Annotated in this window: 47 protein-coding genes (2 of these 47 cut by a window edge); 36 read left to right on the top strand and 11 right to left on the bottom strand. The window is 68.2% G+C overall.

Annotation, left to right across the window (positions count from 1 at the left end):
• Positions 1-232, top strand: the final stretch of a protein-coding gene (locus tag IAG39_RS05410; protein ID WP_118932923.1) for a hypothetical protein. Its footprint begins 509 nt before the window's first position; the window shows 232 of its 741 coding nt (coding positions 510-741); its start codon lies off the left edge, out of view; it ends in the stop codon at positions 230-232.
• Between the two features lie 24 nt (positions 233-256).
• On the opposite strand, the gene IAG39_RS05405 is transcribed toward IAG39_RS05410, so the two are convergent.
• On the bottom strand, positions 257-865 hold the full coding sequence (locus IAG39_RS05405) for a LysE family translocator (RefSeq protein ID WP_054451758.1): 609 nt from the start codon (positions 863-865) through the stop codon (positions 257-259).
• Between the two features lie 137 nt (positions 866-1,002).
• Positions 1,003-3,477, bottom strand: coding sequence for a carbohydrate-binding family V/XII (locus IAG39_RS05400; protein ID WP_262422094.1), 2,475 nt, complete (start codon positions 3,475-3,477; stop codon positions 1,003-1,005).
• A 513-nt stretch (positions 3,478-3,990) separates the two neighbouring features.
• Between IAG39_RS05400 and IAG39_RS05395 the strand changes: the two genes are divergently transcribed.
• The 4 genes from IAG39_RS05395 (at position 3,991) to IAG39_RS05380 (ending at position 6,650) form a co-directional block, all read left to right on the top strand.
• Entirely contained in the window at positions 3,991-5,169 is a 1,179-nt protein-coding gene (locus IAG39_RS05395; RefSeq protein ID WP_118931277.1) for a phage tail sheath family protein, read from the top strand.
• Positions 5,166-5,747 carry an AAA family ATPase gene (locus IAG39_RS05390; RefSeq protein ID WP_118931278.1) on the top strand — a complete coding sequence of 194 codons (582 nt, stop codon included), beginning with the start codon at positions 5,166-5,168 and terminating at the stop codon, positions 5,745-5,747. The genes IAG39_RS05395 and IAG39_RS05390 overlap by 4 nt, the downstream gene beginning before the upstream one ends.
• Positions 5,744-5,950: a hypothetical protein gene (locus tag IAG39_RS05385; RefSeq protein ID WP_118931279.1), complete on the top strand. Its 207-nt coding sequence runs from the start codon at positions 5,744-5,746 to the stop codon at positions 5,948-5,950. The genes IAG39_RS05390 and IAG39_RS05385 overlap by 4 nt, the downstream gene beginning before the upstream one ends.
• Before the next feature lie 160 nt (positions 5,951-6,110).
• A complete protein-coding gene (locus tag IAG39_RS05380) occupies positions 6,111-6,650 on the top strand; it encodes a hypothetical protein (RefSeq protein WP_118931280.1) in 540 nt (179 codons plus the stop codon).
• A gap of 25 nt (positions 6,651-6,675) precedes the next feature.
• Here the strand turns inward: IAG39_RS05380 and IAG39_RS05375 are convergent, their stop codons facing one another.
• Positions 6,676-7,533: an IclR family transcriptional regulator gene (locus IAG39_RS05375; protein WP_059378680.1), complete on the bottom strand. Its 858-nt coding sequence runs from the start codon at positions 7,531-7,533 to the stop codon at positions 6,676-6,678.
• Between the two features lie 326 nt (positions 7,534-7,859).
• Between IAG39_RS05375 and IAG39_RS05370 the strand changes: the two genes are divergently transcribed.
• The 7 genes from IAG39_RS05370 to IAG39_RS05340 all read left to right on the top strand — a co-directional run bounded on the left by IAG39_RS05370 (position 7,860) and on the right by IAG39_RS05340 (position 15,021).
• Positions 7,860-8,615, top strand: coding sequence for a substrate-binding periplasmic protein (locus IAG39_RS05370; RefSeq protein ID WP_059378678.1), 756 nt, complete (start codon positions 7,860-7,862; stop codon positions 8,613-8,615).
• A 54-nt stretch (positions 8,616-8,669) separates the two neighbouring features.
• Positions 8,670-9,329 carry an amino acid ABC transporter permease gene (locus tag IAG39_RS05365; RefSeq protein WP_054451769.1) on the top strand — a complete coding sequence of 220 codons (660 nt, stop codon included), beginning with the start codon at positions 8,670-8,672 and terminating at the stop codon, positions 9,327-9,329.
• Positions 9,326-10,057 (top strand): amino acid ABC transporter ATP-binding protein, encoded by a 732-nt coding sequence (locus tag IAG39_RS05360; RefSeq protein ID WP_118931281.1) that lies wholly within the window; start codon positions 9,326-9,328, stop codon positions 10,055-10,057. Before IAG39_RS05365 ends, IAG39_RS05360 begins: the two co-directional genes overlap by 4 nt.
• Positions 10,058-10,067: 10 nt before the next feature.
• Positions 10,068-11,366 (top strand): NAD(P)/FAD-dependent oxidoreductase, encoded by a 1,299-nt coding sequence (locus IAG39_RS05355; protein WP_118931282.1) that lies wholly within the window; start codon positions 10,068-10,070, stop codon positions 11,364-11,366.
• A gap of 27 nt (positions 11,367-11,393) precedes the next feature.
• Positions 11,394-12,662, top strand: coding sequence for an NAD(P)/FAD-dependent oxidoreductase (locus IAG39_RS05350; protein WP_118931283.1), 1,269 nt, complete (start codon positions 11,394-11,396; stop codon positions 12,660-12,662).
• Positions 12,663-12,824: 162 nt separating this feature from the next.
• Positions 12,825-13,808 carry a Bug family tripartite tricarboxylate transporter substrate binding protein gene (locus tag IAG39_RS05345; protein WP_118931417.1) on the top strand — a complete coding sequence of 328 codons (984 nt, stop codon included), beginning with the start codon at positions 12,825-12,827 and terminating at the stop codon, positions 13,806-13,808.
• Positions 13,809-13,830: 22 nt separating this feature from the next.
• Complete coding sequence (locus tag IAG39_RS05340; protein ID WP_118931284.1) at positions 13,831-15,021, top strand: M24 family metallopeptidase; 1,191 nt, start codon at positions 13,831-13,833, stop codon at positions 15,019-15,021.
• Here IAG39_RS05340 and IAG39_RS05335 read toward each other — a convergent pair.
• Positions 15,014-15,979, bottom strand: coding sequence for a LysR family transcriptional regulator (locus IAG39_RS05335; RefSeq protein WP_059378672.1), 966 nt, complete (start codon positions 15,977-15,979; stop codon positions 15,014-15,016). The two genes, IAG39_RS05340 and IAG39_RS05335, sit on opposite strands and share 8 nt — an antisense overlap.
• Before the next feature lie 95 nt (positions 15,980-16,074).
• On the opposite strand from IAG39_RS05335, the gene IAG39_RS05330 reads away from it, so the two are divergent.
• Both IAG39_RS05330 and IAG39_RS05325 read left to right on the top strand, forming a co-directional pair.
• Entirely contained in the window at positions 16,075-16,605 is a 531-nt protein-coding gene (locus IAG39_RS05330) for a GAF domain-containing protein (protein WP_059378853.1), read from the top strand.
• Entirely contained in the window at positions 16,602-17,573 is a 972-nt protein-coding gene (locus IAG39_RS05325; protein ID WP_118931285.1) for a Bug family tripartite tricarboxylate transporter substrate binding protein, read from the top strand. Before IAG39_RS05330 ends, IAG39_RS05325 begins: the two co-directional genes overlap by 4 nt.
• Before the next feature lie 49 nt (positions 17,574-17,622).
• Here IAG39_RS05325 and trpA read toward each other — a convergent pair whose 3' ends face one another.
• Both trpA and trpB read right to left on the bottom strand, forming a co-directional pair.
• Positions 17,623-18,423, bottom strand: coding sequence for a tryptophan synthase subunit alpha (gene trpA, locus IAG39_RS05320; RefSeq protein WP_059378669.1), 801 nt, complete (start codon positions 18,421-18,423; stop codon positions 17,623-17,625).
• Positions 18,420-19,628 carry a tryptophan synthase subunit beta gene (trpB, locus tag IAG39_RS05315; RefSeq protein ID WP_118931286.1) on the bottom strand — a complete coding sequence of 403 codons (1,209 nt, stop codon included), beginning with the start codon at positions 19,626-19,628 and terminating at the stop codon, positions 18,420-18,422. Before trpB ends, trpA begins: the two co-directional genes overlap by 4 nt.
• Positions 19,629-19,738: 110 nt before the next feature.
• On the opposite strand from trpB, the gene IAG39_RS05310 reads away from it, so the two are divergent.
• The 7 genes from IAG39_RS05310 to IAG39_RS05280 all read left to right on the top strand — a co-directional run bounded on the left by IAG39_RS05310 (position 19,739) and on the right by IAG39_RS05280 (position 28,708).
• Positions 19,739-20,617, top strand: a complete 879-nt coding sequence (locus tag IAG39_RS05310; protein ID WP_118931287.1) for a LysR substrate-binding domain-containing protein — start codon at positions 19,739-19,741, stop codon at positions 20,615-20,617.
• A gap of 67 nt (positions 20,618-20,684) precedes the next feature.
• Positions 20,685-21,422, top strand: coding sequence for a hypothetical protein (locus IAG39_RS05305; protein ID WP_124260331.1), 738 nt, complete (start codon positions 20,685-20,687; stop codon positions 21,420-21,422).
• 140 nt (positions 21,423-21,562) lie between these two features.
• Entirely contained in the window at positions 21,563-23,644 is a 2,082-nt protein-coding gene (locus IAG39_RS05300) for a PIG-L family deacetylase (RefSeq protein ID WP_118931289.1), read from the top strand.
• 108 nt (positions 23,645-23,752) lie between these two features.
• Entirely contained in the window at positions 23,753-24,670 is a 918-nt protein-coding gene (locus tag IAG39_RS05295) for a GAF domain-containing DNA-binding protein (RefSeq protein WP_240633169.1), read from the top strand.
• A 138-nt stretch (positions 24,671-24,808) separates the two neighbouring features.
• On the top strand, positions 24,809-25,954 hold the full coding sequence (gene ampH, locus IAG39_RS05290) for a D-alanyl-D-alanine-carboxypeptidase/endopeptidase AmpH (protein ID WP_118931290.1): 1,146 nt from the start codon (positions 24,809-24,811) through the stop codon (positions 25,952-25,954).
• A complete protein-coding gene (locus IAG39_RS05285; RefSeq protein WP_240633171.1) occupies positions 25,951-27,123 on the top strand; it encodes a hypothetical protein in 1,173 nt (390 codons plus the stop codon). The genes ampH and IAG39_RS05285 overlap by 4 nt, the downstream gene beginning before the upstream one ends.
• Before the next feature lie 7 nt (positions 27,124-27,130).
• Positions 27,131-28,708 carry a serine hydrolase gene (locus tag IAG39_RS05280; protein WP_118931291.1) on the top strand — a complete coding sequence of 526 codons (1,578 nt, stop codon included), beginning with the start codon at positions 27,131-27,133 and terminating at the stop codon, positions 28,706-28,708.
• 26 nt (positions 28,709-28,734) lie between these two features.
• On the opposite strand, the gene IAG39_RS05275 is transcribed toward IAG39_RS05280, so the two are convergent.
• A complete protein-coding gene (locus IAG39_RS05275) occupies positions 28,735-34,899 on the bottom strand; it encodes an autotransporter outer membrane beta-barrel domain-containing protein (RefSeq protein ID WP_118931419.1) in 6,165 nt (2,054 codons plus the stop codon).
• 113 nt (positions 34,900-35,012) lie between these two features.
• Positions 35,013-35,432, bottom strand: a complete 420-nt coding sequence (locus IAG39_RS05270; RefSeq protein ID WP_118931292.1) for a RidA family protein — start codon at positions 35,430-35,432, stop codon at positions 35,013-35,015.
• A gap of 67 nt (positions 35,433-35,499) precedes the next feature.
• Here IAG39_RS05270 and IAG39_RS05265 point away from each other — a divergent pair, with 67 nt between their 5' ends.
• The 5 genes from IAG39_RS05265 (at position 35,500) to IAG39_RS05245 (ending at position 42,425) form a co-directional block, all read left to right on the top strand.
• The gene (locus tag IAG39_RS05265) at positions 35,500-36,108 is read left to right on the top strand and encodes a class I SAM-dependent DNA methyltransferase (protein WP_118931293.1); all 609 of its coding nucleotides are present in this window, start codon (positions 35,500-35,502) and stop codon (positions 36,106-36,108) included.
• 156 nt (positions 36,109-36,264) lie between these two features.
• Positions 36,265-37,146 (top strand): ribose-phosphate pyrophosphokinase, encoded by an 882-nt coding sequence (locus IAG39_RS05260; protein ID WP_118931294.1) that lies wholly within the window; start codon positions 36,265-36,267, stop codon positions 37,144-37,146.
• Positions 37,147-37,171: 25 nt separating this feature from the next.
• A complete protein-coding gene (locus IAG39_RS05255; protein WP_118931295.1) occupies positions 37,172-39,526 on the top strand; it encodes a xylulose 5-phosphate 3-epimerase in 2,355 nt (784 codons plus the stop codon).
• Positions 39,527-39,552: 26 nt separating this feature from the next.
• Positions 39,553-40,911, top strand: a complete 1,359-nt coding sequence (locus IAG39_RS05250; RefSeq protein WP_118931420.1) for an MBL fold metallo-hydrolase RNA specificity domain-containing protein — start codon at positions 39,553-39,555, stop codon at positions 40,909-40,911.
• A gap of 44 nt (positions 40,912-40,955) precedes the next feature.
• A complete protein-coding gene (locus IAG39_RS05245; RefSeq protein WP_118931296.1) occupies positions 40,956-42,425 on the top strand; it encodes a thymidine phosphorylase family protein in 1,470 nt (489 codons plus the stop codon).
• Positions 42,426-42,450: 25 nt separating this feature from the next.
• Here IAG39_RS05245 and IAG39_RS05240 read toward each other — a convergent pair whose 3' ends face one another.
• Complete coding sequence (locus tag IAG39_RS05240) at positions 42,451-43,893, bottom strand: M81 family metallopeptidase (RefSeq protein WP_118931421.1); 1,443 nt, start codon at positions 43,891-43,893, stop codon at positions 42,451-42,453.
• A gap of 450 nt (positions 43,894-44,343) precedes the next feature.
• On the opposite strand from IAG39_RS05240, the gene IAG39_RS05235 reads away from it, so the two are divergent.
• Genes IAG39_RS05235 through IAG39_RS05205 form a run of 7 tightly spaced genes read left to right on the top strand, consistent with a single transcriptional unit; the run spans position 44,344 to position 52,780 of the window.
• Positions 44,344-45,783 carry a M81 family metallopeptidase gene (locus IAG39_RS05235; protein ID WP_118931422.1) on the top strand — a complete coding sequence of 480 codons (1,440 nt, stop codon included), beginning with the start codon at positions 44,344-44,346 and terminating at the stop codon, positions 45,781-45,783.
• 57 nt (positions 45,784-45,840) lie between these two features.
• Positions 45,841-47,424, top strand: coding sequence for an ABC transporter substrate-binding protein (locus tag IAG39_RS05230; RefSeq protein ID WP_059371473.1), 1,584 nt, complete (start codon positions 45,841-45,843; stop codon positions 47,422-47,424).
• Between the two features lie 34 nt (positions 47,425-47,458).
• Positions 47,459-48,394, top strand: coding sequence for an ABC transporter permease (locus tag IAG39_RS05225; protein WP_059371472.1), 936 nt, complete (start codon positions 47,459-47,461; stop codon positions 48,392-48,394).
• A 19-nt stretch (positions 48,395-48,413) separates the two neighbouring features.
• Positions 48,414-49,307: an ABC transporter permease gene (locus tag IAG39_RS05220; protein ID WP_059371471.1), complete on the top strand. Its 894-nt coding sequence runs from the start codon at positions 48,414-48,416 to the stop codon at positions 49,305-49,307.
• 16 nt (positions 49,308-49,323) lie between these two features.
• Positions 49,324-50,394, top strand: a complete 1,071-nt coding sequence (locus tag IAG39_RS05215; protein WP_118931297.1) for an ABC transporter ATP-binding protein — start codon at positions 49,324-49,326, stop codon at positions 50,392-50,394.
• Positions 50,391-51,398, top strand: a complete 1,008-nt coding sequence (locus tag IAG39_RS05210; protein ID WP_118931298.1) for an ABC transporter ATP-binding protein — start codon at positions 50,391-50,393, stop codon at positions 51,396-51,398. Before IAG39_RS05215 ends, IAG39_RS05210 begins: the two co-directional genes overlap by 4 nt.
• Positions 51,395-52,780, top strand: a complete 1,386-nt coding sequence (locus tag IAG39_RS05205) for an amidase (RefSeq protein ID WP_165867751.1) — start codon at positions 51,395-51,397, stop codon at positions 52,778-52,780. The genes IAG39_RS05210 and IAG39_RS05205 overlap by 4 nt, the downstream gene beginning before the upstream one ends.
• 31 nt (positions 52,781-52,811) lie before the next feature.
• Here IAG39_RS05205 and IAG39_RS05200 read toward each other — a convergent pair whose 3' ends face one another.
• On the bottom strand, positions 52,812-53,687 hold the full coding sequence (locus IAG39_RS05200; protein WP_118931300.1) for a LysR substrate-binding domain-containing protein: 876 nt from the start codon (positions 53,685-53,687) through the stop codon (positions 52,812-52,814).
• A 119-nt stretch (positions 53,688-53,806) separates the two neighbouring features.
• On the opposite strand from IAG39_RS05200, the gene IAG39_RS05195 reads away from it, so the two are divergent.
• The 3 genes from IAG39_RS05195 (at position 53,807) to IAG39_RS05185 (ending at position 56,757) form a co-directional block, all read left to right on the top strand.
• Positions 53,807-54,430: a glutathione S-transferase family protein gene (locus IAG39_RS05195; protein WP_118931301.1), complete on the top strand. Its 624-nt coding sequence runs from the start codon at positions 53,807-53,809 to the stop codon at positions 54,428-54,430.
• 98 nt (positions 54,431-54,528) lie between these two features.
• Positions 54,529-55,488, top strand: coding sequence for an LLM class oxidoreductase (locus tag IAG39_RS05190; protein ID WP_223283269.1), 960 nt, complete (start codon positions 54,529-54,531; stop codon positions 55,486-55,488).
• A gap of 51 nt (positions 55,489-55,539) precedes the next feature.
• Complete coding sequence (locus IAG39_RS05185) at positions 55,540-56,757, top strand: hypothetical protein (RefSeq protein ID WP_118931303.1); 1,218 nt, start codon at positions 55,540-55,542, stop codon at positions 56,755-56,757.
• 12 nt (positions 56,758-56,769) lie between these two features.
• Here the strand turns inward: IAG39_RS05185 and IAG39_RS05180 are convergent, their stop codons facing one another.
• On the bottom strand, positions 56,770-57,671 hold the 3' portion of the coding sequence (locus IAG39_RS05180) for a hypothetical protein (protein ID WP_118931304.1). Its footprint extends 319 nt past the window's final position; 902 of the gene's 1,221 nt are visible here — the last part of the coding sequence; its start codon lies off the right edge, out of view — the gene reads right to left on this strand; it ends in the stop codon at positions 56,770-56,772.

Here is a 57,671-nt window from a genome sequence, read left to right as displayed (position 1 = left end):
GCGCGGCGTCACGGGTTTTCGCGAGGCCGACTTCGCGGCCGGCCTGGAACTGGCGCAATTGTTCCTGACCTGGGAACTGCCGATCGAGGACTCTCGCGTCGCAAGCGCGCTCGGCATCGCCTTCGATGTCGATCCGGCTACCGCCGCGCGGCTGGATGAGGAACAAGTGCGGATGGATGGCGCTCGGGCGGCGATCGATCCGGAATGCGGGCGCTGGCTGGCTGAGGGCTGAAGCGGCAACGCGGCCCGCCGGGGATCAAGACCCCGGCAGCGCCGCACCCATGGCGGCAAACAAACCGCCGCACACCTTGTTGAAACGCCGGCCGGCGCGCTCCAGCCAGGGGCGCACGCGATGCGCCAGGCGCGCCAGCACGTACTCGACCAGGAACTCCACCACCACGAAGGTGCCGGCCATGATCGCGAACTGCGTGTACAGGCTGCGGGCAGGATCGATGAACTGCGGCAGGAAGGCGCCGTAGAACAGCAGGGCCTTGGGATTGGAGATCGCCGACAGCAGGCCCTGGCTGAACATGCGCATGCCGCGTATGCGGGGCATGTCCGGGGCAGGCTGCAACTGCACGCCCGGCGCGCGCCAGAGTTGGATGCCGAGCCAGATCAGGTAGGCCCCGCCCGCCCACTTCAGGACGGTCAGTGCGGGACCCCAGGCCTTGAGCAAGGCGCTGATGCCCAGCATCGACAAGGCGATGAGCGCGACAAAGCCCACTGCGCCGCCCGCGATGGTGCACAACGCCTTGCGGTGCCCATGCAACGCGCCATGCGTGAGCGCAAGCAGCGTGTTCGGTCCGGGAGTTATCGAGAGCCCAATGACCGCGACCAGGTAGATGAGCCAGCTATGCAGCGCCATGGCGGAGTGCGTGAAAAATAAGAAGCAGCCAGTCTAGACCGCCGTGACAGAGCTGCGCAAATGCGGCCGGAATGAAAGGCGGGGCCGCATGCGCGCGGCGCCCGCCTTGCGTGCCGCCCGATGCGGCGGCCTACGGCTCAGCGACGGAAGCCTCCGCCGTGGAATCCGCCGAAGCCGCCGCCCCAGCCGCCCCAGCCGCCCCGGCCACCCCCGCCGCGGCCCTGCCAGCCGCCGCCTTCCGCGCCGCCCATGCCGCGGTCGCGCCAACCGCCGCCCTGCATTCCGCGATCCTGCCAGCCGCCGCCCTCCGCGCCGCCCATGCGGTCGTCGGAATAGTCGCGCGCCTGGCGCTGGCCGTTCAGGTAATTGCCGCCGGATTGCGCACTGGGCTGCACCGGTTGCCAGCCCGAACTCGTGTGCTGTTGCCAGCCGTTGTCGTTGTGCTCGTAGACATTGCCGTTGTGGTCCGCGTACACATTGCCGTTGTTCCACGCCATGCCGCTATTCGTGTTGCGGTCGTATGTGGCGCCGCGCCGATCCACGCTGCTGACGCCGTCGCCCGCCGTGCCGGTCGCCGTGGCGGAAGAGATGGTGCTGCGGCCGGTGTTCGTGTTGGTGCGCACGTCCTGGCGGCCGGCAGCCCATTGGCCGTCGTCGTTGGCGACCACGCCCGCGCGCCCGGCGCCCGATGCCCCCGTTGTCGGGTTGGTGTAGGCATCGCGCCGCCCGGCAGCCGCATTGCCGGTGTACTCGTTGTAGGCCGCGCCGCGCGTGCCTTCGAACGCTGCGCCGGTCTGCGGGTTGTAGCCCTCGGCGTGGGTGCCTTGCCATTCGGTGCCGGTCCAGCCGTTCCAGCCGGCCGCGTGCGTGACCACGCCGGAGCCGCCCCAAGCGCCATAGACGTCGACCTGGTTGACGTTGACGCCGCCCCAATAAGGCGCCCCCCAATAAGGCCCCCAATAAGGCGCGGCGCCCCCCCAGGTCTCGCCAGCGACGAAGCCAAAGGCAAAACCGGTCGCGGTGGCGAAAGCCGCGTCGTAGCCATAGCTGGGCGGATAGCCGACCCAGGTGTCCTGCACGATGACCGGCGGATACGCGTAGCCCGTGCCGTACACCACGGTGCCGTCAGGACTGGCCACCACGCCCATGTAGCCTGGCGTGTAGCCAAACACCACGCTCTGCGGGGTGGAGCCGTACACCTGCACGTAGGTGACGTAGTGCAGCGGCGAGCTGACGGGTATGGCGTAGATGATCGCCGGCACATGGTCGGCCACGCGCCACGGGCCAAGGGGCGAATCGGCCACGAACCAGACCGCACGCGACAAGGCGTAGTAGCGGCCTTCGGCCTGTATCACCGGCACCTGCGAGTTGGCGGCGTAATACAGCGCCGTCCCCTCGATGGGTCGCAGCGTCGGGGAGCCGCCGGCATACTCCACCTGCAGTTTCGCCGCGCTGCGCGACACCGTGGCGGTCTGCGGAATGGTCGAGGCGATCAGCGCCTCCTTGGCCTGCGGCGTGCCCGGCACCGATGCCAGCACGCCCGACTGTGGATCCTTGGACGGAATCCGGGCGAAATCGCGCGGCAGTTGCTTGCCCGGCACGTAGGACCATGGACCGTCGAGGCTGGCGCCGCGGAACCAGCGGCCGGACACCAGCACGTAGTAGCGGTTGTCGCCCGGATTCATGAACAGGGCGTGATCGGCATTGGCCACCGACAGCAGCGAAGTCCCTGGCACCGGCCGCATTTCAGGCTGGCCGACGGTCACCAGCAACTCGGCCGGCGCGGTGGACACCGCGATGGCGGGCGCCCGGTGCGGGGCCTTGCCGCCATGCGGCAGCATCGGGTCCGGTTCGGTCTTGCGGCGCGCCGCGTCGGCGGCGGCCAGCAGGGCGGCGGGCGGCTGCGGCAGATCCGTCCACGGCCCGGTGGCGTTGCCCGCTTCGTACCAATGGCCGGCGGCCTGCAGGAAATAACGGCCCGCGTTGTTCGCCAGCATGAGCGCGCGCGTGTTGACCACCCGGCGCCAGCCTGCCGCGTCGGGCACTTCCGCCAAAACGGGTTCGCCGTCGATCAGCACCAGCACGGTCGGCACCGTGCGGTAGATGATGCGCGGCGGCGCGTTGTCCACCGGGACGGTTTTCGTGGCCGGGTTGTTCTGGGACAGCGTATAGCTCAGTTGCAGTGCATCAAGCCGCGTGACCACGCCCTTGGCGGGCAGGCGCGCTTCAAGCTGGCTGCGCAGCTTGGCGGCGGCTTCCGGCGAGGTGGGCACCTGCACGCGTTCGATCCGGATGTCCGACAGATGCACCAGGCCCGCCGGCTTGTTGACCTCGGCACGGGCGGAAAAGTCTGCCACGCCGTAGGTGGGATTGCCCTTGGCGGCGCCGACCGCCACCGCCATGCGGCCCGTAATACGGTCGGCAGTCCAGGTGTCGATCTGCGGCTGATAGAGTTCCACCCGCGTGCCGTCGGCGGCCTCGAAACTGCGCGGCCATTGCAGCGAACGCGCGGCCTCTTCCTGGGCATCGGATTGGGCGGGCGCGGTTTGCGCCGGGGTCTGTCCCTGGGCTTGCGCCGCGCCGGTCGGCGTCAGGCCCGCGCCGGCAGCCATGCCGGCCACGGCTAGAGCGAGAGCGAGGCGAGACAGGCGCCCGGGCGGGCTCGCGGGCGCTGACGACGTTGCCGGGAAAACATGCATGCGCCACAGTCGGGTCAGGCTACACATCTCGCGCTCCTCGTTGAGGGCCGCGACCGCCATTCCGGCCTTCGGCCACTCTGATTTCCCGCAGCGCCGCCGCTACGGGCCAAGCCTCGGCCGGCCTCTCTGCAAGGCGTCCTGCAAGGGCCGGCTTCTGAATAAGCAACAGAACGTTAACACCGCTGAAAAGCTATTGCCCGCTTTTATCAGACCTTCTATAAAACATCTCACCAGGGCTGCTACTTTTGCCCGATAGCCTTTCCGCTGCAATCCAACTAGAAGCGCGGCGCAACGCCCGCCAAACGCCCGCGCGCTACGGCGTGTCGCGCCCCCGCCCGGCTCTCTGTCCGCGGCGCTTCGGCCGTCCCGCGAAGACTCTCCTGCTGCAAGTTCACGCCATCAAGTCGCCGTGGAAAGGAGCAGTTCATGGTCCCTGCCCTGACGCATCCCGGGGTGTATGTCCAGGAAATTCCCGCAGGCGTGCGCACCATTGCCGGCGCGCCGACCTCGGTTGCCGCTTTCCTGGGGACGGCCATGCGCGGACCGCTCAACCAGCCGGTCCACATCCAGGACTTTGCCGACTACGAACGCGAGTTCGGTGGGCTGGCCGAAGGCTGCGAACTCGGCTACGCGGTGCTTCAGTTCTTCCTGAACGGCGGGGCCAGAGCCTGGGTCGTGCGCGTGGCGCAACCCGCGCGGAACGATCCGCTGGACGCGCATGCCACTTTCATCAGCCAGCGCGCGCAGCGCCGGGGCCTCTACGCGCTGGACGATGTCGATTCCTTCAACCTGCTATGCCTGCCCGGCATCACGCACAGCATCGTGCTGGCCGATGCCGTGTGCTACTGCAAAGAGCGGCACGCCTTCATGATCATCGATGCGCCGCCCGCGGCGGCCGACGCGGCTTCCATGGCGGCCGCGGTCATGGGTGCGGCGCTGCCCAGATCCGATCATGCCGCGCTGTATTTCCCCTGGACCCGGGCGGCCGACCCGCTGAAGAACGGCCTGCCGCGCCTGACCGCGCCTTGCGGCACGATCGCGGGCCTGTATGCGCGCACCGACGGCGACCGCGGCGTCTGGAAAGCGCCAGCCGGCATCGACGCGGGCCTCGCTGGCGTCCTGTCGCTGGCCGCCGCAGTGAGCGACGACGAGAGCCGCAACCTGAATACCCTGGGCGTCAATTGCCTGCGCACCTTTGCCGGACGCGGCGCGGTCTGCTGGGGCGCGCGGACCCTTCAAGGCACGGACCATTTCGCCTCGGAATACAAGTACGTGCCGGTGCGCCGCCTGGCGCTCCACCTGGAACAATCGCTCTTGCGCGGCACGCAGTGGGCCGCGTTCGAGTCCAACGACGAGCCGCTCTGGGCGCAGATCAGGATGAACGTCAGCGCCTTCATGAATGCGCTGTTCCGCCAGGGCGCCTTCCAGGGCGGCACGCCGCGCGATGCCTATCTGGTCAAGTGCGATGGCGAAACCACCACGCAACAGGACAGGGATCGCGGCGTGGTCAACATCCTGGTGGGATTCGCTCCGCTCAAGCCGGCCGAATTCGTGGTCATCCGGGTCCAGCAACGAGCCGGACAAATGGAAGGAAATCCGCCATGAACCCGCTCGCGGAACCGCGCATCCTCGCGTTTTGGGACACCGGCGCCCAGCACAGCCCGCGGGCGCAGGCGCTCGAGGCTGCCGGGGAACTGGCGCGCGAGACGGGACTGGCTCTGCATCGCATCGACCTGTCCAGGATCGTCAGCAAATACATCGCCGAAACCGAGGAAAACCTGAACCGCCTGTTCGAGTCGGTCGAGCAGCGCGGCGCGGTCCTGTTCTTCGACGAAGCCGACGCCCTCTTCGGCAAGCGCACGAACGTCAAGGACAGCCATGACCGCTACGCCAATATCGAGGTCAGCTACCTGCTGCAACCCATGCAGTCGTACCGCGGCCTGGCGTCGCGGGCCGCCAGCATGAAGTCCAACCTGGACAGCGCATTCCTGAGGCGGCTGCGCCTTGTGGTCCAGTTTCCGGCCGCCGCGCCGGATCAGCGCGCGCGCCGCTGGAGCCGCGCGTTCCCTACCGCCGACACCGGCGCCGAAGTCACCATGGCGCGCCTGCTGCAAGCCGTCCGCGCCGACCCAAGCCCACACGCCCGGCCCCTGCCTGGCCTCAAGACGAGAGAACATCCATGAAACCCGTGATCAACGAATACGTACGCGAACTCAGCCACCCTGGTTACGACGCGGCCCAACGCAATGCCTTCGTCGCCGCCATGGTGAGCAAGCGGCTGATGCGGCGCACGGAGCAACAGCGCCAGGCGGACGAAACAGCCCCCGCGCTGGCCAGCTCGCTGAACGGCAGCGCCGACGCGCGCGCCGACAACGACCAGACTTGAGCGCCGCGCCGCTGCAGGATGGCGCTGCGTCCGGTGCGGGCGCGGCGCGTGCAGGAAAACCGGGCCGGCCGCCACGGTATCATCAGGCCTGTTGCGCCGGCTTGCCGCGTCCCAGCGGCAAGCCGGCCATGCCTCTCCCGCCCACATTCTGCATGACGCGATGACCCCATATATCTCGGCCGGCATTCTGCTTCTAGGCGCTCTCGCCGCCATCGCTTACCGCCGCAAGCGGCAACGCGCGATGGACACCGCCGGCCGGCGCCTGGGCAGCGACCTGGTCGCGGGCGGCGCGCTCTACGGCGTGGCCGCGCCGCCCATTGGCGGCGCAGCCGTCATCATCGCGCTGACGGCCGCGACCCGGGATCCCGAGAACCTGCTCATGCTGGTCTATGCCCTGCCCTGGTTCTACATCTTTGGCTTCGTGCCCGCCCTGCTGTGCGGCATCGTGGCCGGCGCGTTGCGGCCGGCGCATCCGTCCTGGCGCGCCTATGCCGCAATGGGGCTGGTCGGCGCCGTCTACGGCTTCGTTTTCCTGGTGGGCTTTATCTCCCAGGGCAGGCCATGGCAGGAAGAACTCGGCTTCCCCTTGACCATCGGCGCGGCGCCCGGCGCGCTCAGCGCATTCCTGTGCGCGCGCCTGCTGTACGGCAAGCCCGGCCGCCGCGGCGAGCCGGGCGAAAAAGCGCCGCAGGCGGCCTGAAGGCGCCGCTGCCTGGCCGCCAGCCCTAAGCCTTGCGCCCGCTGGCGCGCCCTGGCGGCTCGGCGTGCAGATCGCGCGCGGCGCCGCCGCCAAACGCCGTCAGCGCGCGAGGCGTGGGCGGCGACGTGGAAATCTGCCGGGCGGTTTCCAGCATCATCGGGACAAAGCGCGACACCGCGCGCTTGACCGTCCACTTGGCCGCCGACACGGACAACTGCAGGCCCGCCACCACGCGCTGGTTCAGGTCGTAGACCGGCACCGCCAGCGCCAGATCCCCGCGGTAGTACTCCTCTTTGCAGCAGGCATAACCCTGCTCGCGCGACAAACGGATCTGCGCCATCAGCTCGTCCAGGTCGGTCAGCGTGTTGGCCGTGTACTTCACGCGCTCGCTGGCCTCCAGGGCCTCGAGAGCCTGCTCGTCGCTCATGCCGGCGAGGTACACGCGCCCGGTCGAGGAACAGTACATGGGGATACGCCGGCCCACGGGCATGTGCACCAATAGCCGCAAAGGGCTGGGAAAGCGGCCGATATAGATCATGTCCTGCCCGGCCGGCTCCGCCAGGTTCACGGTTTCTCCGGCATTGCGGTTGAGTTCCAGCAGGAAGGGATTGGCGCGGTCCAGCAGCGGATGCGATTCCAGGTAGCGGCAACCTGCGTCCAGCGTGCGCGACGACAGTGAATAACGCTTGCTGACAGGGTCCTTGTTGAGCAACCCCAGCGCTTCCAGCGTGAACGCGAAACGCTGCGCGGCGCTGCGGGTGATGCCCGCCGCCGCGGCAATGTCCGGCAGGCTCATGGAGGTGTGTTCGGCGTCAAACGCATCGAGCACGGCGATGCCGGTGGCCAGCGATTGGACGTACAGCGTGGAGGATTCCGGATTCATGGCTGGGCTGGGCGGCGCAGGCCGCCAGTCTATTAGTGTTCGATAGGCAGAGATTGCATTCCAATTCAAATGAATGCAAGAAAAAGCCGCGGTTCTTTTGACATATTCTACCTTTACCGCAGCAGGTAATCCCGGGAAAACCCTTAAATAAAAAGCGCTTAGCCGAAACCGGAGTTGATTGACAGTCTTTCCTTGGCCAGATTATAAAATCTACATGCGATATATGCTTATCGCTATTCGATACGATAATGCGCACCTGACAAGGACGAAATCGGACGTCCGATACACCGTGCAGGCGCGCGATTCCAGCTTCCAAGGGGATTCCGATGCTGCACAAAGTGTTGAAAACGTTGTTGGCGACGGCGCTGTGCGCCGCCGCGCTGTCGGGCGCGCACGCCCAGACCGTCAAGGTAGGCGCCACGCCCACCGCGGTGCCGTTCAACTTCCTGGACCCGAAGACCAATACCCTGCAAGGCGTGATGATCGACATCGCCCACGCCGTGGGCAAGCAGGCCGGCTTTACGGCGGAAGTGATGCCGATTCCGTTCGCCTCGCTGGTGCCTGCCCTGCAGACCAATAAGATCGACATCATCGCCTCGGCCTTCGCCAAGACGCCGCAGCGCGCCGAAGTGGTGGATTTCACGCAGCTGGTGGTGGAGTACGGCGAGGCCCTGATCGTGCCGGAGAAGGACAAGAGCGACTACAAGAGCATCGCCGACCTGAAGGGCAAGACCGTCGGCGTGCAGATCGGCACGCTCTATGTCGAGCCGCTGAAGGCCGCGCCCGGCCTCAAGGAAATCAAGATGTACGAAACCATGTCCGACCTGGTGCGCGACGTGGCGCTGGGACGCCTGGACGCGGCCTTCGGCGACGGGCCGGTGATCTCCTACCAGGTACGCACCCAGGGCGTGCGCAACGTGCGCTACGTCGACAGCTATCAGCCGGCCATGCCCACCAACATCGCACTGGCCGTGCGTAAGGGCGACGCCGAACGCGTCAAGCAGCTCAATGCGGCCATCGATGCGCTGCGCCAGGACGGCACCCTCGCCGCCATCATGAAGAAGTGGGGCGTCACGCCCTGATCCCGAGCGCCGCGGCCCGATCCGCCGCGGCGCGCCGCCTAACAGGTATCCAAGATGTTCCAGTCATTTTTCAGTGACGCCGCGGAGTTCTTCCCGGTGCTGATGCAGGGGGTGCTGACGACCATCGCCATCACTGCGGCGGCGCTGGTCATCGCCACGGCGCTCGGTCTGTTCTGGGCCCTGCTGCGGGTCAGCGGCGTGGCGCCGCTGTCGCACGCCAGCCGCATCCTCACCAACATCATCCGCGGCGTTCCCATCATCGTCGTGCTCTTCTACATGTACTTCGTGCTGCCGGAGATCGGCATCAGCCTGACCGCCTTCCAGGCAGGCGCGCTGGGCCTGGGCATCGCGTACTCCTCGTATATGTCGGAGGTGTTCCGCTCGGGTATCGACGCGGTCGATCCCGGCCAGTTCGAGGCAGCCCAGTCGCTGGGCATGTCGCGCGCCAAGCTGATGCGCCGCGTGGTGCTGCCGCAGGCCTTCAAGGTCGCGCTGCCGCCATATGGCAACAACGTGGTCATGATGCTCAAGGACTCCTCGCAGACGGCCGTCATCACGGTGGTCGAGCTGTCCATGCAGAGCAAGCTGATCGCATCCTCCACCTTCAAGAGCGCCACCATCTTCACGCTGGTCGCCCTCATGTACCTGGCCATGAGCCTGCCCATGATGTACTTCATCGGCAAACTTGAACGCCGACTGGGGCGCCGCCAATGATCAAGATCGAAAACCTCAGCAAGTCGTTCGGCGCCCACCGCGTGCTGGAAGGCATCGACGCCGAAATCCAGCAGGGCGAAGTGGTCTGCCTGATCGGGCCGTCGGGCTCCGGCAAGTCCACGCTCCTGCGCTGCATCAACGGCCTGGAGCGCTACGACGGCGGCCGCATCACGATCGACGGCGTCACCGTGGACGCGCGCCGCAAGGACATCCAGAACATCCGCCAGCGCGTGGCCATGGTGTTCCAGCGCTTCAACCTGTTCCCGCACCGCACCGCGCTGGAGAATGTCATCGAAGGCCCGGTGCACGTCAAGGGCGAGAGCATCGAGTCCGCCACCGCGCGCGGCCGCGAGATCCTGGCGTCGGTCGGCCTGGCCGAAAAGATGAGCCACTATCCGCAACAGCTCTCCGGCGGCCAGCAGCAGCGCGTGGCCATTGCCCGCGCGCTGGCGATGGAGCCCGAGGCCATCCTGTTCGACGAGCCGACCTCGGCGCTGGATCCTGAGCTTGTGGGCGAAGTGCTGTCCGTGATGCGCACGCTGGCCGAAAAGGGCATGACCATGGTCATCGTCACGCACGAAATGGACTTCGCGCGCAACGTCTCCGACCGCGTTCTGTTCCTGGAAAACGGCCGCATCGCCGAACAGGGCCCCTCGCGCGAAGTGCTGACCAATCCCCGCAACGAACGCATGCGCGATTTCCTCAAGCGCGTCACCCACGCCCAGTAGCTCCGGCACCATGAACAACGATCTTTTTTCGCCCGCAGCCACGCTGTGGGCAGCGACCGCGCCTGCGCGCGCCGCCTCGCCGGCGCTGGCCGGTCCGCTGCACGTCGACGCCGCCGTGGTCGGCGGCGGCTTCACCGGCCTGTCGGCCGCCTTGCATCTGGCCGAGGCCGGCTTCAAGGTGGCGCTGTTCGAGTCCCACGAAGTGGCCCACCGCGCCTCCGGACGCAACGGCGGGCAGGTGGTGCCGGGCTTCAAGCCTGGCCCGGCCGCGCTGATCCGCCGCTTCGGCGCGGACACGGCGGCACGCATGATGCGCTTTGCCTACGGCAATGCCGACTATCTTTTCGAACTGGCCGAACGCCTGCGCATCGATTGCTCTCCCACCCGCAACGGCTGGATCCAGGGCGCGTTCTCGGCGGCATCGGGCAGCTATCTCAAAAGCCGCGCGCGGGAATTGAACGCGCATGGCGGCGAGGTCGAATACCTGGACGCCGATGCGATGCGCGCGGCCACCGGATCCTCTTTCTGGCCCGCGGGCTTGCGCGAGAAGCGCGCGGGCGCGGTACAGCCACTGGCCTTTGCGCGCGGGCTGGCACGCGCGGCGCAGGACGCCGGCGCGGCGGTGCACGATCACTCGCCAGTGTCCGCCATCGCGCCCAAGCCTGACGGCGGCGCGACGCTGAGCGTCAACGGTTTTGCCGTCCAAGCGCGCCATGTGGTGCTGGCGACCGATGCCTACACCGACCGCCTATGGCCGGCCGTCGCGCAGTCGTATGTCAACGTATCCAGCGCGCAGATCGCCACCGATCCCCTGCCGCACGCGCTGCAGGAGCAGTTGCTGCCGCTGCGCGCCGGCATCTCCGAGACGCGCAAGATCACCTACTACTGCCGCATCGACCCCGAGGGGCGCTTCGTCATCGGCGGCCGCGGGCACTCGTCCGAGCGCCTGGATCCGTCAACCGGCGAGCAGCTGCGCCGCGCCGCGGTCGCGCGTTTCCCGCAGCTGGCCGACGCCGCCTGGCGCCACGGCTGGGCCTGCCGCGTAGGCATGACCATGGACGACCTGCCGCGCGTGCATCGCCTGGCGCCAGGCGTCTGGACTGCTTACGGTTACTGCGGACGCGGCGTGGCCATGGGCACCGCGCTGGGGCGCGTGCTGACCGACGCCATCCGCGGCGTGCCGGCGGACGAACTCGACTTTCCCGTCACGCCCATCGGACGCATGCCCTTCTACCCGGCGCGGCAATTCGGCGCCTCGCTGGCCATCAACTGGTATCGCCTGCGCGACGCGCTGGGCTATCCCGCCTGACCCCTGCCCTGGCGCTTTCACTTTGCCATGACGACACAAACGCAATTTCCGGCCACGGTGGACGTGGCCATCATCGGCGGCGGCATCATAGGCGTGAGCACGGCGCTCGCGCTGGCGCGCGCGGGCGTGCGCTGCGCGCTGTTCGAGAAGGGCGCGCTGGCCTGCGAGCAATCCTCTCGCAACTGGGGCTGGGTGCGTACCTTGGGACGCGACCTGCCCGAAGTGCCGCTGGCGCTGCGCGCCAACCAGCTCTGGCGCGACATCCAGGCCCAGGTCGAAGTCGGCTACCGCCGCAACGGCCTGGTCTACCTGCAGGAAAACGACACTGACGCCGCCGAGCACGAAAGCTGGCTAAGCAAGGCCCGCGCCTATGGCGTAGAGGCCGACATGCTGGGCCGCGACGCGGCGCTGCGCCTGCTGCCCAGTTCCGGCCGCGCGTGGACGGGCGCGCTCTACAGCGCCGCCGACGGCGTGGCCGAGCCACAGATCGCGACCCATGGCGTGGCGGCGCTGGCGCGCCAGGCCGGCGCGCTGATATACGAAAACTGCGCCGTGCGCGGCGTGGAGACCAGCGCCGGCCGCGTCGACACGGTCATCACCGAACGCGGCACGCTGCGCGCGCAGGCGGTGCTGGTGGCCGCCGGCGGCTGGTCGCGCCTGTTCTGCGGCAATCTGGGCGTGGACTTCCCGCAGCTGAAGGTGCGCGGTTCGGTGCTGCGCACCGAGCCCTTCGACGCCGGCGTTTCGCTGGCCATCAATGGCAAGGACTTCACCTGCCGCAAACGCGCCGACGGCGGCTATACCGTCTCGCAATTCTCGGCCTCGCTGGCCGAGCTGGTGCCCGACAGCTTCCGCCTGATGAGCAAGTTCCTGCGCGCCTGGATCGCCAATAATTCCCTGGTCCGGATCCGCTTCAGCAAGCGCTTCTTCGAAGAGCTGGCGACGCCGCGCCGCTTTCCGGCCGACCGCGAAACGCCTTACGAGCGCTGCCGCGTGCTCGACCCCGCGCCTTACAAACGCGGCATAGACCAGGCCTGGGAACGCCTGCTGCGCGCCTTCCCGGTGTTCCAGCAGGCGCGCATCGCGCATTCCTGGGGCGGGTACATCGACGTGACGCCGGACGCCATGCCGGTCATCGCCCCCATCGCCCAGGCGCCTGGACTCTATCTGGCCTCAGGCTTCTCCGGCCATGGCTTCGGCATCGGCCCGGCGGTGGGCGAAACCATGGCCGCCCTGATCCAGGGCAAGGAAACGCCGGTAGATATACGGCCGTTCCGCTTGGAGCGCTACGCCTAGCCTCCGGCCATCGCGCTGGCGGGCACCTATGCAATAACGCTAATGGTGCCCTCAGCTTTTTTCATTGGGCACTCATAAGCCCCTTCCCCATAATCGCCTGGATGCCATCTCGGCAGGCCGCCACCCGGCGGCGCCTATCCAACGAATCCATGGGGAATGCATATGTTGCGTACCAAGCTGGCCCGCTGCCTGCGCGCAGCCGGGCTTGCCTGCGGCCTGCTGGCGGCCTGCACCGCCGCGGCGGCCGCCTATCCGGACAAGCCGCTGAAGCTCGTCGTGCCGCAAGCGGCGGGCGGCGGCACCGATGTCATCGGCCGCCTTTGGGCCGACTACATGTCGCGGCATCTCAATGTGCCGGTGGTGGTCGAGAACCGCCCGGGCGCCAACGGCATCCTGGCCTCCAGCCATGTCGCCAAGCAACCCGCCGACGGCTACACCGTTCTGATCAGCGGCATCTCGTACCTGGCGTTCAACCCCTACATGTACAAGAACCTGCCCTACGACCCGGGCAAGGACTTCGACGGCGTCAGCCTGCTGGTCAACACGCCCTTCCTGCTCGTCGCCAATCCGCAGACCGGCATACGTTCATTCAAGGACCTGGTCGAAAAAGCCAGGGCCGCCCCCGAGAGCCTTAACTTCGCTTCGGCGGGCAAAGGAAACTCCACGCATCTGGTCGTGGAAATGCTCGAACAGCGCCTGGGGTTGCGCCCGACCCACGTGCCCTACAACGGCGCCGCCGCGGGGCTGACCAGCGTCATGGCCAACCAGACGCAGCTCATGGCGGACGTACTGAATACCGCCGCCGTGCAGGCCAAGGCGGGCAAGGTCGTGCCGCTTGCGGTGGTGGGCTCGCGGCGCGCGGCCAGCGTGCCGGACGTGCCCACGCTGGCCGAGTTGGGCATCGCCGATTTCCCGCTGCCGGGCTGGTATGCCCTGGTCGCCCCCAAGGGCACGCCCTCGGCCGCCATCGACCGCCTCAATGCCGAAACCCGGCGCTTCTTCGAAGACCCGGCCGTCAAGACGCGCTTGCAGGAGCTCCAGCTCGAACCCCTGCCGTCCACGCCGCAGGCGGTCGCGGAATCGGTCGCGCGCGACAGCGCGGCCTGGGGACCGCTGATACGCCAGCTCGGCCTGAACAACGACTGACCGCAACCCTGAAAGGAAAGACATGCCCAAGCTCAGCAATGCCGTCTGGCGCTATCGCCACGAAAAAATGACGGCACTGATGGACGACCTGGCCGTCGATGCCATCGTGTTCACCTCGGCGGATTTCTTCCAGTTCGCCACCAACTTCCACACCGACGTCCTGCCCTGGGAACGCCCCATCTTCGCGGTGGTGCCGCGCAATGGCGCACCCTTCCTGGTGATGAACGAGCTGTCGACGCATCACATGCGCTTCTCGCAAGAGCAAGGCAAGGTCTGGATCACCGACATCACCTACTACGCGGAACACCCGCGCGTCACCGACCGCCTGCCCTTGATCACCCAGCTGCCGGAAGTGCTGGCGGAACGCCTGCGGCAGGCCGGGCTGGCGCGTTCGCGCATCGCGGTCGAAGGCGGCAGCCCCGTGCTGGCGCAGCTGGGCCGCCTATTGCCCGATCTGACGCTGCGCGCGGCCACGGCGGAATGCCGTTCGCTGCGCTGGCAGAAGCACGAGGAAGAGATTGCCGTGATGGCGGCGGCCGCGTCGATCTCCGACTGGATACAGGACCGGTACCGCGAGAACATCCGTCCCGGCAGGCTGGTCCAGGAACTGGATTTCGCCATGGCCTCGCTGTTCGTGCAGGAAGCCGCCGAACGCTTTCCGGGCGAGCAATTCGAAGTCATCCGCTGCTGGACGCTGAGCGGCCCGGCGTCCGCCTCGCCGCATGGCGACGGCGCCTCCTGCGGCGCGCGGATCAAGGAAGGCGACGTGCTGGTCAACATCGTCATCCCGCGCCTGAACGGGCTGACCATCGAGAATGAGCGCACCTGGTTTTGCGGCGCGCCCTCCGCGGAGCAAACCCGGCTCTGGTCCGCGGCCAAGGCCGCCAACGAAGCGGCCATCGCCGCGGCCCGCACCGGCAACCCGGTGTGCATGATGGACGCGGCCGCGCAGGCCGAAATCGAAAAGGCCGGCTACGCCAACTTCATCCGCCATCGCACCGGGCATGCCGTCGGCATCATCCACCACGAATACCCGGAAGACATGGCCTTCTGCCAGCGTCCGCTGCTGGCCAACGAGGTGTATTCCGCGGAGCCTGGCATCTACGCCTATGGCATAGGCGGATTCCGCCTGGACGACACGGTGGTGGTGGGCGATACGCCGCGCGTGCTGACCGGCACGCCCAAGACGCTGGAATACGCCACCGTCAGGTAGGCTGGCCGGCCCCGGGCGCTTCCTGCGCGAGATCCTGCGCCTCGTCGCGCAGGATCTCGCGCAACCAGGGCAGCACGATGCTGGGCGAATCCGCGGCCCACAGCATGCCTATGGGGCCGAACTCCAGACAAGTCGGCGCCTGCACGATGCTGATGAGGTTCAGCCTTTCGTACATGTGGGCCACGGAGCTGGCCAGCGTCGCGACGTACTCCCTGTCCTGCAGCAGCGATAACAGGGCCACCAGCGAACTGGTTTCCACCGCGGGCTTGGGCGGCGTCAGACCCGCGTCCACCAGCGCCTGGTCCAGCCTGACGCGCGACAGCACGCCCGGCGGCGGCAGGATCCAGGGATAGCCCTGCGTGTCCGCCCACTGCGGCGCAGCCATGCCGGCCAGCGGATGTCCGCGCCGCGCCACCAGGCTGAAGCTGTCCGTCATCAGCCACTGTGCGCACAAGCCGGAGCGGCTGGCGCGCAGATCCAGAGGCCCGATGATGAGATCGATCTCGTGGCGCGCCACCCGTTCGATCAGCGGATCCAACAGGCCTTCGACCAGTTCGATCTGCACGTCCGGCGCGCGCTGGTGCAGCGTGGCGATGGCGCGCGGCAACAGCACTGGCGCGGCCGACAGGATGGTGCCGATATGCAGGCGGCCGGCGACGCCGGCCTTGACCGCCTCGATCTCCTCGCCCGTGCGCGCGGTGTCGCCCAGCACGCGGCAGGCATAGCGCCACAACGAGCGCCCCGCTTCGGTCAGCGCCAGCGTCCTGCCGCGCGCGAACAGCGGCGTGCCCACCATGTCTTCCATATCGCTCAGCCAGTGCGACAGCGCGGGCTGCGTCATGTGCATGGCCTTGGCCGCGGCCGTGACGGTTCCGGCCTTTTCCAGGGCGATCAGCACTTCCAGGTGGCGCAGCTTCAGGCGCCGCGTCCAGAGCAATTCGGAGAGGGGGGCAATCATGCGGAAATGGTAATGGATATCTCAGGTTTATTCATTGGCCGTCTATGGGCTTCATGCCCAAAATGGGCACCTCCCGAATCGCCCCAGATGGCCCCATGACCGCAGTCTCCATTTCCTCCGAATCGTCCCTGCAAGCCGTGGCCTGCGGCCTGGCGCTGGACGGCCAGCCCGGCGCCGGCCTGCGCGCTCTGGGCCAGGCGTTGCAGCAGCGCATCGGCTACCGCCTGTTCACCGTGCTGGTGCTGGACTGGGAGGCGGGACTGAACCGTCGCTACTACTCCAGCCAGCCCGCGGCCTATCCCGCCGGCGGCAGCAAGCCCATGCGCCACGACAGCGAATTCTTCGCCACCGTAGTGCAGCAAGGCGAGGCCCGCCTGTGCATGGATCGCGGCGACTGCGAACGGGCCTTTCCCGACCATGAACTGATCGCCTCGCTGGGCTGCGCCAGCGCCGTCAACGTGCCGGTGCGCTGGAACGGGCGGACGCTGGGCTCATTGAATCTGCTGCACCAGGCCGGCTGGTACCGGCGCGACATGCTCGCGGAACTGGGCTGGTATGCGGCGCTGGCCATACCCGTAGTACAGGACATCATCCGAACCTCCCAAAACCACAAGGGGAAATCATGAAGCGCCTACGCAGCCATATCGCCGCCCTGCTGTTGTGCCTGGGCCCCGCCGCCGCCCAGACGGCGCCGGACGCCTACCCGGCCAAGCCGATCACCATCGTCTATCCCTACGCGCCCGGCTCCGCTTCCGACACGCTGACGCGCCTGATCGCGGAGTCGCTGCAAAAGCAGCTGGGCCAGCCCGTCATCGTCGAAAGCCGGCCGGGCGCCGGCGGTTCGATCGCCACCGAGCACGTGGTGCGCGCGGCGCCCGACGGCTATACGCTGCTGCTGTCGGCCAGCGGCACCATCGCCGTCAATCCGCACATCTACAAGCTGCGCTACCAGCCGGTGAACGACCTGGCGCATATCTCCATCGCGGTGGAAGTGCCCTTCGTCTTCGTGGTCAACAAGGATTTCCCCGCGCAGGACTACGCCGCCTTCCAGGCGCTGGCGCGGCAAAAGCCCGCTGGCCTGACCTCGGCCAACGCCGGCCTGGGCACGCAGGCCCACCTGACGCAGGCCGCCTTCGCCAAGCAGGCTGGCCTGAACCTGAACATCGTCGCGTACAAGGGCGCCGCGCCCGCCGTCAACGACCTGATGGGCGGCCACATCGATTCGATGATGGACAACGCGGCCTCGCAGATTCCCTACGTCAGCGCGGGCAAGACCACGGCCCTGTTCGTCACCAGCGACTATCGATTCGACGGTTATCCCAAAGTCCCCACGGCCAAGGAGCTGGGCATTACCGGCCTGGTGCCGGCGGGCTGGTTCGGATTGGCCGCACCCAAGGGCACGCCCGATGCCGTGATCGAAAAGCTGCACGGCGCTCTGGTCGCCGGACTGAGAGGCGCGGACACCGAACGCAAGCTCAAGGATCTGGGCTGGGTCATCGTCGCCAATACGCCGCAACAGGCCAGGGAACGCGCGCAGGCGGATTTCACCCGCCTGGGAGAGGTCGCGCGGGACATCGAGCTCAAGGTGCAGTGACATCCCTCGGGCTGACATGCGCCGGACCGACACCCGCCGGACGGCCTGACTATGCGGCGGCGCCTCGCTGCCGCAACGCTGCCGCCAGCCCGCGCACCTCGTCCAGGGCGCCCGCCACGCCCTGCTCGGCCAGCACTTGCGCAAGCCGCGAACCGACCACCACCAGATCGGCGTGCCGCGCGACGAGCCGGGCTTCGTCGGGCGAGCGCACGCCGAAGCCCGCGGCCACCGGCAGCCGGGTATGCGAACGCAGCCGCTCCAAGTCCTGGGCGATGCGGCGCTCGTCGGGCAGGTCCGCACCCGTCGTGCCGGCCAGCATGATGTGATAGACAAAGCCGCTGGCGTCGCGCAGCAAGCCCGCCAGCCGCGCGTTCTCGGACGTCGGCGCGGACATGCGGATCAGATGCAGGCCATGCGCGCGCGCCGCGCCGCCGATCTCGTCAGCGTGTTCAAGCGGCAGGTCGATGATGATCAGGCCATCCACGCCCGCCGCGGCCGCGTCCTCGATAAAGCCGTCAACGCCACGCCGCAGGATGGGATTCAGATAGCCCATCAGCACCACGGGCGTATGCGCGTCCGCCTCGCGGAAATCGCGCACCAGGGCCAGCGTGCGCCTCAGGGTCTGGCCGCCGGCCAGCGCGCGCACGTTGGCCTGTTGCAGCACGGGACCGTCCGCGACCGGATCGCTGAACGGCATGCCGAGTTCGATCACGTCCGCGCCCGCCGCGCCCAAGCCGCGCAGCAGCTCCAGGCATGCGGCGGGATCGGGATCGCCCGCCGCAAAATAGGTCACCAGCCCACTGCGGCCGGATTGGCGCAGCGCTGCCAAGGTTCGATCAAGCCGGGTCATGCCGCCACCTCGCCAAATTGAGTCACCGTGTCCATGTCCTTGTCGCCGCGTCCGCTCAGGCATACGACGAGAATCTCGTCACGCCCCATCCGCGGCGCCAGCTTGCGCACGTAGGCCAGCGCATGCGCGCTTTCCAGCGCGGGCAGGATGCCTTCCTTGCGCGTCAGCCAATGGAAGGCCGATACGGCCTCGACGTCCGTGACCGACACGTAGTCCACGCGTTTGCGATCATGCAGCAAGGCGTGCTCGGGACCGACGCCGGGATAGTCGAGGCCGGCCGATATCGAATGCGCGTTGACGATCTGGCCGTCTTCGTCCTGCAGGTAATAGCTGCGACAGCCGTGCAGCACGCCCTCGTAGCCCGCGCTGATGCTGGCCGCGTGGGCCCCGCTGGCCAGACCCAGCCCGCCGGCTTCCACGCCGTACAGGCGCACGTCCGCAAGCTCCAGGAAGGGATAGAAGAAACCCATCGCGTTGGAGCCTCCGCCCACGCAAGCCACCATGGCGTCGGGCATGCGGCCGGTCTTGGCCGCGATCTGCTGGCGCGTCTCCTCCCCGATCACCTTCTGGAACTCGCGCACCAGCCAGGGATAAGGGTGCGGTCCGGCGCCGGTACCCAGCAGGTAGTACGTGTCGGCCGGGTGGGCGATCCAGTCGCGCAAGGCCTCGTTCATGGCGTCCTTCAGCGTGGCGGTGCCGGCATGCACCGCGCGCACCTCGGCGCCCAGCATGCGCATGCGGCGCACGTTGACGGACTGGCGCTCCATGTCCTCGGCGCCCATGTAGACCACGCACTGCAGGCCGAACAGGGCGCAGACCGTGGCGGTGGCCACGCCATGCTGTCCCGCGCCGGTTTCAGCAATGATGCGGCGCTTGCCCATGCGGCGAGCCAGCAGGATCTGCCCCAGGCAATTGTTGATCTTGTGCGCGCCGGTGTGGTTGAGGTCTTCGCGCTTGAGGTAGACCTGCGCGCCGCCCAGCTCCTCGGAAACGCCGCGGGTCAGGAACAGCGGGCTCGGCCGGCCCACATAGTCGGCCAGCAGGCCGCGGTAGGTCTGCCAGAAGGCTTCGTCCGCCAAAGCCGCCTTGAACTGGCGTTCGAGTTCGTCCAGGGCGGGGACCAGCGTTTCGGGCATGTAGCGGCCGCCGTAGGGGCCGAATTGGCCTCGGCTGTCGGGCGCGGCCGGATGGATGGCGGATGGCATGGGCAAGTTTTCCGTGACGGGATAGAGATAACTTGCCTTATGCTATCTTCACAAAATATTTATTTGAATCAATGATTTATTTCCCATACATGTAAGGCCAGCTAACAGCCATGCGACGCCTGCCGTCCCTCAATGCCCTGCGCTTCTTCGACAGCGCGGCTCGCCAGGCAAGCTTCACGCTGGCCGCCAAGGAACTCTGCGTGACCCACAGCGCGGTCAGCCAGCAGATCCGGCAGCTGGAAGACTGGCTGGGCTGCGCCTTGTTCGAGCGCCGCGCCGGGCGCGTCCACCTGACCGCGGCGGGCCTGGATCTGCAGCGCGCCGCGCATGATGCCTTCGACCTGCTGGAGCGCCGCTGCGATGAACTCAGGCGCGGCACGCAGCCAGCGGAACTGGCGGTGGGCGCGCCCGCCAGCTTTCTTTCCAACTGGCTGATCCCGCGGCTTGACCGGTTCGAAGCCCAGCATCCGGACATCCGCGTCAGGCTGCAGACAGCCGCCGACGCCGCCCTGCTGAACACGCAGCGCGTGGACGCGCTGATCCTGGCCGGACGCGCCTGGCCGCAAGAATGGGATGTCACGCCGCTCTTCGCCGAAACCATAGGTCCGGTCTGCACCCCGGCCCTGGCCGCGCGTATCCGCAGCGCGGCCGACGTGCAGGGCATGCCGCTGCTGCACACCAGTTCGCGGCCCGACGCCTGGAAGGATTGGGCGGCGCGCCAGGGCATCGCGCTGACGCCACGGCAAGCCGGGCGCGAGTTCGACCATCTGGGCCACATGCTGGAAGCCGCCGCGGCCGGGCTGGGCGTGGCCATCGCGCCGGCGGTGCTGGTGGAAGCCGAACTGCACCGAGGCAGGCTGGCCGCGCCGCTGGGCTTCGTCGAAAGCGGCGCGGCCTTCAGCCTGTGCCTGCGCAAGGATGCGGTCCGCGCCGACGCCGCGCACGAACGCCTGCGCGACTGGCTGCTGGCCAGCGCCGGCGCGAACTGATGCCATCCACGCAACGCGCGCAAACCGGTTACGCTTGCGCGCCGAACCACACCGCCGAAACATATCCATGAAAAAGCTCTGCGCGATATTGGGCCTGGTGTTCCCCACGCTGGCCAGCGCCGCCTACAGTCTTTCCGCCACCGAGGCGGCGGTGCTGGAAGCGGTGCTGCGCGACGAGCTCGACACCTACCTGCAAGGCGGCAACAGCCTTATCGGAGCAAGGCTCGGCCTGCCCGCGGCGACCGCCGAAACCGTGTCGCGGGCCTATGCCAACGGCCCGACCGCGCGCTTTCCCGCGTCGCTGGATATGAACATGCTGATCGCCGGCCCGATCGATGCCGGCAAGCGTAGGGACGGACAGGCCGTATCGTTCGCCACCGCCGGATCGCCGACGGTCCGGGCGCATCTGCCCGCCGGCCTCACGCCGTCCGCGCACCTGGCCCTGGCATGCCGCCGCATGCAGTGGGTCGACCATTCCCCCACCTTCATGGACTGCCGCGACGCGGCCCCTGCCGGCAAAGCGGAAGCCTCCCGCCTGAAGCGCGACCTGGACGACTTCTACCTGGGCAAGCCGACCGACATCCAGGTGTCCCAGCTGGCCGTCAATATATCGGTGTACGCCAGCCTGCTGGCGCCCGGCCACGGCTGTCCGAAGAACATCGAGACGTGCCGCCAGGCCATCCAGGGCGTCGACGGCGCAAGCCAGAGCAAGCAACTGCCGGCAATCGTGCGGCGCTTCCAGCAGGCGGGGCTGGATCTCAGCCCGTACCAGGGCGACAAGGCGGCAACCGCGCCGGCTCGCTAGCGCGCGCAGTGGGCCGTGCCGGGCCGCGACCGAGCTTACGAAGCGGCCTGTACCGCCCCCATTTATTGCAATTCCGCGCCGCTATACTGGTCTTACCTCAATACCCTTTACGCGCCGCGCCTTTTCTGCTGCGCCCCGTTATGCACGTCTTGTTGGCCATGCTGCGCCCCGTTGGCCGGGCGCTATTCTGTACCGTCGCCACCCTGCTCTGCGCCCAGGCCTACGCCGCACCACCGACGCTGGCGCAATGCCATGGCATCAAGGATATGGCTTTCGTCGCCCACCTGGACGACGACCTGCTGTTCATGAACCCGGACATCGCCTCCAACATCCAGGCGGGGGGCTGCGTGCGGCTGGTCTACCTGACCGCCAGCGATGCCGGCGAAGGCGAAAGCTACATGCTGGGACGCGAACGCGGCGTGCGCTCCGCCTATGCCTACATGGCGCATCAACCGGACGAATGGAAGGAAGACTCCGGCACCGCGGGCGGACGGCGCATCGCGCGCTTTACCCTCAAGGGCAATCCGCGCGTGCAGCTTTGGCACATGCGCCTGAAGGATCCGTGGCTGGGCAAGGGCTGGGGCAGCCTGACGCCGCTGAGCCGCACCGAATCCGTACCCGGACAGAACGTCGACACGCTGGGCCCCTATGCCGAGTCCTACACGCGCGAACAGTTGATCGACACCCTGGCCGACCTGATCCGCCAGTACGCGCCGACCACGGTGCGCCACCTCGACGACACCATCGCCGTGCCTTACACGCAGCTGTGCTGGCGCTGCGCCGGCCACGGCCATCCCGACCATATCGCCAGCGCCCGGCTGGCGCGCGAAGCCATGCTGCGCGCGCCCGGCAACTACGCCGAGATGGGCTATGTCGATTACCCCAGCCAGGAACGCGCCACCAACCTGACCCAGGCGGAGATCGCCAGCAAGTCGCTGATCTTCCAGCACTACGCCTGGAACGACTACCACTATTGCGCCGGCCCCACCGGCTGCAAGGAACCCGCCGGCCCGGCGGCCGCCTGGGTGCAGCGCGCCTATTACGTGTCGCGCCAGGACATCGCGCCGCAGCTCTACCCGGACGGGCGCGGCGGCATGGTGGTGTTCGCCGCTGGCGAAACCAATGGCGCGGTGAACCGTTGGGACACCGGCGAGCGCCGCTGGCAAAGCCTGGGCGGGCGCACCAGCGGGCCGCTGGTCTCGTTCAGCCATACCGATGGCACGGCCGGCCTGATGGCGCGCGACCCGCTGGGCGGCGTATGGGCCAACAAGCAGCGCCATGACGGCACCTGGCAGGGCTGGCAGGCGCTGGGCGGCCTGCGCGTGACCCAGATCCCGGCCGTGGCGCCGCGCGGCGAGGCCGCCGCCGTGGCGCTGGGCTACGACGGGCTGCTGCACTGGATAACCCCGTCCGGCATCGACGGCAGCTGGGGCGCCTGGCAGGACCTGCCGCCGCTGGAAGGCGTGACCGGCTCCCCGGCCGCGGCGCTGGGTGGCGACGGACGCTACATCATCTTCGCGATCACCGGGACTGGCGAGCTCTACTACACCCGCCAACTGCCTGCCGCCAAGAGCCAGCTCCCCGAATGGCAGGACTGGCGCCGCGTGCCCGCGCCCCAGGCCGCTGGCGGCCTGGCGGCGATCCGCAATCACCAGAACCGCGTCGAACTCTATTTCCGCCAGCGCGGCAACAACCACCTGACCCGGCTGATGGAGACCGGCGACACCACCGATCTCGACATGGACTGGGGCTCTCCGACCGACATGGGCGTGCCCTACATCGGCCGCCCGGCCATCAGCGCCGATGCCAGCGGCAACGTCATGGTCGCGCTACTGGAACGCGCCGGCGGACAGCTCTGGCTGGTGGAGCACGGCAGGCCGTCCAAGCTGGACGCCCAGGCGGCCTCGCCGCCCGCGCTCAATCTGGTCAACGGCACGCTTTACATCGTCGCCCGCGCCACCGGCGGCCCGCAGCGCTACGAGGTGCTGTCGCGCCACGATGGCAACTGGACCCGCGGCGTCACCCTGGAGGGCGTGCCATCCGCTGGCGGCGGCCCCTTTGAAACCGTGGCCGCGCGCCCCATCGACCTGCCCAAGCTCGGCGCCAATGACGCCAACAAGGCGGCGGTGGTGCGCCCCTCTGCCGAGGATCCCGGCACGCTCAGCGTAGGCCGCATGCCGACGCAAGCGTCCCAGGCGGCGACGCCGACCACGGTGCGGTGATGATTTCGGTTCTTGTCATCCCTCGTTACCGGAGGGAAAATCCCGCCTAGCCGCGGGGTCCGGCCCGCGCGCGCCAAGCGCCATGTCGCCGCAAGGGGGGAACCGCAAGTGAAGGATGCAGTCCAGTACCAGACTCACACCCCCACCCTGCTCGAACCCGACCCCTCGTCGGACTGGCTCTACCACTGCGCGATGAGCCTGCTCAAGCTCCCCGCCGACGACGCGATCTCCGAACAGCTGGCCTACATGGGCGAGACCTCGGACGTGGACCGGTCCTGGATGATCGAGTACCGCCCGGACATGCTGCGCCTGCGCAATACCCATGAATGGTGCCGCGGAAAGACCGAGCCCTTCGTCGCCGAACTCCAGGACGTGCCGACCACGCTGATCGCCTGGCTGCACAAGTTCATGGTCAAAGGCCAGGCGGTCGCGATCCACGACGTCAACGACCTGCCCCGCACCGCCCGCGCCATCCAGGTCGAGTTCCAGCGCCAGGGCAACAAGAGCGTACTGAGCGTGCCGGTTTTCCACGACAAGAAGCTCTACGGCATCATCGGCTTCGACACCACCGTGCGGCACCGGACCTGGTCCGCCGACGAGGTCCGCGCCCTCTACCAATGCGCCAACCTGATCGGCCAGGCCAAGTACGGCAACAGCCGCGAACGCGGACGCACGCCACGCTACGACAGCGCCACGTCCGTGATCTATCTCAGCATGCGCGGCGTGGTCCGCGGCGTGCAGCCCGAAACCATCGTGGGCGTGCGCTCGGCGGGCAACTACAGCGAGATCTGGCTGGAAGACGGGTCGATGGTGCTGGACTCGCGCGCGCTCGGCATATGGTCGACCCTGCTGCCGGAACAGACCTTCTTCCGTGTACACCGCACCGCCATTGCAAACGCATTGCATGTCATGGACGTGGACCGCCGCAGCGTCGACAAGTGGTTGATCCGGATGCGCGCCGTGGACGAGACCTGGCCGGTGTCACGCTCATACCGCAAACCGCTGCGCGAACGCATGGGAATCTGAACCGGGCGAGCCTGCGAAATATGCAGTTCGTCATGCCGGCATGTTGTTTCGTCCTGCCGCAAGTGGCCGCGCAACGGGTTTTTGGGATCATCGCAGGCAAAGGAACAGCCGTTCCCACAGTCCCGCAAAGAGAACCGCATGCTGACATCCCGCATCCTGCCGCGCATCACTTCCCTAGCCTTGAGCGCCGCCTGCGCACTGGGCGCCAGCCAGGTCCGCGCGGCCGACCTGGCGCTGCAGGATGCCGTCTCCATGGCCGGCATGCAGCTGTACCTGAACTCGGGCGCGCCGGGACTGATCATCGCGGCGGTGCGCGGCGACGAGGTCGTGATTCAGGGCTATGGCGAAACCGCGCCAGGCAACGGCGTCGAACCCGACGGCCGCTCCATTTTCAGGATCGCTTCGGTATCCAAGGTGTTCGCCGGTGACGTATTGGCGGCGCTGGCGGCCAAGGACAAGCTGAAGCTGACGGATCCCCTGGCCAACTATGCGCCGGAAAACGCCAAGGTCCAAGCCAACGGCCGTCCGCTGACCCTGCTGGACCTGGCCACGCATTCGGCCGGCCTGCCGCGTGAATTGCCCAACCCCGACGCCAAGCCCTCCGACAATCCGTTCGCCGCGTTCGACCGCGCCTATTACTGGAAGTGGGTCGGCAGCCACCAGCCGGCCTACGTGCCCGGCACCACCACGCTGTATTCCAACCTGGGCTTCGGCCTGCTGGGCGATGCGCTGGCCAAGGCCGGCGGCGCGGACTATTCGACCGTGCTGGCCGACGAAGTCCTGAAACCCGCCGGCATGACCGACACCACCAATGCGCTGAGCGACGCGCAGAAAAAGCGCCTGATGACCGGCCTGGATCCCTTCGACAAGCCCGATCCCAATGCCCCTGTGCCTGACGTGATGTACGCCAGCGCCGGCATCTACTCCACCGCCGACGACATGGCGCGCTGGATGCGCTGGCACCTGGACGGCGCCAAACAATCGAAGCAGGCGTCGTTGCTGGCGCACACGATGTGGCTGCCCTATGACGGACTGAAGTCCGTCGTAGGCACGGAAGTCACCGATGCCGACGGCATGGGCCTGGGCTGGGTGGTGACCCTGCCGCGCAACGGCACGCCCTTGCTGCTGGGCAAGAGCGGCGGCCTGGGCGGCTTCATGTCCTACGCCGTGCTGTCGCCCAACCGCGGGCTGGGCGTGTTCGTCGTCGCCAGCCGCGTGAACTTCGCCATGTTCAACAACATCCATTCCCAGGTGCGTGAACTGGCGGCCGAGTTGGCGCGGTGAACGGACCCCGCCGGCCGCTGCGCCAGGCCGCAGCGGCCGCGCTGCTGGCCGTGGCCGCGCAAGGCGCGTGCGCGCAGGAAGCCCGGGACATCTTCAAGACGGAGATCTTCCTCACGCCCTACAGCGAGCTGGGCGAGGGCGGCGAAACCTATCCGCGGCTCAACGGCCGCTTCCTGCTGATGACCGGCTATACCGGTTTCTTCGGCGTGCAGGACGACAACGGCCAGCTTCCCCGCTCGCACTGGAGCAGCGTGCAGCCCACGGCGGAGGCGGCCCTGGTGCTGCAGCTGACGCGGCAGTTTTCGATCCGCACCAAGGCGACGTTCAACTCGTCCACCAACGACACCAAGGACAATGCGTTTTCCGACCTGGGCGTGAATCTGGACAACCTGTTCGCCGCCTATACCGCGGACAACTACGCGCTGTACGGCGGCAAGATGGACCTGGGCTTTGGCGACGCCTGGCACGTGATCGATGGCTTATACACGGGCTTCAACGAGAACTCGGAATTCCGCGGCTCGATCGGGCTGGGCGGGCGCTACACCCTGGATACCTCGGGCCGCGGAACGCACTCCGTGGCCGCCATGCTGTTCAAGCGCGACAACACCGCGATGAACCGACGCTTCAGCCTGGACGGCGGCCTCATCGGGCCCGATCAGCCGCCGATGTTCAGCGACCAGTTGAAGTCCTTCATCCTTTCCTACGATTTCCGCGATCTGCCCGGACTGGAAGGACTGTCGGGCGGGCTGGACGCGGGCCGGCTGCATCTGGATCCGGATCAAGGGAAAAGCGCCAACACGGTGTCGGCCCGGCTGCGCTACGACGCGCCGCTGGCCAACTCGTGGAATCTCAGCTGGTTCAACGAAGCCACTTATTCCAGCGCCTTTCGCGGCGCCCCCGTGTCCAACGGCAACGGCGTGACCTCGGTCTCGTTGTCGCGCGACCGCTGGCAGCTGACCGCGACGGCCGCCGTGCGCAAGCTTTCCGGCAACGGCCAGAAGCTGGCGCAGCATGGCCTGCAAGACGACACGGATTGGGGCATTTCAGGTGCGGTCACCTACGTCACCCCCATGGGATTCATCGTGCAGGCCGGGCTCACGCATCAGCGCGACCAGGCCCTGCGCATCAACCAGGGCGTTTTCCGCATCGCTTACCAAGCAGGATTCTGAGGCCATCATGAACCGCAAACACACGCTCGTCACCGGAGTTATCCTTCTTGCGCTGGGCGGCGGCACGGCCGTCTGGTCGCAACCCGTGCCCATCGCCAACGCGCCGAATCCGCCCGCGGACGCCGTCGCCATCCCGCCTGGCAGCAAGGAGCGCGCCGTGCAGGAACTGCCGCAAATCGTCGCGGACATCATGCGGCGCAGCCAGGTGCCGGGCATGGCCGTGGCAGTGGTCATCGACGGCAAGACCGTGCTGGCGCAGGGATACGGCACGCGCGAGGCCGGCAAGCAGGCGCCGGTGGATGCGCAGACCGTGTTCCAGATCGCATCGATCTCCAAGTCGCTGTCGGCGACAGTGGCGGCGATTGAAGTATCCAAGGGCCGCGCCTCCTGGGACGATCCGGTCTCGCGCTATCTGCCGGACTTCAGGCTGAGCAACGCCTATGTGTCCGAGCGCGCCACGATCGGCGATTTCTTCGCGCACCGTTCCGGCCTGCCGGGCACGGCGGGCGACGATCTCGAAGACCTGGGCTTCAGCCGCCGCGACGTGATCGCCCGCCTGCGCCTGCTGCCGCTGGACGCCTTCCGCACGTCCTACCACTATGCCAACTTCAGCACCACCATCGGCGCCGAAGCGGTGGCCAAGGCCGCCGGAAGTCCCTGGGAGCAACTGGCCGACGACCAGCTTTTCAAGCCCTTGGGCATGAAGTCGACCAGCTACCGCTACGGCGACTTCGAGGCGCGCGGCAATCGCGCCGTGCTGCACGCCTACCAGCACGGCCGCTTCGTGCCCGCGGGCCAGCGCAACGCCGATCAGCAGGCACCCGCGGGCGGCGTGTCCTCCACCGTCATCGACCTGGCGGAATGGCTGAAGCTGCTGCTCGCGGACGGGCAATATCAAGGCAAGGCCTTGATCGCCCCCGGCGCGCTGTTGCCCGCGCTCTCCCCCCAGGCATTCAGCGCCCGCGCGCATGACCTGGACTCGCGCTCCGGCTTCTACGGCTATGGCTTCAATGTCAACACGGAACTGGGCGGACGCCCTTCAATGGGGCATTCCGGCGCCTTCCTGATGGGAACGGGAACGACCTTCCGCATCGTCCCTTCGGCCGGCATCGGCATCGTGGTGCTGACCAATGGCGCGCCGGTGGGCGCGGCCGAATCCGTCGCGGCATCGTTCACCGACACCGCCTTGTACGGCAAGCCCACGCGCGACTGGTTCGCGGCCTACAACGGCGCGATGAAGGCGTTCTTCGAACCCCAGGCCGATCTGTCCGGACAGGCCGATCCCGCCAAGCCCGCAGCTTCGAAAGCGCTGTCGCAATACACCGGCAGGTTCGACAACCCCTACTACGGCCCCGCCGAGATCCAGGAGGCCAACGGCGCCCTGACCCTGGTGCTGGGACCCAAGGGCATGCGCATCCCCTTGCGGCACTGGGACGGCGACACCTACGCTTTCGCGCCCGTGGGCGAAGCCGAACTGGTTGCCTCGCTGGCGTCCATCGTCTTCAGGATGGACCAGGGACGGGCCCAGGGCTTCGACATCAAGTTCTACGACGACAGCGGCCAGGGCCGCTGGGTTCGCAAGTAGCCGCCGCGCCCCGCCGCGCCGCCGGCTCAGAAGCGGTAGGCGGCGCGCAGGGTCAGGGACTGGTCGCTGTATTCCCCATTGCCGCGCAAGGCATATTCCGTCTTCAGCTCCACGCCCTTGGGCGTGACGTATTCCAGGCCGGCCGCCAGGTTGCCATAGGTCCTGGGCATGCCGGAGCGCAGCGTGAAGGGAGTCGCGCCCGCGCCGCTGAGCTGCATGGTGGTCACGACGTCGCCGCCGCTCAGAAAGCTCATCCCGCCGGCCACGTACGAGCGCAAGGTCGCGCCGCTGGCCAGGTCCTTGCGCCCGCCCAGCTCCACCATGGGCGAGGCCATGAACGAGGTCGTGTCGTTGCCGCGCACCTTCAGGTTCAAGGCGCCCGCGCCCTGTTCGCTGTAGCCCTCCTGCCGGATGTGGTTCACGTCCAGATCCACATAGGGCCGCAAGTACCAGGACGGCTGGCTGAATTCGTAGGCGGTGCGCAGCCTGGCCGCCAGAAATGACGACTCCGGCTTGCTCTTGGCCGTGCCGTCCAGCGTGCCGCGCGACATCCTGCTCTTCTCCACGCCGCCATGCACGGCAAGCGAGACCTGCCACGGCGCATTGTTGTACTTCAAGGCCAGGCCGCCCGCGTAGGTGTCGCTATTGCCCGAGAAGTCGGCGGCCGACGTGGTCTTGCCGTAGGCATAGTTCAACGAACCGCCCAGGAACCAATTGGTGGCGATCTCGCGCTGCGCGCCCAGCGTGAGCGTGCTCTGGCGCACGCGGTAACCCTCGTCGTCCGAGGTGGACTTGCGTTCGGTCCAGTTCGTGTCCAGGCGGGTCCAGACGCAATCGCCTTCGCGCAGGATCGTGCTTTCGCCGACGAACGCCGGGCAGCTCATCATCCGGTTCATCGACGCGTAGGAGGCATGCATCTGGTTGGCGGCGCGGGCGAACTGGCCGTCGTGGGCGATGCGGTTCAGGGCGTCGCGGTACTGGTCCGCGCTCTGAACGCCCGTGAACTTGTCGAAGGTGGAGGCGTCGCTTGCTTTCCCCTGGTTCCAGAGCGCCTGCAGGGAATTCGCGATCCTCGCGCGATCCGCGGTGAGCGGAAACGCCGCAGGCGTGAAGTTGGCGTCGACGGAAATGAGCGGGTCGCGCAGGCCGCCCGCGCCATTGTTCTTCAGCGCGTAGCTGAACAGGGGGCTGTCGCTTGCGGTCGCGGGAACGCTGGTTTGCGCGGCGTCGAAATGGCCTATCCCCAGCCATACGTTCTTCACGGGATTGCGCAGCACCGGCTTGACGGTGCCCGCGAAGGTCGAAGCGCCCGCTACCGAAATGAAGTCGCTGTCGTGGCCGCCGAAATTCAAGTCGGGCCGGTAGGTTCCCGTATGGTTCAGCGCGCCCGTAATGCGCGTGGTCGTGTACACGCCCGGTCCGCCCGGATTCAGGATGCCGGCGCTGTCCAGGTCGCCCTGGAAGCGGGCGCCGCTGTACAAAGTGCCGCCGGTGTTGTTGTGAAAGATGCTGCCGCCGCCCAGGAGCACGTCGCCCGCCACGATCCCATTGTTGTTGACGACGGCCGCGCCGGCCACGTCCATGGCCGTCCTGGCCTGGATGACGCCGGCGTTGGTGATGGTGGTGCTGGCAAGTGGCGTGATCGCCAGGATGCCCGTGCCGGATGCGCCGCTGGCGCTGACCAGGGCGTTCTGGCCCAGGTTGATCGAGATGGCCCGGCCTCCGCCATAGGCGCCATTGCTGATGGCAACCACGGCCGGCGAATTGGCGCCGGTGGCGACCACCTGCGCCGCATGGCCGATGTCCACGCTTACCGGCCCGCCATAGGCCAGTTCGTTGCCGGGAGTGCTGTACTGGTAGAGGTTGCCGTCCTTGAACACGCCGCCCCCGCCCACGCTCATCGCCAGGATCGCAGGCGCGTTCGCGCCCGAGGTCTGGACGGTGCCGCCCGTGCCGATAGCCACGTTGACCGCGCCGCCATTGCCCTTGCCGCCGGTCAGGCCGGCGTTCTGGATCAGGCCGGTCGTGTATTGCGCGGATGACTGGTCGCCCGCCAGCCCCCCGCCGCCGCCCACGCTCTGCGCCAGTATCCCGGCGGCGCCCTTGCCCGAGGTCGCGATCAGCCCCGCGATGGACAGGTTGACGGCGTTGCCGTCTCCGCCTTGCGCGGGAGACGAGACGGGCTTCAGCGTCACCAGGCCGGGCTGCGTTGCCAAGCCGGCGATGCCGCCCCCGCCGCCTATGCTTTGCGCGACGACGCCGTGCGAATTGACGCCGGCCGTAACGATGCGTCCGCCCACGTCCTGCGTCACGCTGACCGCGCCGCCCGGTCCCTGCATCGGCGAACTGGCGCCGAACGCGATGTTCACGGCATACGCAGCCGGCCCCGCGCCGTCGTCCAGCGTGACCAACCCGCCGCCTCCGCCGATACTCTGCGCCAATATGCCGAAGGACAGCGCGCCGCTCGTGGCGATGCTGCCGCCCGTGTTCGTGACGTTGACGTTGCCCCCGGCGCCGGTGGCGTTGCCCAGGAAGGCCCCCATGCCGGTTTTCGCGGTGCTGCCCAACTGGATATCGACGCCGCCAAGGGACGCGCTGGACGACGCCGCCGCCATGCCGCCGCCTCCGCCCACGCTCTGCGCCATGATCCCCGGCGCCCACCAGCCCTGCGTGGCGACGCGGCCGGTATTGTTGGCCACGCTCACCGCGCCGCCGGATACCTGGACCAGGTTGAATCCGTTGGTATTGGACGGATACTCGCCGCCCAGGACGACCGCCAAGGTAGCCTGCTGCTGGATGGCGGCAAGGCTGGCCTTGCGCAGGGCGAGCATGCTGACGCCGCCCCCGCCGCCCACGCTTTGCGCCACGATACCGGCGGAGCCGCCCGCGTCCGTCGAGAGAACGCCGCCATGAACGACGCCAACCGCCCCGCCCGTGCTGGTCGACACGCCCTCCCCGGGGTCGCCGCCCAGCGCGACGGTCGCGGCGGTCTGGCTCCACAGGAACAAGGGCTGATCGACCACCGATATGCCGCCGCCCCCGCCCACGCTCTGGGCCAGGATGCCAGGCGCCTGATGGCCCTGCGTGCCGATCCGGCTGGTGGCGGCGCTGGCGTCCACCGTCACTGCGCCGCCCGCGCCGCTGGCCCCGTCCATGCCGCCGTTGCGCACATTGATCAGGGAACCCAGCAGCGATCCGCCCTTGGTTCCCAGAATGCCGACGATGCCGGTGATCTTGTCGATGATCTCGGGCGCCTGGCTGCCGGCGCCGGCCGAGACCACCGCCTGCAGGTCCTGGCCGCTGGCCGCGCTTCTGCCCCCGCCACCGCCTATGCTCTGGGCAATGATGCCTGCCGAACCGTTGCCTTGCGTGGCGATCGTTCCCGTGTTGGTGACGATGGCCGGATCGGACGCGCTCCCTCCGCCCACGCCTGCCGCGCCGCCGTTGCCGCCGGTCTGGTGGGTGATGCTGGTCTGAGGCAGCGCCACCGTGTAGAGGTCCTGCGCGCCGGACGCGGCGGCATTGATCAGCGCATCGATGCTGGACAGCAGGGTGGATGCCCCGGCCGAATCTATCGCCCCGCCATTGCCGCCACCGCCGCCGATACTCTGCGCCAGGATGCCCGGCGCTTGGTCTCCCGCCGTCGCGATGGCGCCGTCGTTGCGCACGTCGAATGCGCTTGCGGCGTTCCCCGCGCCACCGCTGCCGCCGGTCGTGACCCCGACGGACAGGCTGACGGCCTTTTTGAAGGCCAGTTCCGGCCCCTTCTCCAGCCAGTCCGCCGCCTTCTCCAACAGGCCGGCCAGGCTGCCCGGCGCGCCCAGGATGTCATTGAAACTGGCGGCGTCGTGCATCTGGACGATGCCCCCATTCCCCCCGCCGCCGCCTATGCTTTGCGCGACGATCCCTGCCGCCCCCGCCCCCGCCGTTGCGATGACGCCAGTCGCCGCATTGCCGACCTGCGCACGGCCGCCGCTGCCGCCTTGCCCACCCTGTCCGCCATGCCGCACGGACAGTTGCAGATCGATTCGCGTGTTGCCTATGACCGGCGTCTTGACTGGCGCCAGGACTCCGCCGCCATTGCCTCCGCCGCCGCCAATGCTCTGCGCCACCACGCCGTTGCCTTGCGCGCCCGAGGTGCGGATGCCGCCTTCATTCGTGACCCGCGCCGTGCCGCCATCGCCGCCTCCTTGTCCCGCGCCGCCGTTGGACACCGCGACCGTGACGGCGCCGCTCGGGTTGTCGCCCACTTGCGGCGCGATCGTGACGACGCGGGAATTCGCCAGTCCGCCGCTGCCGCCCCCGCCGCCTATGTTTTGCGCCAACACGCCATTGCTGTGCGCGCCCGCGGTCGTGATCGTGCCCTGGCGGGCCTGCGTGAATAACACAGTGCCGCCGGAGCCGCCGCTGCCGCCCTTGCCCCCGGTAGCCACCGTCACGTTCAGCCCCACGCCCACGCCGACCGCATTGGCCGATCCGCCGCTGCCGCCTCCGCCGCCTATGCTCTGGAGTATCACGCCGGATGCGTTACCGGCCCGGGTCTGGATCCTGCCTTGCGAGGAAAATTGGATCAGGCCGCCGTTGCCCGCCGCGCCGCCCGTGCCGCCGATGGCGACCGACGCGATCACGCCGGTGCTGTTGGCGTCGCCGCCCACGCCGCCACCGCCGCCTATGCTTTGCAGCAGCACCGCGGCGCTGTTGTCGCCCGAGGTATCGATGCCGCCGCTGTTGGCCATGGCGATGCCGCCGCCCGAACCGCCCGTGCCGCCATGCCCGCCGCCCACGGCGATGATGCCGTTGCTGGACGAGGCCAGCCCGCCGCCGCCGCCCGCGCTGTTAGCGATCACGGCGGCGGCGTCGTTGCCGTGGGTGCTGATGGCGCCTGCGTTCGTGATGGTGATCGCCTGGCCCGCAAGCGCGCCCGCGCCACCGTTGCCGCCTTGTCCGAACGCGCCGCTGGCGCCGGCCGGACCGCCTTCCCCGCCCAGCACGCTGGCCACGATGCCCTTTGCGCCGACGGTGCCGGCGGTTCCGGTCGTGATCTTGCCGGTATTGGTGATCGTGACCGCGCCGGGCGATCCGCCCGCGCCGCCATTGTGTCCCTCGGCCCACGAGCCATGGCCGCCATTGCCGCCGTTGCCGCCCTGGGTCAGCACGTAGACGCCAATGCCGCGATTGCCGTTGGCCTTGATGGTCCCGCCGTTGGCAATGGTGACCGAGCCCGCGTTGCCGCCTGCGGCGGCTTTGGTGTCGGTGCCGTTGGCGGTCGACGCATTCCCGCCGATGGAGCGGGCGATCACGCCATACACGCCGTCGCCCAGCCCGGTGACGGAAGATCCTGCCGACGCGGTAAAGACGACGCTGGAAGCATCCCCGCCGCGGCCTGAATCGCTATGTCCGCCAAAGTCGCCCGTGTGTTCGGCGGCGCCGCCGTTGCCGCCCGACGATATCAGGCCCACCGCCGCGCTGACGTCGGCCGGCCCCGGCCCGCGCGCGGTCACCGATGTCGTGCCCTGCAGGATCACGGACGCGGCGCCGCCATTGCCGCCGTGGCCGGACGTGTACGCGCCGCTGAAGCCCTTTGCGATGGCGCTGTCAGTCCCCGATCCTCCCCAGGATTGGACGGCGACACCGAAACCGGCGCCGACCACGTTGGCGTTGTTCAACGTGGCTCGCGCCTGGTGTCCGTCGCCGCCTATCCCGTAGCCGCCATTGGGTCCGTCAGCGTTGCCCCACAGGCCGCCATTGCCCCCCGCGGAATACAGATCGATCCCGCGGCCGGCGGCATTGACCGTGCTGGCTGCCAAGGTGTAGTCGATGATCCGCCCGCCGCCGCCATTACCGCCCCAATGGTTGGGGTCCGCGTCCCTGCCGTTGCCGCCCTTGCCGCCGCTGACGTCGATCAGGATGCCGGTCTGGCCGGGTGCATTGGCGCTGATGCGCTGATTGCTGTCCGTCTGCACGAAGTCGCGCTGCCCCCACTGGCCGTCATGGCCGTTGTCGGGGTGGTCGCCGCTGGAACAGCAGGTGCCGTCGGCGCCGCGCAGTTCATAGGACAACGGTGCCGTCTGCGCCCAGGCCGGGCGTCCGAATACGTAAACGGTGGCAATCCCCGTCTGCAGCAGCAGGGCCAGCCAGGTAAGCCGCAAGCCGTGGCGGACTGGCTTGGAAGTATCTTGCGGGGAGATCATGGCGGCGGCTGCGGCGAAATTGGGCAAATTGAGAAATTCGCCGTTCGCCGCGCGCCGTACAAGTCCCGGATGACGAATCAACCATCCGGGCTGATGAGTCGCCGCTCCCGGCCCTATTTCGAATCCCGCACCGCCGCGACCATCTTGATCTCCACCGCCAGCCCGGGCCGCGCCAGCGCCGCAACGCCCAATATGGTCCAGGCCGGGAAGTCGGAACGTATGTACTTTTCCTTCACCGCGCGGAAGCCGGCAAGGTCGGCGCCGACGTCGACGTGATACGAGACCAGTTCGACCGCATCGGTAAAATCCAGGCCCAGATGGCCGAGCACCGCGGCGATGCGCTGGAACGCCAGGTCCGCCTGCTCCACAGCCGATTCGGGCAGCGAGCCGTCGGCGCGCAAGCCAATCTGCCCTGCGATGAAAACCAGCCCGTTGGCCGTGACCGCAGGCGAATACTGGAACAGGTCGAAAATACGGTTGCCGCCAAAGACGGGATCGTCATCGGGAAGGCGCAGACGCTCGATCTTGCTCATGGAAGTCCTTGTGCAACGCGGGCGTTGCTTATTGATCGGATTTGCAACTCTACTAGGGAACGTCGCGATGTCCACCTCCCCCGCCGACAACGTGATCGCGCTGTATCGCGAACATGCCGACGCCTTCGAGAAACTGCGTGGCACGCAGCTGGTCGAACGCGCCTGGCTGGAAGCGTTCCTGGACCTGCTGCCCGGCCCCGCCCCCGAAGTGCTGGACATAGGCTGCGGCAACGGCGTCCCCATCGCCCGCCACCTGATCGAACGCGGCTGCAGGCTGACCGGTGTGGATGCCTCGGACTCCATGCTTGCGCGGGCAAGAGCCTCGTTCCCTGATCACAGCTGGATTGAAGCGGACATGCGCCACCTGCCACCCTTGCGTCCCTTCCACGGGCTGATCGCCTGGCACAGCTTCTTTCACCTGCGGCCCGAAGACCAGCGGCCAATGTTCAAAACCTTCGAACGCCTCGCCGCGCCGGGTGCCGCGCTGATGTACACCAGCGGAACGTGTCTGGGGGAGGCCATTGGCCAGTTCGAAGGCCAGCCGCTCTATCACGGCAGCCTGGACACCGCGGAGTACCGCGAGTTGTTGCGGCAGGCCGGCTTTGAAGTGGTACGCCACGTGGAAGGCGATACGACCTGCGGCGGCGCGAACATCTGGCTGGCGCGGCGGCGCTGATAAAACCTTTGAGTTACATCAAGGTTTGACCGGCGTACGACGTCGAAAAACCCCGCCCCTGCGCCATAATCAGAATGCCGCGGCCCTTCCAGGGCCGCGCGGGGCCCACCCGGCCTCTTCGGTTTCCCCAACCTCGATCAGGCGGACCCGGCATTCATGCAAAGACTTATCCTCCCGCTACCCGGCAACGAAGGATTCGCCAAGCGCCTTGCCGCCCTGTGCCAAGGCGAACTCGGCGCTGTCGAAACCCGCCGCTTTCCCGACGGCGAAAGCTATGTGCGGCTGCATGGCGACCCGCAAGGGCGCGCCGTCGACATCGTCTGCACGCTGGCCCGGCCGGATCCCTGCTTTCTCAGCCTGATCTTCGCGGCCGACACTGCGCGCGAACTGGGCGCCACCGAGGTCAACCTGATCGCGCCGTATCTGGCCTACATGCGCCAGGACAAACGCTTCCAGGACGGCGAAAGCGTCAGTTCGCTGTCGTTCGCGCGCCTGGTGTCCGCGACCTTCGACCGCCTGCTGACGGTCGATCCTCATCTGCACCGGCATCCGTCGCTGTCGGCGCTGTACACCATCCCGACCACCACGCTGCATGCGGCGCCGCGGCTGGCCTGCTGGATTGCCGGCAATGTGCAAGCGCCGCTGATCGTCGGCCCCGACGAGGAAAGCGAGCAATGGGCCGGCTCGATCGCCGCGCGCATCGGCGCGCCGCACGTGGTGCTGCGCAAGACCCGCCGCGGCGACCGGCAGGTCGACATCGAAGCTCCCGATCTCTCCGCCTGGCGCGACTACACGCCGGTGCTGGTGGACGACATCGCCTCTTCCGGCCGCACCCTGGTGGTGGCTGCCGGCAAGCTGGCGGGCATGCGGCCGCCGCAATGCGTGGTGGTGCATGCGCTCTTCGCCGAAGACGCCTGGGCGCAGGTATCCGCCTGTTTTGAACGCGTCGTTTCCACCGACGCCGTGCCTCATCCCAGCAACCGCATCGAACTCGCGTCCCTGCTGGCCAACGCGCTGCTGCGCAATCTGCGCGATTGATCACCCGATTTGAAAGGAACCCGCAATGACGCTCCGCCAGCATTGGCTATCCGGCCACGGCCCCATCCAGCACCGCGCTGACACCGTCGAACGCGTCGACGCGCTGGTGCGGCGCCTGACGGCCAGCGGCCGCGTCGCCAGCGCGGACGATGCCTATCGCATGCTGGCCGCGGCCGACCGACTCAGCTGCGCCGCCATGAACGTGGTGGCCCACATGACCTACGCGCGCCGCATCGACCTGAACGGCGGGCCGTTGGCAGCCGACGACTTCAAACCCAATCCCGAAGGCCACACCGGCGGATCGCTGAACATGGCGCCCGCCTTCGTCGCCTACCTGCTGGCCAATGCGCTGAGCGGCAAGACCCGCAGCTGGCTGATGGGCCAAGGCCATTGCGTGGCCGCCATCGAAGCCGTCAACGCCCTGACCGGCGACGTGTCGCCCGCGCAGCGCGGCCGCTATGACCGCAGCGAAGCCGGGCTGGGACGCCTGATCACGGACTTCTACTCCTACGCCATCGACGCCCGCGGATTGCCTGCCGTGCCGCTGGGCAGCCACGCCGGCCCCAACACGGCGGGCGCCGTGTCGGAAGGCGGCTACCTGGGCTTTGCCGGCCTGCAATACGTGCATATGCCGCTGCCGGGCGAGAGCCTGGTGGCATTCCTGAGCGACGGCGCGTTCGAAGAACAGCGCGGCTCCGACTGGGCCACGCGCTGGTGGCGCGCCGAGGATTGCGGCCAGGCCGTGCCGGTGATGATCCTCAACGGCCGCCGCATCGAGCAGCGCACGCAGATCGTGCAGGAAGGCGGCGCGCATTGGCTGGCCGAGGACCTGCGCCACAACGGCTTCGATCCGCTCATCGTCGACGGCCGCGATCCGGCAGCCATCGCCTGGGCCATCCTGGCGGCGGAAGACGCGCTGGCCGCAAGCCTGGCGGCGCCAGGCTTCCAGTACCCTGCCCGGCTGCCCTACGTCATCGCCGAAACCGAAAAGGGATTCGGCTTTCCCGGCGCCGGCACCAACGCCGCGCACAACCTGCCGCTGGGCGGCAACCCGCACACCGACAGCGCGACCCGCGATGCTTTCAACGCCAGCGCCGCCCGGCTGTTCGTCCCGGGGCCTGAACTGGACGCGGCGCTGGCCGCGCTGGCCAATCACGATGCGCAGCGCCGCCCGCTGGAAAGCAGGCACCCCATGGCGCACCGGCATCCCGACGCGCCTGCGCTGCCCGAGCCCGCCTGGGAAGCCGCTGGCGTCCAGGGCAGCGCCATGGCGGCGCTGGACCGCTGGTTCGTCGAACTGGTGCGGGCCAATCCGCGCCTGCGCGTGCGCATCGGCAATCCGGACGAACTGGCCAGCAACAAGATGGGCGGCGCGCTGGCCTTGCTGAAGCACCGCGTCGACCATCCAGAGGCCGGCGTGGCCGAAGACCAGCACGGCGCCGTCATCACCGCCCTGAACGAGGAAGCGGTGGCCGCCGCCGCGCTGGCGAACAAGGGCGGCCTGAACCTCATCGTCAGCTACGAGGCCTTCGCGATGAAGATGCTGGGGCTGCTGCGCCAGGAGATCATCTTCGCGCGCCGCCAGAAGGAACTGGGACAAACCCCGGGCTGGCTGTCCGTACCGCTGGTGGTCACCTCCCATACCTGGGAAAACGCCAAGAACGAGCAATCGCACCAGGACCCCACCATAGGCGAAGCCTTGCTGGGTGAAATGTCCGACACCTCGCGCGTGCTCTTCCCGGTGGACGGCAACAGCGCCGCGGCGGCGCTGCGCGCGGTCTATGCGCAGCGCGCGCAGGTCGCCTGCCTGGTCGTGTCCAAGCGCGACGGCAAGCAGCGCTTCGACGCCCAGGCGGCGCAGGCATTGGTGGAGCAAGGCGCGGCCCACGTCGCCGGCGACCCGCAAGCCTGCGCCCTGCAATTCGTCGCCATCGGCGCCTACCAGCTCGAAGAAGCCCTGAAGGCGCGCGCCCATCTGGCCGCGCTGGGCCACGAGTGCTGCGTGTCCGTGGTGCTGGAGCCGGGCCGCCTGCGCGCCCCGCGCGACGAACTCGAAGCGGCATTCACGCTACCTGACGCCGCCCTCCACGCCCTCTTCCCGCCCGGCCTGCCGCGCGTGCTGCTGTGCCATACGCGCCCCGAACCCATGCTGGGCGTGCTGCGCCGGCTGGACGGCGGCCCGGCCCGCACCCGCGCGCTGGGCTACATCAGCCGCGGCGGCACGCTGGACGTGCCTGGCATGCTGTACGCCAACCGCTGCACCTGGGCGCACGCAGTCGATGCCGCCGCTGCCGTGGCGGGCTGGCGCCGGGCAGACGTGCTGGACGCGCCGCGCCTGCAAGCCCTGGACGGCAAGGGCAATCCTGCCGACCTCGCCTAACCCTTCTGATGCTGCACAAGGAAACCATGCTCACACTGACCTGCCTGGGCGGAGCCGGCACCGTCACCGGCTCCAAGCACCTCCTGAGCCACGCGGACACGCGCCTGCTGATCGACTGCGGCCTGTTCCAGGGCCTAAAGAACCTGCGCGAACTCAATTGGCAGCGGCTGCCGCTCTCGCCCGCCGATATCGATGCGGTAGTGCTCACGCACGCGCATCTGGATCATTGCGGCTACCTGCCGCGGCTGGTGGCCGAAGGTTTCAAAGGCAAGATCCACGCCACGCCCGCGACCCGCGACGTCGCCGAACTGATCCTGCTGGACAGCGCCAACCTGCAGGAAAAAGACGCCGACTTCGCCAACCGCAAGGGCTTTTCCAAGCACAAGCCCGCGCTGCCGCTTTATCGCGTGGTCGACGCCGAACGCGCAATGACGCATTTTTCCGATGTAGCGCTGCACCAGGAAACCGCCTTGCCCGGCGGCGCGAAGCTGACCTTGCGCCGCGCCGGCCACATCCTGGGCGCAACCACCGCGCAGATCGATATCGGCGGCATGCGCGTGGTGTTCTCGGGCGACCTGGGCCGCTACAACGATCCGGTGATGCATGATCCCGAACCCGTGCCACGGGCCGACTATATCGTCATCGAGTCGACCTACGGCAACCGGCGCCACGACCCAGCCGATCCAGTCGAAGCCCTGGGCGCCGTGATCGAACGCACGGTGCAACGCGGCGGCACTGTCGTCATTCCCGCCTTCGCCGTCGGGCGGGCGCAGACCCTGATCCATGCGCTGTGGAAACTGCGCCAGGCCGGCCGGCTGCCGAACGTCCCGGTCTACCTGGACAGCCCCATGGCGACCAGCGCCACCGAGTTGCTGGACCGCCATGCCGGCGATCACAAGCTATCCCCGCGCGAGTACGAGGCCGCCTGCTCGGCCGTGACCTACGTGCGCGACGTCGAGGAATCCAAGGCGCTGTCGGCCAACCGCTATCCCAAGGTCATCATCTCGGCCAGCGGCATGGCCACCGGCGGGCGGGTGCTGCACCACATCGCCGCCTTCGGCAGCGACCACCGCAACACCCTGCTGTTCTCGGGTTTCCAGGCCGCCGGCACGCGCGGCCGCAAGCTGCTCAACGGCGCGACCGAGACCAAGATCTACGGCCAGTGGACGCCCATCAACGCCGAGATCGCCGAGCTGCCCATGCTGTCGGCGCACGCCGACAGCGACGAGCTGATGCGCTGGCTGTCCGGCTTTCAGGAAGCGCCGCGCCGGGTCTTCGTCGTCCATGGCGAGCCCGAGGCCTCCGAGGCGCTGCGCGAACGCATCCAGCGCGAACTCAGCTGGCATGTCACCGTCCCGCTGCAGGACCAGAGGTACGAGCTGTGAGCAGCGTTACGGAACTCAAACCGCCCGCGCTGCGCGCAACGCGCATGCGCCTGCACGCGCAGCATCAGCCGATAGCGCTGATGCGCGCGGACTGCCACGTCTGCCGTTCCGAAGGCCTGGCGTCGCGCTCGCAGGTGCTGATCACCTCGAACGGCCACGAAGTGCAGGCCCAGCTCTACCAGATCGACAGCGACCTGCTCGCGCTCGACGAAGTGGCGCTGTCCGAGGAAGCCTGGGACGCGCTGGCAATACGCGACGGCGACAGCGTGCAGGTCCGCCACCCGCCGGTGCTGGAATCCCTGGCCGGCGTGCGCCAACGCATCTATGGCCGCCGCCTGGGCGAAGAGGATCTTGCCGCCATCGTCCGCGACGTGGTGCGCGGCCGCTACACCGACGTGCACCTGTCGGCCTTCCTCACCGCCACGGCCACGCTGCCGCTGAGCATCGATGAAACCATCTTCCTGACCAAGGCCATGGTCGACGTCGGCGACCGCCTGGGCTGGCAGGCGCCGATCGTGGTCGACAAGCATTGCGTGGGCGGCCTGCCCGGCAACCGCACCACCCCGCTGGTGGTCGCCATCGCCGCGGCCAACGGCCTGGTCATGCCCAAGACCTCATCGCGCGCGATCACCTCGCCCGCGGGTACCGCCGACACCATGGAAATGCTGGCGCCAGTGGACCTGGGCATCGAACAGCTGCAGCGGGTCGTCCAGACCGAGGGCGGCTGTATCGCCTGGGGCGGCGCCATGCACCTGAGCCCGGCCGACGATATCTTCGTGCGCGTCGAACGAGAGCTGGACATCGACACCGAAGGCCAGTTGATCGCCTCGGTGCTGTCCAAGAAGATCGCGGCGGGCGCCACGCACGTGGTGATCGACATTCCGGTCGGCCCCACCGCCAAGATACGCAGCCACGAGACCGCCGAGCGCCTGGCCGGCCATCTGATAGAAACGGCCGCGCATTTCGGTCTGACCCTGCGCTGCCTGTACACCGACGGCAGCCAGCCCGTCGGCCGCGGCATCGGACCCGCACTGGAGGCCCGCGACGTGCTGGCGGTACTGCGCAACGACCCCGATCAGCCGCAGGACCTGCGCGAACGCGCCGCGCTGGTCGCCGGCGCCGTGCTGGAAATCGGCGGCGCTGCGCCGCCGGGACAGGGCATCGCGCTGGCCCTGCAAACCCTGGACAGCGGCCGGGCCTGGGAGAAGTTCGCCCGCATCTGCGCCGCCCAGGGCGGGCTGCGCGAACCGCCTCAGGCCGCGCACGTCGAACCTCTGGTCTCGCTGCAAGCCGGCCGCGTGACCCATATCGACAACCGCAAGCTGTCGCGCCTGGCCAAGCTGGCCGGCGCGCCGGAACGGCCCGCCGCCGGCGTGTCGCTGCACGCGCGGCTGGGCGACGAAGTCGCGCGCGGGCAGCCCTGGCTCTATCTCCATGCGCAGACTCGCAGCGAAATGGCCTATGCGCTGGAGTATGCGCGGCACGCCGGGGATATCGTGACCATCGAAGCCTGACGCGGGCGGAGCTGGTCTCAAGCCGCTACGCGATCGGCCACTTCGGCAGCCTGGCCTTGCGGTACGGCAGGCTGCGCCAGTCAGGGCTGGCGGAACCGGGCGCGGCCACATACAGCACCGCCTTGGCCAGCGGCGCGTACTTGGCGTGGAAGTGATGCGCGGACTTCACCACGATCAGGCGCTGCGCCGTCAGGTCGCAGCCCAGTTGGGTAAAGAGGTCCGTGTGATAGGCCTGGGTGCGCAGCGAGACCAGGGCGACCAGGATGCCGTCCACGTCGACCAGCGCGCAATCGCCCAGGGCGATGCGGGTGTTGGAGTTGCCCGTCATGGTCATGTCCGCATGCGTGGCCACGACCCGGCAGCGCGCGTCCACGGGACTGCCAGACAAGGGGCCGACCTTGCCGCCGATACGCAGCTCCAGCTCCGCGCCAGGGCCGGCGTCGAAGGCGATGCGGGCGGCAACCGGATCCCACAGAGGGCCGATGGCGGCATTGCGTATGCCCCGTTCGCGCATCCTGGCCAGCAGATAGGTAGAGTCGCCGGCCGCGCCGCTGCCGGGATTGTCCGAACGGTCCGCGAGCACGATGGGACCGCCGCCGAAGGCCAGGGCTTCGTCCAGCGCCTGGTCCACGCTGCGGTAGGGCACCATCAACTGTTCGCGCATCGCGATGAGTTCGTCGGCCAATTGACGCGCCAGCATTCGTGCGCGGGCGGCATCGCCATCGGCGTAGACCAGCACCTTGGTGCCCATTTCCGGCACGTCGCCGGTGGCGAAGCCTTGCGCCGCCGAGATCGACAGGATGCCGTCGCGGCCTTCCAGCGCCTTGATGCGGCTGACGAACCCCTGCGCCGGTTCGCGGGTGGTGTGCATGGGCACGATCATGTCGCAATCGACCAGCGCGGCCACCGGCCGCGTGCGGCCGGCCTGCGCGTCCAGGCACAAGGCCAGCAGGTCTTCGGCGCGCTCCAGCACATCGGTATGGGGATACTCCTTGAACAAGACCAGCACCGTGGCCTGCTCCACCATCAGCGGCGTGAGATGCGCGTGCGGGTCCAGTTCGGCGCCCACCACCACATCGGGGCCGACGATCTCGCGCACGCGGCGCAGGATGTCGCCCTCGCAGTCGTCGTAGCCGTCGGCCACCATGGCGCCATGCAGGCCCAGCAGCACCATGTCCACCGGCAGCGCCGCGCGTAGGTCGGCCAGCAACTCGTCGCGCAAGGTTTCGTAGGCCGCGCGCGTGGTGGTGCCGCCCGGCTGGGCCGAAGCGACCAGCCCTTCGACCAGCGTCCAGCCGCCCGCGCTTGCGCCCTGGCGCGCGGCCCACAGCGGCCCGGCGTAGAACGTCATGTGGTCGGGATGCGTGCCGCCGGGGAGGTATTCGCGCGACTTGAAGGCCGCCAGACCGGTAGGCACGGGCGAGAACGTATTGGTTTCGGTGGCGAGGGCGCCGGTGAATATGCGCATGGGCGACTCCAGGGCGCGGCGCGCCGCTAGCGGTTTGAAGGCGACAGGCCTTGCGGCATGTCCGCCGGCCAGGAACAGCTGCAAATTCTGAGCGCCGCCTGCCCGGTCCACAAATTCCAAATCATGAACTGTCCATAACCTTTCATATGCGCGCGGAAAGGCTTTCGGCCGGCCTATCGTTTTCCCTTAAAAGCAGCCGATCTGCGCGCTTTTCGCCGCGATTTTCCCCGAAAAACCGCACACCATAACCTTGGGTTATCCATGGGAACACGTTAGCTATTTGTGCCGCGCTGGTGTGCCGCCGATCATCCGCGATACGGAACGCAGTGCCCCCCTTTTGGTGTGGCGGCAATGACGGACATCCGATCCATACAAGGGGAAAACTATGTCGTCGACCTGGACCGCCGCGCGCGCCGCGGCGCATGCGGCAGCCTGTCCGGAGGCCCGGCCATGAAGATCTTCAGCGCCGGCCTGGGCACGGAAACCAACACCTTCGCGCCCATGCCCACCAGCCTCGCCTCCTTCCAGGACCGCGACTACTACCCGGCGGGCACGCATCCGGACACGGTGACCTTCGCAGGCGCGCCGCTATACGTGGCGCGCCAACGCGGCCGCGAGGCCGGGTGGACGCTGGCCGAAGGCCTGGTCACTTCCGCGCAGCCGGGCGGCACCACCACCCGCGCCGCCTACGAGACGCTGCGCGACCAGATCCTGGCCGACCTGCGCGCGGCGCTGCCGGTGGACATGGTGCTGCTGGGCCTGCACGGCGCCATGGTGGCCGACGGCTACGACGACTGCGAGGGCGACATCCTGCGCCGCGTGCGCGAGATCGTCGGCCCCGATGTGGTGGTGGGCGCCGAACTGGATCCCCATGCGCACCTGAGTCCGTTGATGGTGGAACAGGCCACGGTGCTGGTGCTGTTCAAGGAATATCCCCACACCGATATCCGTGAACGCGCGGAAGACCTGCTGGCCCTGTGCCTGGACGCGCAAGCCGGCCGCACACGGCCCGTCGCGGCGTTGATCGACTGCGAAATGATCGTGCCCATGCACACCACGCGCGAACCCGCCCAGGGGTTCGTCAGCCGCATCAAGGCGCTGGAAGGCCGCGACGGCATCCTGTCGATCTCGGCGGCGCAAGGCTTCGCCACCGGCGACGTGCCGGAAATGGGCACCAAGGTGCTGGTCTATGCCGACGGCGATGCCGCTCTTGCGCAAACACTGGCGCGCCGTCTGGCCGACGAGCTCATCGGCATGCGTGAACAATTGATGGTGCCCTACCGCAGCGTGGACCAGGCGCTGGATGAAGCCCTGGCCTTCGGCGATGGTCCGGTGGTGCTGGCCGACCGGCCCGACAACCCCGGCAGCGGCGCCCCTGGCGACGCCACCTTTGTGCTGAGCCGCATGCTGGAACGCGGCGTGACGAACGCCGCGCTGGGCCCCATGTGGGATCCGGTGTCGGCGCGCATCGCCTTCGACGCCGGCCCTGGCGCGGTGCTGGACCTGCGCATCGGCGGCAAGGTCGGCCCGCTGTCCGGCGATCCGCTGGACCTGCGCTGCACGGTCAAGGCGATCCAGGCCGACATGATCATGACGGGCCTGTCCGGCGCGCCGGCGGCCATGGGCGACTGCGCGCTGGTCGAGACCCAGGGCATCGAGATCGTGCTGACCTCGCTGCGCAACCAGGCCATCAACATGGACCTGTTCACGCAGCTGGGCTGCGATCTTTCTTCCAAGAAGATCGTGGTGGTCAAGTCCGCCCAGCACTTCCATGCCTCGTTCTCGAAAGTCGCGCGCCACATCATCTATGTCGGCGGCAAAGGCGTCGCCACGCCCGACTGGAAAACGCTCACGTACCGCAATATCCGGCTGCCCAAGTGGCCGCTCTAAGAACCTGCCGGCGCGTGGACGCCGGCGCATCCACCAACAAGATGGGAGCCTAGCGCGATGAAAAAACGCCTGCTTTGCCTGTTCTCGACGGCCACCCTCGGCCTGGCCTTCACCCTGGGCGCCGCACCGGCGCACGCGCAGCAGGCCAAGACCCTGCGCATCGTGCCGCACGCCGACCTGAAGGTGCTGGATCCGACCTTCACCACCGCCTACATCACGCGCAACTTCGGCTACATGGTGTATGACACGCTGTTCGCGATGGATTCGCACAGCAAGCCGCAGCCGCAGATGGTCGAGAAGTATTCGGCCAGCGACGACAAGAAGACCTGGACCTTCACGCTGCTGCCCGGCCTGAAGTTCAGCGACGGCCAGGCCCTGACCACCGCCGACGTGATCGCGTCGCTGCAGCGCTGGTCCGCGCGCGACAACATCGGCCAGGCCATCACGCGCGCCGGCGGCAAGTGGGAAGCCGTGGACGCCAGCACCTTCAAGCTGACCCTGGACCAGCCGTTCGACCTGGTGCTGGAAGGTCTGGCGAAAGTGTCCAGCTATCCCGCCTTCATCCTGCCCCAGCGTCTGGCCTCGCAGCCGGCCGACCGGCCGCTGACCGAGGTCGTGGGCTCCGGCCCCTACGTCTTCAAGCGCGCCGAATGGGTGCCAGGCAGCAAGATCGTGTTCGAGCAGAATCCGAACTACGTCGGCCCCAAGGCCCAGGCCGACGGCCTGGCCGGCAACAAGACCCCGAAAATTCCGCGCGTGGAATGGCGCGTGCTGCCCGACTCCAACAGCGCCACGGCCGCGCTGACCAACGGCGAAGTCGACATGATCGAACAGGCGCCGGCGGACTACATCGACGCCTTGCGCGGCAACAAGAACGTCAAGATCGGCGTGATGGAGCGCGCCCAGGGCTACATCATCCTGAACCAGTCCATGCCGCCGTTCAACAACGAGAAGGCGCGCCAGGCCGTGGCCCATCTGGTGGACCAGGACAAGTTCACCGCCGCCATGGGTTATCCCGACGACCTGCGCATGAAGTACTGCGCCACGGTCTTCATCTGCGGCGGCCCCAACGACACCGCCGCCGGCGCGGCGCCCTACGCCAAGCCCGATCCCGCGTTGGCCAAGAAGCTGCTGGCCGAAGCCGGATACAAGGGCGAGAAGGTCGCGATCCTGCTGCCCACCGACCTGGCCTACCTGAACTCCGCCACGCTGGTCGCCATCCAGGCGCTGCAGGACATCGGCGTCAACCTCGACATCCAGTCCATGGACTGGGCCACGCTGACCGCCCGCCGCGCCCGCAAGGAACCCATCGACAAGGGCGGCTGGAACATCTTCCTGTCGGCCGCGTCCGAGTTCAACGTCGACTCGCCCATCAGCAACACCTACCTGGGCGCGGTGTGCGGCAACAGCCTGCCCGGCTGGCCTTGCGACAAGAAGCTGGACGAACTGCGCGCCCAATGGATCGCGGCCACCAGCTCGGACGAGCGCAAGCGTGTGCTCGACCTGTTCCAGGAGCGCGCCTATGAAGCCTTCCCCGCGATCTCGGTGGGCCAGTATTCGCGGGCATTCGCTTCGCACAACAGCCTGAAGAACGCGGAGAAGATCTGGAGCCTGCCGAACCTGTGGGTGCTGGACAAGTAGTCCGCAGCCAGCCTAATCGATACGCGAGACAACCATGGGTTACATCCTCCGGCGAGTGCTGGCCATCGTGCCTGTCATGGCAGTGGTGGCGGTGATCGTCTTCCTGCTGATCCACCTGTCGCCGGGAGACCCGGCGGCGCTCATCGCCGGGGATTTCGCCTCCGCCGACGACATCGCCAAGCTGCGCGTGGCGCTGGGCCTGGACGAGCCGCTGTGGCGGCAGTTCGGGCTGTGGGCGGGCAAACTGCTGCAAGGCGACCTGGGCACGTCCATCTTCACCCACGTGCCCGTGACGCAGCTGCTGGCGCAGCGGGTGGAACCCACGTTGTCCATTGCCGCGCTCACGATGCTGGTCTCCATCATCGTGGCCGTGCCGCTGGGCGTGCTGGCCGCCTACCGCGCCGGCACCTGGATCGACCGCCTGGTGATGCTGTTCGCCGTGCTGGCGTTCTCGGTGCCGGTGTTCCTGGTCGGCTACCTGCTGATCTACGGCTTCGCCATCAAGCTGCAATGGCTGCCGGTGCAGGGCTATGTCAGCCTGTCCGAGGGCGTGGGCCCCTGGCTGCGCAACCTGACCCTGCCCTGCATCAACCTGGCGCTGGTGTACATCGCGCTGATCACCCGCATGACCCGCGCAACCGTGGTGGAAGTGCTGCACGAGGACTACATCCGCACGGCGCGCGCCAAGGGCCTGGCGGTGCTGCCCGTGCTGGAGCACGCGCTGCGCAACGCCGCCATTCCCATCGCGACCACCGTGGGCGTGGGCATCGCGCTGCTGATCGGTGGCGTGGTCGTGACCGAGACGGTCTTCGCCATTCCCGGCATCGGCCGCCTGGTCATCGACGCGGTCCAGCACCACGACTATCCAGTCATCCAGAGCGTGCTGCTGCTATCGGCCGGCACCTACGTGGTGATCAATCTGCTGATCGACCTCAGCTACCGGCTGTTCGATCCTCGCATCCGTTACTGAGCCGCCGCAGGAAAGAAACATGTCAGAAAGCTCGATTTCCGCCAGCCCGCCCGTGGTGCTGCACGAGGCGCTCAGTGCCAGCGGGCGCCGCTGGCGCTGGGTACGCAAGCACCCCACCCTGATCCTGGGCCTGGCGCTGCTGCTGATCGTGGCGGGCCTGGCCATCGCCGCGCCCTGGATCGCCACGCACAACCCCATCAGCATCAATCCGCTGCAACGCATGAAGCCGCCGTCGGCCGAGCATTACTTCGGCACCGACGCGCTCGGCCGCGACGTGTTCAGCCGCGTGGTCTGGGGCGGCCGCGTGTCGCTCGTGGTGGCCATCGTGGTGGCGCTGATCGCCACCGCGGTCGGCGTGGTGCTGGGCCTGCTGGCGGGCTTCGTGCGCTGGGCCGACGCCATCATCATGCGCATCATGGACGGCATGATGGCCATTCCCGACATCCTGCTGGCCATCGCCCTGATGGCGGTGATCCGCGCCAGCCTGACCACGGTGATCATCGCCATCGCGATCCCGCAGGTGCCGCGCGTGGTGCGTCTGGTGCGTTCGCTCGCGCTGACGCTGCGCGAACAGCTCTACGTCGAAGCCGCCCACGCCGTGGGCACGCGCCTGCCCGTGATCCTGCGCCGCCACGTGCTGCCCAACATGGTCACGCCGCTGGTGGTGCAGGCCACGTTCATCGCCGCCACCGCGGTGCTGACCGAAGCGGTGCTGTCGTTCCTGGGCGTAGGCGTGCCGGCCCAGGTGCCCAGCTGGGGCAACATGATGGCCGACGCCCGCAACTACGTGGCGGTGGCGTTCTACACCATCCTGTACCCGGGCATCCTGCTGGCCATCACCGTGCTGGCAATCAACCTGATGGGCGACGGCCTGCGCGACGCGCTCGACCCCCGCCTGGCCAATCAACGCTAAGACCCGGGAGCACGCCATGGCTATATCCCCCGCCGCCGTCGCCCCGGGCGACGTGCTGCTAGAAGTCGACAACCTGCGCACCTACTTCGACACCGTGTCCGGCACCGTGCGCTCGGTGGACGGCGTGTCCTACCAGGTGCAGGCAGGCCGCACGCTGGGCGTGGTCGGCGAGTCCGGCTGCGGCAAGAGCGTCACCGCGCTGTCCATCCTGCGGCTGATCCCGACGCCGCCCGGGCGCTATGCCGGCGGCCAGATCCGCTACCGCGGCACCGACCTGCTGGGCCTGACCGAAAAGCAGATGCGCCAGATCCGCGGCAACCGGATCTCGATGATCTTCCAGGAGCCGATGACCTCGCTGAACCCGGTGCTGACGGTAGGCCGGCAGATCGCGGAAACGGTGATGCTGCACCAGAAGCTCGGCCGCCGTGAGGCCTACCGCCGCGCCGAGGAAATGCTGCGCCTGGTGCAGATCGCCGAACCCGAACGGCGCGTGCACGAGTACCCCTACCAGCTATCCGGCGGCATGCGGCAGCGCGTGATGATTGCGCTGGCCCTGGCCTGCAATCCCGAAGTGCTGATCGCCGACGAACCGACCACGGCGCTGGACGTGACCATCCAGGCGCAAATCGTGGACCTGCTGCGCAGCCTGCAGCAGAGCCTGGGCATGGGCATCGTGCTGATCACCCACGACCTGGGCGTGGTGGCCGAATGCTGTGACCGCGTGGCGGTGATGTACGCAGGCCGCAAGGTGGAAGAAGCGCCCGTCACCGAACTGTTCGACCGCCCCCTGCATCCGTACACGCGGGCATTGATGGCGTCGATGCCGTCGATGAACGCATCGACACAGCGCCTGGCCGAGATTCCCGGCATGGTGCCCGCGCCCAGCGAACTGGGCAAAGGCTGCAGCTTCGCCCCGCGCTGCGCCTACGCCACCGACCGCTGCCGTGCCGAAGCGCCGCAGCTGCTGGAACATGGCAGCGACCACGTGGTGGCCTGCCATGAAGCGGCGCGCGTCGCCGCGCAACCCGCCCCGCAGGCGGCGGCTTCCGCGACGCCCGGCGCCGCCCTGACTGGAGTCCAAGCATGAGCGCCCGCAACCCGCCCGCCACACCGGCCACGCCCTTGCTGGAAGTACGCGACCTGAAGATGCACTACCCCGGCGCGGGCGGCTGGTTCAAGCCGCGCCGCAAGGTCATCCAGGCCGTGGACGGCGTGTCCTTCTCCGTGGCCAGGGGCGAGACCCTGGCCTTGGTGGGCGAGTCCGGCTGCGGCAAGACCACCACCGGCAAGTCCGTGCTGCGGCTGATCCAGCCTACCTCGGGATCCGTGCGGCTGGAAGGCGAGGAAATCCTGGCGCTGTCGGCCGAGCAGATGCGCAGCCGCCGGCGCGACATGCAGATCATCTTCCAGGATCCGTACGCGTCGCTGAACCCCCGGCTGACGGCAGGCGACATCGTCGGCGAGCCGCTGCAGAACTTCCCGGCCTCGGGCGGCCGGTCGCGCGCCGACGAGATCGCCTGGCTGTTCTCCAAGGTCGGCCTGCGTCCGGAAGCGATGAAGAAGTTTCCCCACGAGTTCTCCGGCGGCCAGCGGCAGCGCCTGGGCATTGCGCGCGCGCTGGCGTTGCGGCCCAAGCTGATCGTGTGCGACGAGCCGGTGTCCGCGCTGGACGTGTCGGTGCAGGCGCAGGTGATCAACCTGCTGATGGACCTGCAGAAAGAGATGGGCATCGCCTACCTGTTCGTGGCGCATGACCTTGCGGTGGTGCGCCACATCAGCCATCGCGTGGCGGTGATGTACCTGGGCCGCATCGTCGAGGTCGCCGACCGCGACACGCTGTTCTCGCGCCCGCTGCACCCCTACACCGAGATCCTGCTGTCGGCCGTCCCGGTTCCCGATCCGCACAAGCCCGCGCAGCGCAAGCTGCTGCAGGGCGATCCGCCCAGCCCGGCGAATCCGCCCAGCGGCTGCCGCTTCCATACGCGCTGCCCGCTGGCGCAGCCAGTGTGCAAGGAGAAGCAGCCGGTCCTGACGCAGCGGCCCGATAGCTCGAACGGCGGGCAGCAATGGGTGGCGTGCCACTTCCGATGAGCGCGCCGCGCCTGCTGGCGGGTCCTCTGCCGGGCGACGACCCGGTCTTTGGCCGCGGCATCGCCGAGTTGCGGGCCGCCATGGCGGCAGGCACGCTCAACGCCGTGGACCTGGTGCGCGCCTACCTGGCGCGCATCACGGCGCATGACCAGGCGGGGCCAGCGCTCAACGCGGTCATCGCGCTGAACGGCGCGGCGCTGGCCGAGGCCGCCGATCGGGATAGGGAGAGGCTGCGCGGGGCGGCGCTGGGGCCGCTGCATGGCATTCCCCTTCTGCTCAAGGACAACATCGATACCGCGGACATGCCCGCCACCGCAGGCTCGCTGGCGCTGGCCGGCCGCCGCCCGCAACGCGACGCCGACGTCGTGCGCAGGCTGCGCGAAGCCGGCGCCGTGATGCTGGGCAAGACCACGCTGCACGAACTGGCTTGCGGCATCACCAACGTTTCTTCACTATCCGGCCGCACGCGCAACGCCTATGACGCCGCGCGCGTGCCAGGCGGATCCAGCGGCGGCAGCGCGGTCGCGGCGGCGTCCAGCTTCGCGGCGGCCGCAATCGGCACCGACACCAGCGGCTCGATCCGCATCCCCGCTGCCTTCAACCAGGTCTGGGGCCTGCGGCCCACGGCCGGGCGCTACAGCAACGCCGGCGTAGTGCCGCTGTCGCCGACGCTGGACACGGTCGGTCCGCTGGCCCGCAGCCTTGCGGATATCTCGGCCCTGTGGTCGGTGTTGGCGGGACAACGCGAAGACGCGCGCGGCGCGGACCGGGCTTGGCGCATAGGCACGCTGGAGGCATTCTTCGGCCCAGCCGACGCGGAACTGGAGGTATCGCGCCACGTCCGCGCGGCGCTCGCCGGCTGGCAAGCCGACGGCGCACACGTCCAGCCCGTCGCGCTGGCGCTGGGAGACGCGCGCCTGACGGCCGCCAACGTCACCGGCTACGAATTCCGCGACGCGCTGGCCCTCTGCCTGCGTGATGCGGGTCTGCCCGTGCGCAGCCTGACCGACATCCTGGACGGCGGCTATCCCCACCCGGAAGTCGCGCCGCTGCTGCGCGAGCGCGATGCGCTGCGCGATCCTGATGGCAGCGCGCGCCTCGCGGTGCTGGCCCGCGCCCAGGCGCTGCGCGACGACGTGTTGGCTGCCATGGCGCATGGCCAGTTGGACCTGCTCGCCTATCCCAGCGTGCGTGGCGCGCCGGTGCTGCTGGGCCAAGCCCAGCGCGGCGGCAATGGCCTGCTCGCGGCGGTGACGGGACTGCCGGCCTTGAGCGTACCCGTCGGCTTCACGGAAAGCGGCATACCCGTCGGGCTGGAACTGCTGGGCCGCGCGGGCAGCGAGCACCTGCTGCTGCAGGCGGCGCGGCGTTTCGAAGCCTGAAGACTCCTTGCCACGCAAACGGCCGTAGAGGTCACGCCCCGGCCTCCTCGACGATCCAGTCGATGAAGGCTCGGACTTCCGGACGCCGGACTGCGCCGGGCCTGCTTACGGCGTAGTAGGCGAATCGCGCGGGCCAGGGCTTGTCCAGCGCCTGCACCAGACGTCCGGCCGCGATCTCTTCCTGCGCATGCGCGGCGGGCACCAGCGCAAGTCCCTGGCCTGCTTCCGCCGCGCGGATCAGCAGGAAGTCGTCATCGAACGCATTGCCGCGCTGCGCCCGGGGATCCGTGGCCACGCCATGCGCGCTTAACCACAATGGCCAGTCGGCGCGGTCCGCGTCGTGCAGCAGCGGGTAATCCAGGCAGTCTGCCGCTTCGACCAGCGCTGCGGCGTAGCCTGGCGCGGCCACCGGCACCAGCACCGGCGCCATCAGCGGCACCACATCCAGTCCCGGGTAATCGCCCAGTCCGTGGCGCAGGGCGACATCGACGTGATCGCGCCGCAGATCGACCAGGGCAGGCGTCGCCTCCACCCGGATTTCGATGTGCGGATGCCGTTCCTTGAAGCGCCCCAGGCGGGGCACCAGCCACGATGCCGCGAACGTCGCCACGGTGCTGACGGTCAGGCTTTGCCGCGCCTGCTTCGCGGCCAGCAAGTCCACCGCCTTGTCGATCTGCGCGAATGCCGCGCTAAGCATCGGATACGCCTCGGCGCCCGCCTCCGTCATGCGCATGCCGTGGCGTTCGCGCACCAGCAGGGCGATGCCAAGCCGGTCCTCCAGCAGCCGGATCTGCTGGCTGACGGCGCCGGGCGTGACATGCAAAGCCTGCGCCGCCGCGGTGATGCTGCCGCGCTGGCTTACCTCGACAAAGGTGCGCAGCGCCTGCAAGGGAAGCGTTGCCGTCATTTTAGTTTTCCTAAATTCAAAAGTGAGAAATCATCGCTGTACCCGATCCCGCTCAAGACAGAGAATTTCACTGCCGCCGCGCAACCGCAATATTTAGCCAATCTTAAATGAGCAAGCCCATGCTGAATCTATACACCGATAGTTCTCCCAATGGCTACAAGGCCACCATCGCGCTGGAAGAACTGGAACTGCCCTACCGCCTGCACCATGTGCGCATCGCGCAGGGCGAGCACCGCCAGCCCGACTTTCTGGCCCTGAATCCGCATGGCCGTATTCCGGTATTGACCGACGATGAAACCGGCGTGGCGTTGTTCGAATCGGCGGCCATCCTGCTGTATCTCGCGGAAAAGACCGGGAGGCTGCTGCCCGCGGACACCCGGGGCCGCTGGGAAACCATCAAGTGGCTGCAATTCCATTCCAGCAGCGTCGGTCCCATCATCGGACAGCGCGTCAACTTCGAGGTCTTCGACAAGGCGCGCAACGCCGCCGCGCTTGAACGCTACCAACGCCTGACCGAGGATGCGCTCGCGGTGCTGGACCGCAGGCTGGCCGACCATCCCTATCTTGCCGGCGACGCCTACTCCATCGCCGACATCGCGCATTTCGGCTGGAGCCACATCGCGCGGATCATCGATTTCGATTTCAGCCATCACCGGCACCTGACCGCGTGGCACGAACGCGTGGCTGCGCGGCCCGCGGTCGCCAAAGGTATCACCCTGCCCGCGCCGGCAACGGGCGCTTGAAGGAAACGAGGACAGTCGGAATGGACACCACCCACTCTCTCCACGGCGCGGCGGGCGCGTCATACTTCGCCTTTTCCGCGCACCCCGGCTATCGGCGGATGTTCGCGCCCGAGCGCCTGACGCTGGGCATCTTCCTGCCGCTGCGCTTCTATGAAGGCAGCATGGCGGTCCTTGCGGGGCAAGCCGAACTTGTGCGGCAAATCGACCGGCAGGAGTTTGCCGCCGTCTGGGTGCGCGATGTGCCCTTGTACTCCCCTTCCTTCGGCGATGCAGGCCAGGTCTTCGATCCGTTTACCTACCTGGCGTTTCTGGCGGCGCAAACGAAGAAGATCGCCCTCGCGACGGGCAGCGCAATCTTTTCCCTGCGCCACCCCATCGATCTGGCCAAGGCGGCCAGCACCATCGACCAATTGTCGGGCGGCCGGCTGGTGCTGGGAATCGCCTCGGGAGACCGGCCTGCCGAATTTCCCGCTTATGGGCTGCGGCATGACGAACGCGGACCGCGGTTCGCAGAAGCCGTCTCGTACTTCCGCCAGCTGATGCGCCCAGGACATCTGGAGATCGATTCGCCGCTAGGACGCTTCAGCCGCGCGGAGTTCCTGCCCAAGCCGGCCGCGGGCAACATACCGCTGATCGTCACCGGTTCCTCGGGCCAGTCGCTGCGATGGATCGCCGAACATGCCGATGGCTGGCTGACCTATCCTGACGCCACGCATACCCAGATGGGACCGCAACGCCTGGCGGAAATAATCCGCGCCTGGCGCGCCATGATCCCCGACGGCGGCTTCCGTCCGCACATGACCAATGAATGGCTGGACTTGGTCGACGACCCCGATCATCCGCGTACGCCCTTGCGCAACGGGTTCGTGTTGCGCACAGGCAGAAAGGGTTTGATCGCGTTGCTGGAGGAATGGCGGACGGCCGGCGTCAATCACGCAGCGCTGGGCATCCAGTTCTCGCAACGGCCCGCGGCGGACGTGTTGCAGGAACTGGCGGAAGAAGTACTGCCGCATTTCCCCACCCATGAAGGGCCTGGCACTTTGCCGGACGCTTGGTAACCCACGCAGGCCGCTACGCTATCCTTGACGGTTTCCACCCCGCATCCCGTCATGGCGCAGCCCTCCGCCCGCATACTCGAAGGAACCATCGATCAGATCCGCCTCGCGGTGCCGCTCGCGCGGCACGATGCGTACCTGCGCGTAGGCACAGAAAGCGTGATCGCCGCCGGGCTGCAGGCGCCGCAGATCAACCAGCTGCAGCGCCTGCATCAGCAGGGCATCCCGGCGCGCCTGGGCGTGATGGACGACGACGAAGGGCTGGCCGTTTTTTCCTGGGCGGTTCCGGCGCGCGGAGAACCGATCCCGCCGCGCTACTACCAGACCCTGAAGCGGCGCGGCTGGCACGAGGTTGCCATCGGCGGCGCGATCGGCGCGGCGTTCGTGTGGCTGGCGTGGCTGCTCGGCATCGCCAGCCTGACGCGCGTGTTCCTGATGGTCTTCTCGCTGGTCGTCGCGCTGGTGGCGCTGGTGGTGGCGGGGTCGGCCCTGCACGGCCTCTGGCACAACCGCCGCCACCGCCCCCTGATCCTGGCGAGCGAGGCGCTGTTCGATCCCAAGCAAAGGCCGGCTGCCGGCACGCCTGCGCCGCCGCCCAAGCCGCCGCGCCTGGAGCCGCTATCGACTCAGGACGAGGGCGAGCCGCCCATCGGGTACGTGCGGGGCCATCTCGTGGGCCTCACGCATGAAATGCGCCAGGTCCACAAAGGGCCCAACTATGGCATCTACCGCTACACGGTCAACGGCGTGAACTACGCGATGATCGCCCAGGAAGCGTTCGGCGACGCGCTGCCCTTCCTGGCCGAGGACGACCGCGTCGAATTGGCCGTGCGCACGGCCCCTGTCCACCAGGATGGCCGGCGCGCCGTCTACGCGCTGCGCAATCTGGAAGACGGCCGCTGCTATATGTGCCACCGCTACTACGGCGGCGAACAAGGCAGGGACACGCCCATCCGCGTCGGCATGAGCCAGCGCGCACGCATGCTCAAGCTGATAGGCGCGCTGTTGCTGACGGCCTGGCTGTTCGTGGTCGGCCTGCAGTTTTTCGCCGGACCGGACGACGGTTCGTTCCGGGACTTTCCCGAACTGGCTGTCTTCCTGCTGGCGCTCTTCTTCATCGTGTGGCTGGGCTTCGCCCTGCCCCTGCTATGGCTGGACACGCGCTGGCGCATGGGCAGGCCCACGCGGCGGCAGCGGTTCACGCAGCGGATCTACGCCATGCTGGACCTCGGCACGCCCCTTGCGCCCTCGCAACGCGTCGAAGACGTGTAGCGCGCGCAGCCTTCAGTTGCCCAGCAGCTTCACGGTCTGCGGGTTGTAGCCGGAATACGCGCCGCCGCAGCCCGTATAGGCTTGCGCCGCGGCGGGCAGCCCGGTGGCGCGGACGGAAAGTTCGCCGCGCGCGCGGATCTCCCTGTAGCGTTCGGCGGCCACCGTCTCATCGGGCAGGAAGTACAGGCGCACGCGCTGCAGGCCCTTGCCCGGGTCCTTGCTGCTCGCTGCGCTGAAGGCCGGCACGTTCACGGTGGCCTCGCGCCAGGTCCCGGGCTCTTCCAGCGTCTGCCAACGCACTCGCAAGGGCTGCTCCAGATCGAGCAATACCGGGCTGCCGCCACGCGCCAGATCGCAAGGCCGCGGCAGCACGCTGCGCGCCGCCTCCGAGCCCATGTCGTAGGCCTGGCCATCGATCTCCACCCGGGCGATGGTCTGCGGCGTCAGGTTCTGCAGGCCGAATATCGCCACCCCGGGCATCCCGGCCGCCTCCATCCGGTCGTCGGTCGTGCCAGCGAAGCGCGCGATGCCCGGCGCCACCTCGACGTGATCGGCATAGTGGTAATAGTGATAAACCACCAGCTCCGCCTCGCCCTGCGAGGACGCCGAGGGCAGCTTGCCCAGATCGGGATACGGCGCGCGTTTCAGCGGCACGGACGCGCCGGGCGTTCCGTCCTGGCTGGAGTACACGTAGCGATCCACGCCATCCTTCAGGCGCGCGCCCTCGTAGGGAAAAGCCTCGCTGGCCGCCGGCCCCTGGTTCGGATAGCGGCTGAAACGCGAAAACATGGAGTGCGCCGCCGACCCGGACTCCAGGTACGGCGACGCGCCCGAAGACACGCTTCCGCCGCGCCTGTCCGTCCAGATGGTGCGCCCGCTCAGATTGACGTGCGCTTCCTGGATCGCAGGGTGCG

This window comes from Achromobacter xylosoxidans, assembly GCF_014490035.1.
GTDB classification, from domain to species: domain Bacteria; phylum Pseudomonadota; class Gammaproteobacteria; order Burkholderiales; family Burkholderiaceae_B; genus Achromobacter; species Achromobacter bronchisepticus_A.
The sequence above is the reverse complement of the archived record's forward strand: the minus strand, read 5'-3'. Positions and strand labels throughout refer to the sequence as shown.

Coding starts and splice junctions, on each gene's coding strand:
- IAG39_RS05255 (WP_118931295.1), top strand. CDS start 37,172: ATGACGCTCCGCCAGCATTGGCTATCCGGCCACGGCCCCATCCAGCAC.
- IAG39_RS05195 (WP_118931301.1), top strand. CDS start 53,807: ATGCTGAATCTATACACCGATAGTTCTCCCAATGGCTACAAGGCCACC.
- IAG39_RS05280 (WP_118931291.1), top strand. CDS start 27,131: ATGAACCGCAAACACACGCTCGTCACCGGAGTTATCCTTCTTGCGCTG.
- IAG39_RS05365 (WP_054451769.1), top strand. CDS start 8,670: ATGTTCCAGTCATTTTTCAGTGACGCCGCGGAGTTCTTCCCGGTGCTG.
- IAG39_RS05200 (WP_118931300.1), bottom strand. CDS start 53,687: ATGACGGCAACGCTTCCCTTGCAGGCGCTGCGCACCTTTGTCGAGGTA.
- IAG39_RS05265 (WP_118931293.1), top strand. CDS start 35,500: ATGTCCACCTCCCCCGCCGACAACGTGATCGCGCTGTATCGCGAACAT.
- IAG39_RS05310 (WP_118931287.1), top strand. CDS start 19,739: ATGCGACGCCTGCCGTCCCTCAATGCCCTGCGCTTCTTCGACAGCGCG.
- IAG39_RS05350 (WP_118931283.1), top strand. CDS start 11,394: ATGACGACACAAACGCAATTTCCGGCCACGGTGGACGTGGCCATCATC.
- IAG39_RS05335 (WP_059378672.1), bottom strand. CDS start 15,979: ATGATTGCCCCCCTCTCCGAATTGCTCTGGACGCGGCGCCTGAAGCTG.
- IAG39_RS05300 (WP_118931289.1), top strand. CDS start 21,563: ATGCACGTCTTGTTGGCCATGCTGCGCCCCGTTGGCCGGGCGCTATTC.
- IAG39_RS05235 (WP_118931422.1), top strand. CDS start 44,344: ATGAAGATCTTCAGCGCCGGCCTGGGCACGGAAACCAACACCTTCGCG.
- IAG39_RS05370 (WP_059378678.1), top strand. CDS start 7,860: ATGCTGCACAAAGTGTTGAAAACGTTGTTGGCGACGGCGCTGTGCGCC.
- IAG39_RS05270 (WP_118931292.1), bottom strand. CDS start 35,432: ATGAGCAAGATCGAGCGTCTGCGCCTTCCCGATGACGATCCCGTCTTT.
- IAG39_RS05220 (WP_059371471.1), top strand. CDS start 48,414: ATGTCAGAAAGCTCGATTTCCGCCAGCCCGCCCGTGGTGCTGCACGAG.
- IAG39_RS05230 (WP_059371473.1), top strand. CDS start 45,841: ATGAAAAAACGCCTGCTTTGCCTGTTCTCGACGGCCACCCTCGGCCTG.
- IAG39_RS05240 (WP_118931421.1), bottom strand. CDS start 43,893: ATGCGCATATTCACCGGCGCCCTCGCCACCGAAACCAATACGTTCTCG.
- IAG39_RS05395 (WP_118931277.1), top strand. CDS start 3,991: ATGGTCCCTGCCCTGACGCATCCCGGGGTGTATGTCCAGGAAATTCCC.
- IAG39_RS05355 (WP_118931282.1), top strand. CDS start 10,068: ATGAACAACGATCTTTTTTCGCCCGCAGCCACGCTGTGGGCAGCGACC.
- IAG39_RS05340 (WP_118931284.1), top strand. CDS start 13,831: ATGCCCAAGCTCAGCAATGCCGTCTGGCGCTATCGCCACGAAAAAATG.
- IAG39_RS05390 (WP_118931278.1), top strand. CDS start 5,166: ATGAACCCGCTCGCGGAACCGCGCATCCTCGCGTTTTGGGACACCGGC.
- IAG39_RS05360 (WP_118931281.1), top strand. CDS start 9,326: ATGATCAAGATCGAAAACCTCAGCAAGTCGTTCGGCGCCCACCGCGTG.
- IAG39_RS05380 (WP_118931280.1), top strand. CDS start 6,111: ATGACCCCATATATCTCGGCCGGCATTCTGCTTCTAGGCGCTCTCGCC.
- IAG39_RS05260 (WP_118931294.1), top strand. CDS start 36,265: ATGCAAAGACTTATCCTCCCGCTACCCGGCAACGAAGGATTCGCCAAG.
- IAG39_RS05405 (WP_054451758.1), bottom strand. CDS start 865: ATGGCGCTGCATAGCTGGCTCATCTACCTGGTCGCGGTCATTGGGCTC.
- IAG39_RS05325 (WP_118931285.1), top strand. CDS start 16,602: ATGAAGCGCCTACGCAGCCATATCGCCGCCCTGCTGTTGTGCCTGGGC.
- IAG39_RS05210 (WP_118931298.1), top strand. CDS start 50,391: ATGAGCGCCCGCAACCCGCCCGCCACACCGGCCACGCCCTTGCTGGAA.
- IAG39_RS05275 (WP_118931419.1), bottom strand. CDS start 34,899: ATGATCTCCCCGCAAGATACTTCCAAGCCAGTCCGCCACGGCTTGCGG.
- IAG39_RS05330 (WP_059378853.1), top strand. CDS start 16,075: ATGACCGCAGTCTCCATTTCCTCCGAATCGTCCCTGCAAGCCGTGGCC.
- IAG39_RS05190 (WP_223283269.1), top strand. CDS start 54,529: ATGTTCGCGCCCGAGCGCCTGACGCTGGGCATCTTCCTGCCGCTGCGC.
- IAG39_RS05185 (WP_118931303.1), top strand. CDS start 55,540: ATGGCGCAGCCCTCCGCCCGCATACTCGAAGGAACCATCGATCAGATC.
- IAG39_RS05245 (WP_118931296.1), top strand. CDS start 40,956: ATGCGCCTGCACGCGCAGCATCAGCCGATAGCGCTGATGCGCGCGGAC.
- IAG39_RS05345 (WP_118931417.1), top strand. CDS start 12,825: ATGTTGCGTACCAAGCTGGCCCGCTGCCTGCGCGCAGCCGGGCTTGCC.
- IAG39_RS05250 (WP_118931420.1), top strand. CDS start 39,553: ATGCTCACACTGACCTGCCTGGGCGGAGCCGGCACCGTCACCGGCTCC.
- IAG39_RS05225 (WP_059371472.1), top strand. CDS start 47,459: ATGGGTTACATCCTCCGGCGAGTGCTGGCCATCGTGCCTGTCATGGCA.
- IAG39_RS05375 (WP_059378680.1), bottom strand. CDS start 7,533: ATGAATCCGGAATCCTCCACGCTGTACGTCCAATCGCTGGCCACCGGC.
- trpA (WP_059378669.1), bottom strand. CDS start 18,423: ATGACCCGGCTTGATCGAACCTTGGCAGCGCTGCGCCAATCCGGCCGC.
- IAG39_RS05205 (WP_165867751.1), top strand. CDS start 51,395: ATGAGCGCGCCGCGCCTGCTGGCGGGTCCTCTGCCGGGCGACGACCCG.
- IAG39_RS05305 (WP_124260331.1), top strand. CDS start 20,685: ATGAAAAAGCTCTGCGCGATATTGGGCCTGGTGTTCCCCACGCTGGCC.
- ampH (WP_118931290.1), top strand. CDS start 24,809: ATGCTGACATCCCGCATCCTGCCGCGCATCACTTCCCTAGCCTTGAGC.
- IAG39_RS05215 (WP_118931297.1), top strand. CDS start 49,324: ATGGCTATATCCCCCGCCGCCGTCGCCCCGGGCGACGTGCTGCTAGAA.
- trpB (WP_118931286.1), bottom strand. CDS start 19,628: ATGCCATCCGCCATCCATCCGGCCGCGCCCGACAGCCGAGGCCAATTC.
- IAG39_RS05400 (WP_262422094.1), bottom strand. CDS start 3,477: ATGGCTGCCGGCGCGGGCCTGACGCCGACCGGCGCGGCGCAAGCCCAG.
- IAG39_RS05385 (WP_118931279.1), top strand. CDS start 5,744: ATGAAACCCGTGATCAACGAATACGTACGCGAACTCAGCCACCCTGGT.